General features: G+C 60.9%; 41 protein-coding genes (1 of these 41 cut by a window edge). 26 read left to right on the top strand and 15 right to left on the bottom strand.

Going from position 1 to position 47,788, the window contains the following annotated elements; translation table 11 throughout:
• Together GIW28_RS09125 and GIW28_RS09120 are read left to right on the top strand one after the other, a co-directional pair.
• On the top strand, nt 1-360 hold a 360-nt coding region (locus GIW28_RS09125), incomplete at its 5' end, for a DUF1493 family protein (protein WP_236490390.1).
• A gap of 158 nt (nt 361-518) precedes the next feature.
• Nucleotides 519-1,382: a DMT family transporter gene (locus GIW28_RS09120; RefSeq protein ID WP_236447282.1), complete on the top strand. Its 864-nt coding sequence runs from the start codon at nt 519-521 to the stop codon at nt 1,380-1,382.
• Nucleotides 1,383-1,438: 56 nt separating this feature from the next.
• Here the strand turns inward: GIW28_RS09120 and GIW28_RS09115 are convergent, their stop codons facing one another.
• Entirely contained in the window at nt 1,439-2,980 is a 1,542-nt protein-coding gene (locus tag GIW28_RS09115; RefSeq protein WP_017135372.1) for a phosphoenolpyruvate carboxykinase, read from the bottom strand.
• A 179-nt stretch (nt 2,981-3,159) separates the two neighbouring features.
• Nucleotides 3,160-4,062 (bottom strand): Hsp33 family molecular chaperone HslO, encoded by a 903-nt coding sequence (gene hslO, locus GIW28_RS09110; protein WP_017135371.1) that lies wholly within the window; start codon nt 4,060-4,062, stop codon nt 3,160-3,162.
• Nucleotides 4,063-4,166: 104 nt separating this feature from the next.
• Between hslO and GIW28_RS09105 the strand changes: the two genes are divergently transcribed.
• Nucleotides 4,167-4,970, top strand: a complete 804-nt coding sequence (locus GIW28_RS09105) for a phosphatase PAP2 family protein (protein ID WP_017135370.1) — start codon at nt 4,167-4,169, stop codon at nt 4,968-4,970.
• 134 nt (nt 4,971-5,104) lie between these two features.
• Here GIW28_RS09105 and GIW28_RS09100 read toward each other — a convergent pair whose 3' ends face one another.
• Nucleotides 5,105-5,512 carry an RNA-binding S4 domain-containing protein gene (locus GIW28_RS09100; RefSeq protein ID WP_017135369.1) on the bottom strand — a complete coding sequence of 136 codons (408 nt, stop codon included), beginning with the start codon at nt 5,510-5,512 and terminating at the stop codon, nt 5,105-5,107.
• A gap of 115 nt (nt 5,513-5,627) precedes the next feature.
• On the opposite strand from GIW28_RS09100, the gene rimA reads away from it, so the two are divergent.
• From rimA to rimK, 3 genes are read left to right on the top strand one after another with little or no spacing between them, the layout of a single operon-like run.
• A complete protein-coding gene (gene rimA / locus GIW28_RS09095) occupies nt 5,628-6,407 on the top strand; it encodes a S6 modification regulatory phosphodiesterase RimA (RefSeq protein WP_099549518.1) in 780 nt (259 codons plus the stop codon).
• Nucleotides 6,408-6,420: 13 nt separating this feature from the next.
• On the top strand, nt 6,421-6,903 hold the full coding sequence (gene rimB / locus GIW28_RS09090) for a retropepsin-like aspartic endopeptidase RimB (RefSeq protein ID WP_034117234.1): 483 nt from the start codon (nt 6,421-6,423) through the stop codon (nt 6,901-6,903).
• Nucleotides 6,900-7,805 (top strand): 30S ribosomal protein S6--L-glutamate ligase, encoded by a 906-nt coding sequence (gene rimK, locus GIW28_RS09085; protein WP_003171022.1) that lies wholly within the window; start codon nt 6,900-6,902, stop codon nt 7,803-7,805. Before rimB ends, rimK begins: the two co-directional genes overlap by 4 nt.
• 154 nt (nt 7,806-7,959) lie before the next feature.
• On the opposite strand, the gene GIW28_RS09080 is transcribed toward rimK, so the two are convergent.
• Nucleotides 7,960-9,273, bottom strand: a complete 1,314-nt coding sequence (locus GIW28_RS09080; protein ID WP_017135367.1) for an ATP-binding protein — start codon at nt 9,271-9,273, stop codon at nt 7,960-7,962.
• Between the two features lie 117 nt (nt 9,274-9,390).
• Nucleotides 9,391-10,131, bottom strand: coding sequence for an osmolarity response regulator transcription factor OmpR (gene ompR / locus GIW28_RS09075; RefSeq protein WP_017135366.1), 741 nt, complete (start codon nt 10,129-10,131; stop codon nt 9,391-9,393).
• A gap of 357 nt (nt 10,132-10,488) precedes the next feature.
• Between ompR and GIW28_RS09070 the strand changes: the two genes are divergently transcribed.
• From GIW28_RS09070 to tauD, 7 genes are all read left to right on the top strand, one after another.
• On the top strand, nt 10,489-12,816 hold the full coding sequence (locus tag GIW28_RS09070) for a Tex family protein (RefSeq protein WP_169986660.1): 2,328 nt from the start codon (nt 10,489-10,491) through the stop codon (nt 12,814-12,816).
• Nucleotides 12,816-13,199: a PaaI family thioesterase gene (locus tag GIW28_RS09065; protein ID WP_017135364.1), complete on the top strand. Its 384-nt coding sequence runs from the start codon at nt 12,816-12,818 to the stop codon at nt 13,197-13,199. The genes GIW28_RS09070 and GIW28_RS09065 overlap by 1 nt, the downstream gene beginning before the upstream one ends.
• A 214-nt stretch (nt 13,200-13,413) precedes the next feature.
• The gene (gene gshA / locus GIW28_RS09060) at nt 13,414-14,997 is read left to right on the top strand and encodes a glutamate--cysteine ligase (RefSeq protein WP_236447281.1); all 1,584 of its coding nucleotides are present in this window, start codon (nt 13,414-13,416) and stop codon (nt 14,995-14,997) included.
• A 258-nt stretch (nt 14,998-15,255) separates the two neighbouring features.
• Complete coding sequence (gene tauA / locus GIW28_RS09055; protein ID WP_017135362.1) at nt 15,256-16,233, top strand: taurine ABC transporter substrate-binding protein; 978 nt, start codon at nt 15,256-15,258, stop codon at nt 16,231-16,233.
• An 18-nt stretch (nt 16,234-16,251) separates the two neighbouring features.
• On the top strand, nt 16,252-17,031 hold the full coding sequence (tauB, locus tag GIW28_RS09050) for a taurine ABC transporter ATP-binding subunit (protein WP_236447280.1): 780 nt from the start codon (nt 16,252-16,254) through the stop codon (nt 17,029-17,031).
• On the top strand, nt 17,028-17,864 hold the full coding sequence (gene tauC, locus GIW28_RS09045) for a taurine ABC transporter permease TauC (RefSeq protein ID WP_169986666.1): 837 nt from the start codon (nt 17,028-17,030) through the stop codon (nt 17,862-17,864). Before tauB ends, tauC begins: the two co-directional genes overlap by 4 nt.
• Nucleotides 17,865-17,875: 11 nt before the next feature.
• The gene (gene tauD / locus GIW28_RS09040) at nt 17,876-18,712 is read left to right on the top strand and encodes a taurine dioxygenase (protein WP_017135359.1); all 837 of its coding nucleotides are present in this window, start codon (nt 17,876-17,878) and stop codon (nt 18,710-18,712) included.
• Between the two features lie 689 nt (nt 18,713-19,401).
• On the opposite strand, the gene mgrA is transcribed toward tauD, so the two are convergent.
• The 4 genes from mgrA to epsC all read right to left on the bottom strand — a co-directional run bounded on the left by mgrA (nt 19,402) and on the right by epsC (nt 25,458).
• Nucleotides 19,402-20,439, bottom strand: a complete 1,038-nt coding sequence (mgrA, locus tag GIW28_RS09035; protein ID WP_236447279.1) for an L-glyceraldehyde 3-phosphate reductase — start codon at nt 20,437-20,439, stop codon at nt 19,402-19,404.
• 108 nt (nt 20,440-20,547) lie between these two features.
• Complete coding sequence (locus GIW28_RS09030; RefSeq protein ID WP_017135726.1) at nt 20,548-21,876, bottom strand: OprD family outer membrane porin; 1,329 nt, start codon at nt 21,874-21,876, stop codon at nt 20,548-20,550.
• Between the two features lie 291 nt (nt 21,877-22,167).
• A complete protein-coding gene (gene betT, locus GIW28_RS09025; RefSeq protein WP_169986756.1) occupies nt 22,168-24,129 on the bottom strand; it encodes a choline transporter BetT in 1,962 nt (653 codons plus the stop codon).
• Nucleotides 24,130-24,531: 402 nt separating this feature from the next.
• Nucleotides 24,532-25,458, bottom strand: coding sequence for a serine O-acetyltransferase EpsC (gene epsC, locus GIW28_RS09020; protein WP_017135728.1), 927 nt, complete (start codon nt 25,456-25,458; stop codon nt 24,532-24,534).
• Between the two features lie 166 nt (nt 25,459-25,624).
• On the opposite strand from epsC, the gene GIW28_RS09015 reads away from it, so the two are divergent.
• The 12 genes from GIW28_RS09015 to GIW28_RS08960 all read left to right on the top strand — a co-directional run bounded on the left by GIW28_RS09015 (nt 25,625) and on the right by GIW28_RS08960 (nt 37,666).
• Nucleotides 25,625-26,620: a D-cysteine desulfhydrase gene (locus GIW28_RS09015; RefSeq protein ID WP_186617889.1), complete on the top strand. Its 996-nt coding sequence runs from the start codon at nt 25,625-25,627 to the stop codon at nt 26,618-26,620.
• Between the two features lie 280 nt (nt 26,621-26,900).
• Nucleotides 26,901-27,695, top strand: a complete 795-nt coding sequence (tcyJ, locus tag GIW28_RS09010; protein ID WP_017135730.1) for a cystine ABC transporter substrate-binding protein — start codon at nt 26,901-26,903, stop codon at nt 27,693-27,695.
• Nucleotides 27,695-28,360 (top strand): cystine ABC transporter permease, encoded by a 666-nt coding sequence (tcyL, locus tag GIW28_RS09005; protein WP_017135731.1) that lies wholly within the window; start codon nt 27,695-27,697, stop codon nt 28,358-28,360. Before tcyJ ends, tcyL begins: the two co-directional genes overlap by 1 nt.
• 2 nt (nt 28,361-28,362) lie before the next feature.
• Nucleotides 28,363-29,109: an L-cystine ABC transporter ATP-binding protein TcyN gene (gene tcyN, locus GIW28_RS09000; RefSeq protein ID WP_170039521.1), complete on the top strand. Its 747-nt coding sequence runs from the start codon at nt 28,363-28,365 to the stop codon at nt 29,107-29,109.
• Between the two features lie 375 nt (nt 29,110-29,484).
• Nucleotides 29,485-30,270: a hypothetical protein gene (locus GIW28_RS08995; protein WP_236447119.1), complete on the top strand. Its 786-nt coding sequence runs from the start codon at nt 29,485-29,487 to the stop codon at nt 30,268-30,270.
• A gap of 187 nt (nt 30,271-30,457) precedes the next feature.
• A complete protein-coding gene (locus GIW28_RS08990) occupies nt 30,458-31,699 on the top strand; it encodes an SfnB family sulfur acquisition oxidoreductase (RefSeq protein WP_236447118.1) in 1,242 nt (413 codons plus the stop codon).
• A 24-nt stretch (nt 31,700-31,723) separates the two neighbouring features.
• Entirely contained in the window at nt 31,724-32,917 is a 1,194-nt protein-coding gene (locus tag GIW28_RS08985; RefSeq protein WP_236447117.1) for an SfnB family sulfur acquisition oxidoreductase, read from the top strand.
• On the top strand, nt 32,918-34,270 hold the full coding sequence (locus tag GIW28_RS08980; RefSeq protein WP_177032357.1) for an LLM class flavin-dependent oxidoreductase: 1,353 nt from the start codon (nt 32,918-32,920) through the stop codon (nt 34,268-34,270).
• Nucleotides 34,271-34,430: 160 nt separating this feature from the next.
• Nucleotides 34,431-35,246, top strand: a complete 816-nt coding sequence (locus GIW28_RS08975) for a MetQ/NlpA family ABC transporter substrate-binding protein (RefSeq protein ID WP_017135737.1) — start codon at nt 34,431-34,433, stop codon at nt 35,244-35,246.
• Entirely contained in the window at nt 35,243-36,355 is a 1,113-nt protein-coding gene (locus tag GIW28_RS08970) for a methionine ABC transporter ATP-binding protein (protein WP_236447116.1), read from the top strand. Before GIW28_RS08975 ends, GIW28_RS08970 begins: the two co-directional genes overlap by 4 nt.
• Nucleotides 36,345-36,989, top strand: a complete 645-nt coding sequence (locus GIW28_RS08965; protein WP_017135739.1) for a methionine ABC transporter permease — start codon at nt 36,345-36,347, stop codon at nt 36,987-36,989. Before GIW28_RS08970 ends, GIW28_RS08965 begins: the two co-directional genes overlap by 11 nt.
• Before the next feature lie 50 nt (nt 36,990-37,039).
• Nucleotides 37,040-37,666, top strand: a complete 627-nt coding sequence (locus GIW28_RS08960; protein WP_236447115.1) for a class I SAM-dependent methyltransferase — start codon at nt 37,040-37,042, stop codon at nt 37,664-37,666.
• Nucleotides 37,667-37,781: 115 nt separating this feature from the next.
• Here the strand turns inward: GIW28_RS08960 and GIW28_RS08955 are convergent, their stop codons facing one another.
• The 4 genes from GIW28_RS08955 to GIW28_RS08940 all read right to left on the bottom strand — a co-directional run bounded on the left by GIW28_RS08955 (nt 37,782) and on the right by GIW28_RS08940 (nt 45,277).
• Nucleotides 37,782-39,962, bottom strand: coding sequence for a glycoside hydrolase (locus GIW28_RS08955; RefSeq protein WP_236447114.1), 2,181 nt, complete (start codon nt 39,960-39,962; stop codon nt 37,782-37,784).
• Nucleotides 39,963-40,077: 115 nt separating this feature from the next.
• Entirely contained in the window at nt 40,078-43,131 is a 3,054-nt protein-coding gene (locus GIW28_RS08950) for an efflux RND transporter permease subunit (protein WP_017135742.1), read from the bottom strand.
• Entirely contained in the window at nt 43,128-44,198 is a 1,071-nt protein-coding gene (locus GIW28_RS08945; protein WP_017135743.1) for an efflux RND transporter periplasmic adaptor subunit, read from the bottom strand. The genes GIW28_RS08950 and GIW28_RS08945 overlap by 4 nt, the downstream gene beginning before the upstream one ends.
• On the bottom strand, nt 44,195-45,277 hold the full coding sequence (locus GIW28_RS08940; protein WP_017135744.1) for an efflux RND transporter periplasmic adaptor subunit: 1,083 nt from the start codon (nt 45,275-45,277) through the stop codon (nt 44,195-44,197). The genes GIW28_RS08945 and GIW28_RS08940 overlap by 4 nt, the downstream gene beginning before the upstream one ends.
• Nucleotides 45,278-45,397: 120 nt before the next feature.
• Between GIW28_RS08940 and GIW28_RS08935 the strand changes: the two genes are divergently transcribed.
• Entirely contained in the window at nt 45,398-46,558 is a 1,161-nt protein-coding gene (locus GIW28_RS08935; protein ID WP_236447113.1) for an AAA family ATPase, read from the top strand.
• Between the two features lie 99 nt (nt 46,559-46,657).
• Here GIW28_RS08935 and GIW28_RS08930 read toward each other — a convergent pair whose 3' ends face one another.
• Entirely contained in the window at nt 46,658-47,509 is an 852-nt protein-coding gene (locus GIW28_RS08930) for a transporter substrate-binding domain-containing protein (protein ID WP_099549536.1), read from the bottom strand.
• On the bottom strand, nt 47,506-47,788 hold the 3' end of the coding sequence (locus GIW28_RS08925; protein ID WP_017135747.1) for an amino acid ABC transporter ATP-binding protein. It continues 494 nt past the right edge of the window; only the last 283 of its 777 coding nucleotides appear in the window; the start codon falls outside the window, past its right edge; the stop codon is at nt 47,506-47,508. The genes GIW28_RS08930 and GIW28_RS08925 overlap by 4 nt, the downstream gene beginning before the upstream one ends.

The raw sequence follows: 47,788 nt of genomic DNA, 5'->3' as shown, positions 1-47,788 counted from the left end.
ACCATGAACCTGGCCCCCAACTTCCCCGAAGACCCCGTGATGCAGCAGCTTCTGCAACTGTTGCACGAAGAAATCGGACTGCCGAAGCACAAGACCCTGCGCCTCGAAACCTCGATCAACCTCGAGCTCGGCTGCGACGGCGCCGAGGCCAAGCAATTGATGGAAGCGATGGAGCAAGAGTTTGCCCTCGACTTGGGCGACTACGATGCTTATCGTTACTTCAAACCGCCGGTGTTCGATGTGTTCCTCAAGCGCCGCGCCAAGGGCCGGGGCGATAAGGTGCCGCTGACCATCGGCATGCTCTACCTGGCGATCAAGACCCATAGTTGGGATACGCAAACCCTGGAAAACTTGAGCTGATCCCAAGACCACCGAATACCGGTGTGGGAGCTGGCTTGCCTGCGATGGCATCACCTCGGTATTACTGACAGACCGAGTCGCCTGCATCGCGGCGGTGCGACGATTCGACAAGCCCGGCTCCCACACTGAAGTTGCTGACACAACAACAAGGACCTTACATGGACGTAATAATGGGCCTGCTGGCCGCCCTGCTCTGGGGCGGCACGGACTTTCTCGTGGGCCTCAACGCCCTAGCCGTGGGCGTTAAACGCGCGGTGTATTTCGGCCAAGCCCTTGGCTTTTTGATCATGACGCTGTTGCTGGTGATCTTCCCGGCCTTCCTGTTCAAATCTCTGAATGCCCCATTGAGCGTCTGGCTCCTGGGCATCACCGCCGCCCTGCTCACCGTCTCCGGCGCGCTGGCGCTGTCCAAGGCCTTCGCCCTGGGCAAAGCCGCCATCGTTGCGCCTTTGGTAACGTCTTACGGCGTAGTGACCACCCTGCTGTCCTGGGCCAGTGGCGAACACATCAACCTGATCCAACTCGGCTGCATCGGCCTGTGCGTAATCGGCGTGATCCTGTCCAGCATCCACAAGGACAACGGCACGCCCCACAACAACCCGCGCCAGTCCATCGCCTACGCCATGCTCGCCGCCTTGCTGTACGGCACCAGCTTCTGGTTGCAAGGTCGCTACACGCTGCCGGCGCTGGGGCCGATCACCATGTTGTGGCTGGGTTACCTGGTGGGCCTGTGCGTGCTGGTGGTGATGGTGCTGAAGATCAAGGACGGCCTGAAGATCCCGCCGTTGAAAAACTGCGCAACCTTGACCGGTGCGAGCCTGATGAACCTCGGCGGGTTCTCGGCGTTTTCCTGGGGCGCGATGACGGGCTCGGTTTCGGTGGTGACGGTGATCAGTACATTGTCCGGCGGGATTGCGGCGATTCTGGGGTATGTGTTTTTCAAGGAGCGGTTGTCGGCGGTGCAGGTGCTGGGCGTTGCATTAGTGCTGGTCGGCGCCGTGGTTTTGCATATCGCCATCTAACCTGTCGCCCACAAAAAAGCCGCCCCGGAGGGCGGCTTTTTCACAACAACCGAACCTTACAACTTAGGCCCGGCCGCCTTGATCGCATCGCTCACTTCAAACTTCTTGAAGTTCTCGATGAACAGACCAGCCAGCGCTTTCGCCGCTTCGTCGTAGGCAGCCTTGTCAGCCCAGGTGTTACGCGGGTTCAACAGGCCGGTATCAACGCCCGGTACGGCCAAAGGCACGTCGAGGTTGATGGTGTCGAGGTGTTCGGTTTGTGCACCGATCAACGCGCCGCTCTGGATCGCTGCGATCACGCCGCGAGTGGTCGGGATGTTGAAGCGCTTGCCGACGCCGTAGCCGCCGCCGGTCCAGCCGGTGTTGACCAGGTAGACCTTGGAGCCGAAGCCGCGCACACGCTTGATCAGCAGTTCTGCGTATTCACCGGCTGGGCGTGGGAAGAACGGCGCGCCGAAGCAGGTGGAGAAGGTCGACTTGATGCCGCTGCCCGAACCCATTTCGGTCGAGCCCACCAGAGCGGTGTAGCCGGACAGGAAGTGGTAGGCCGCTTGTTCTTCGCTGAGGATCGAGACGGGCGGCAGTACGCCGGTCAGGTCGCAGGTCAGGAAGATCACAGCGTTTGGCTCGCCGCCCAGGTTCTTCTCGGAACGCTTGGCAACGTGCTCCAGCGGGTAGGCGGCGCGGCTGTTCTGGGTCAGGCTGACGTTGGTGTAGTCGGCGTGCTTGGCATCGTCGATCACCACGTTTTCAAGCACGGTGCCGTGCTTGATGGCTTTCCAGATTACCGGCTCGTTCTTCTCGGAGAGGTCGATGCACTTGGCATAGCAACCGCCTTCGATGTTGAACACCACGCCTTCGCCCCAGCCGTGTTCATCGTCACCGATCAGGTAACGGCTTTCGTCAGCCGACAGGGTGGTTTTACCGGTGCCCGACAGGCCGAAGAACAGAGTCACGTCGCCGGCTTCGCCAATGTTGGCGGCGCAGTGCATTGGCAGCACGTCGGCGGCCGGCAGCAGGAAGTTCTGCACCGAGAACATGGCTTTTTTCATTTCACCGGCGTAACGCATGCCGGCGATCAGCACTTTTTTCTGGGCGAAATTGAGGATCACGCAACCATCGGAGTTGGTGCCGTCACGCTCTGGCACGCATTCGAAGTTGGCGACGTTAAGCACTTGCCACTCATCACGGCCGGCTGGGTTGTACTGGGCCGGGTTGATGAACAGGCAACGACCGAACAGGTTCTGCCAGGCAGTCTGGGTGGTCATTTTCACGGCCAGGTAGTGGTCTTCTGCAGCCCCTACGTGAACATGGGAAACGAAATGCTCTTGCGCGTTGTTGAATGCCTCGACGCGAGCCCACAGGGCATCGAACTTGTCGGCCGGGAACTTGCGGTTGATCGGGCCCCAGGCGATTGCGTCCTGGGTGGAAGGCTCTTCAACGATGAAACGGTCAACCGGCGAACGACCGGTGCGGTGACCGGTTTCTACGACCAGCGCGCCAGTATCGGCAAGCACGCCTTCACCGCGCTGCAGGGCTTCTTTGACCAGATCGTCAACACTCAGATCGGTGTATACGGCGTTATTGGCTTGCGTCATGAGGTTCCCCGTCGGCCTATGGCCGAGTGCTCCAAACGTTTTGTAGTAGAAAGTTGCGCACTACTACCGCGAAAAAAGTGGGCCGGATTATGCCAGAAAAGCCCAAAAAGAGTAGGGTCCTCCCGTCAGAACTGCGCTAATCCGGCGTTTGTCAGGTGATTTACCTGTGCTTAAACGTTTTAGTGGCGGGTGTCGGAGGGGGTGTCGATGCCTGCGCCGGCGAATAATTGGGCTACATCGGCCGCATCGAACAGGTAGCGCTGGTTGCAGAATTGGCAGTCGATCTCGATATTGCCGCCATGTTCCACCACCAATTGCTGCGCATCTTCAAGGCCCAGGCTAACCAAGGCGTTGGCCGAGCGCTCACGTGAACAACTGCAACGGAAGCGCAGGCCCTGGGCGTCGAACAGGCGCACGGCTTCTTCGTGGTAAAGGCGATGCAGGATGGTTTCGTTATCCAGGCCCAGCAGTTCTTCAGCCGTCAGGGTGCCGGCCAGGGCGGTCAGTTTGCGCCAGCTGTCGGTGCGCTCATCGTCGTCCTTGATGCGGTCAGCCGGCAATTGCTGAAGCAGCAAGCCACGGGCGCGCTTGCCGTCAGCGTTGAGCCAGAATTTGGTGCCGACCTGCTGGGACATCACGAAATAGTTGGTAAAGCAGTCCGATAGGGTTTCGCCGTCGAGGTCGACGATGCCCTGGTAACGCTGGCCTTCGGTGGGGTCGACGGTGATCGCCAGCACGCCATTGGCCATCAGGTCTGACAAGGTCGCGTCCGGGGCGATCTGGTCGGCTTCGTAACGGGCCAGGCCACGGATTTCGCGCTCGCTGGAACACTCGATCATCAACATCGGCACCGGGCCTTCGGAACGGGCCTGCAAGATCAGCAAACCATCGAACTTCATGGTGCCTACCAGCAGCGAGGCCGCCGCCATCAGCTCACCGAGCAGCTGCGCAACCGGCTCCGGATAGGGGTGCTTGGCAAGGACTTCGGCATAGCTGCGCTCCAGCGAGACCAGTTCGCCGCGGGCGTCGTTCTCATCGAAGATGAAGCGTTGGGTGAAGTCGGTATCCGGTAGATCAGTCATAGGTCTGGGTATCTGAATTGATGACAAATTGGTTACAAGGTTTATAGAATTAAACGCTTTGGCACCTTTTTGGTGCGTTTTTACAGAGCGAAGAGGGACAGTTTATGAACAATCCGGGTTTGTTCCAAGCCAGGTGGAACCTCCGGGGGTGGGCCTTTTGCAATCTAGTCGCTATCGGGCTGCTGTGTTTTTGGCTGTGGCCCACGGGACAGATGCTGTGTGTGGTTTTCGACGAATGGCTGTTTCATCTGCTTAATGACCCATTGGCAAGCAATTCGACATGGTTGCATGTGTGGGCGGTGGCCAGTTTGCGACCGTTTGATGCCGTGGTTGGGGTGATTTTGCTGGCACTGCTGATTCGCGGCGACTGGGTGTTCAAGGCCATTCAGGTGCGACAGGCATTCTTCGGTTTCCTCAGCATTCTGCTGCTGTTGCTGTTTATCCGTATGCTGTTTTCCAAGCTCACGGCGCAAATGGGCTGGCAGCACAACAGCCCGTCGATGGTGATCAGCGGCGCGATTCATATGAGCGATTATTTCCCGGGCCTGGAGAAAACCTGGGAGTTGAAGGATCGTTCCAGCCAGAGCTTCCCGGGCGATCATGCGTCGGTTCTGCTGATCTGGGGCATGTTCATGACGGTGTTTGCCCAGCGTTTCACCCAAGTAGTGGTGATCTGGGGCTTGGCATTGTTGTTCATGATGCCGCGGCTGGTGGCGGGCGCACATTGGGGCCAGGACGACTACATCGGCGGAGTGCTGCTGGCGTTGCTGGCACTGGGGTGGGGGTATTACACGCCGTTTGCGGCAAAGGTGTCGGGGTTGCTGATACGGGTGACGGCGCCGGTTTTCGGGTTGCTCGGGAAGCTGCCAGTCATCGGGCGGTTGAGTGTCATGCGCATAGCCGCGTAACACCGCAGCCCTAATGTGAGAGCTGGCTTGCCTGCGATAGCGGGGGGTCAGCCACCCTCTCAGTCACTGACCCACCGCTATCGCAGGCAAGCCAGCTCCCACATTGTTGATCTCCTTTTGAAGGGAGATCCGTGTCAATCATCATTGCCGCTGCCGCGAAACTTGAACAGATCACGCCGCTGCTTCTTGCTCGGCTTGCCGTCGGTGGTCATGCCGGTTGCGCCAGCCTTACGCATAGCCGCCGCATTTTCGCGCTTTGCGATGCTGGCTTCGGTTTCGGCATACAACGCCTGCGCCTCAGGCGCGCCACGACGCACGACAGACAGTGCCTGCACCACCACAGTCTTTTCGTCAAAACCTGTACGAATCTGCAGCTCGTCTCCGACGCGCGGTTCCTTGCCCGGCTTGCAGCGCTCGCCGCGATGGTGCACCTTGCCGCTTTCGATGGCCGCCTTGGCCAGGGCACGGGTTTTATAAAAACGCGCCGCCCACAACCACTTGTCCAAACGGACCTTTTCTTCCTCTTCCTGCTTTTGAGCCACTTGAATTCCTCGCTCTGAAAAATGTCGCAACTTTACCGTTGAACCCCTTCAACGCATAAATCCCAAGCCTCACCTAAGATACGCCAGACACCCCCTGTTTTCGCGAGGATACGCTGTGACCGACTTTCCCACCTCACTCACCTCGCCCAACCAGCGTTGCGTAGGTTGCCAGCAAAGCGAAGACTTGGGTTTCGATTTTTCCTTCGCCTACCAGCCTATCGTAGACCTTCGCGACCGGTCGATTTTTGCCCACGAAGCATTGGTGCGCGGTATTCACGGTGAAGGGGCGTTGTCGGTGCTGGACCAGGTCAACGACAGCAACCGTTATCGCTTTGACCAACGCTGCCGTACTCAGGCGATTGCGGGGGCCGCCGCGCTGGGAATGCAAAGCTATCTTTCGATCAACTTCATGCCCAATGCCGTGTACCGGCCGGAGCTGTGCATTCGCAGCACGCTGGAGGCGGCCCGTGCGCATAATTTCCCGCTGGATCGGTTGATTTTCGAAACCCTTGAAAACGAGCATGTAGATAACTATCGCCATTTGACCAATATTCTGCGTGAATACCGCGAATTCGGCTTCAAGACCGCCATCGATGACTTCGGCGCCGGCTATTCGGGGCTGAACCTGCTGGCCGATTTCCAACCCGACTTGATCAAACTCGACATGGCGCTGATTCGCGATGTAGACCAGGATCGTGTCCGGCAGGTTATTGTCCAGGGGATTGTCACAATCTGTGAGCAGTTGGGCGTTACTGTCATTGCCGAAGGTATCGAAAGTGCCGGCGAGCGCGACTTTCTGTCCGACTGCGGAATATTTCTGATGCAGGGCTACTGGTTCGCCAGGCCTGCATTCAAAGCCCTGGCCGAGGTTTCCCCTCAGGCCTGGGCGAACTGACCGGTTACCCATATTGAAGACATTTGACCATTTGACCGTTGTGGGTCTGCGCGAGTGGGTGGCCCTTCCCGACCTGGGAGTGGCTGGCCTGCGCGCGAAGATCGACACCGGTGCCAGCACCTCGAGCCTGCACGCCACCGATATCGAGCCCTTTGAGCGCGACGGTGAGAAGTGGGTGCGCTTCACTGCGCATCTGGGCAGCGTGGTGCAATTGCGCCATCGTCGCTGCGAAGCGCCCCTGGTGACGATGAAAACTATCAAGAGCTCCAACGGCCATGCGCAGGTGCGGTATGTAATCAGCACCACCCTGGCACTGGGTGACCGAGTATGGCGGGTGGAATTCACCCTGGCCTGTCGCAAGGCCATGCGTTACCGCCTGTTGCTGGGCTCCAAGGCGCTGATTGACGGCCAGTTGGTGGTCAGTCCCGGCGTCAAGTACGTTCAAGACAAGCCGGTGTTCCCGGTCTCTACTATTTCTGCCCCAGGTGCTGCATGAAGATTGCTGTGCTGTCGCGAAACCCGCGTCTGTATTCCACCCGCCGCCTGGTCGAGGCCGGCACCGAACGTGGCCATGAAATGGTGGTGATCGACACGTTGCGTGCCTATATGAACATTGCCAGCCACAAGCCGCAGATCCACTACCGGGGCAAACCGCTGGAAGGCTTTGATGCGGTGATCCCGCGGATCGGCGCTTCGGTGACGTTCTACGGCTGCGCGGTGTTGCGCCAGTTTGAAATGATGGGCGTGTTCCCGCTCAACGAATCGGTGGCCATTGCCCGTTCGCGGGACAAGCTGCGCTCCCTGCAATTGCTGTCGCGCCGGGGTATCGGCCTGCCGGTGACCGGCTTTGCCCACTCCCCCGATGACATCCCCGACCTGATCGAGATGGTCAACGGCGCACCGCTGGTGATCAAGGTGCTCGAAGGTACCCAAGGGATCGGCGTGGTGCTGTGTGAGACGGCGACTGCCGCCGAGTCGGTGATCGAGGCGTTCATGGGCCTCAAGCAGAACATCATGGTGCAGGAATACATCAAGGAAGCCGGCGGTGCGGATATCCGCTGCTTCGTGGTCGGCGACAAGGTGATCGCAGCCATGAAGCGCCAGGCCAAGCCGGGGGAGTTCCGCTCCAACCTGCACCGTGGCGGCAGTGCCAGCCTGATCAAGATCACCCCGGAAGAGCGCATGACCGCGCTGCGGGCCGCCAAAGTGATGGGCCTGGCAGTGGCGGGCGTGGATATCCTGCGCTCCAACCACGGCCCGCTGGTGATGGAGGTGAATTCATCACCGGGCCTGGAAGGGATCGAGACCACCACCGGCAAGGATGTGGCGGGGATAATCATTCAGCATCTGGAGAAGAATGGTGGGCCGAATATGACCCGGACCAAGGGCAAGGGCTGATACAACCCGGCCTTCCACCCACCGAAAAAACCTGTGGGAGCTGGCTTGTCGGGTCGCCGCATCGCTGCGATAGCGGTGGGTCAGCAACCCATTTGTTAACTGATACACCGTTATCGCAGGCAAGCCAGCTCCCACATTGGGTTGCTGTTTTTTTTTAGACCGCATCCCTTGGCAGCATCAAGCCTAGCGGCAAGCGCACCCGTGCTTCCAGGCCGCCTTCTTCGCGGTTGCGCAGCTCAACATTGCCGCCATGCATCGAAGCAATTCGCCGCACAATCGCCAGCCCCAGCCCCGTACCCTTGCCGCCCCGCGCACGGTCGCCACGGGTGAATGGGTTGAAAATACCTTCCAGCTCCGCCGGGTCGATGCCCGTACCACGGTCCATCACGCTCAACACCACATAGGGCGCCGTGCTGTCGCCGGACACATAGGCGGCCACTTCCACATCTGAACCCGCGTGATGCAAGGCGTTGCCGATCAGGTTGTTCAACAGGCGCTTCATCGATACCCGACGCAATGCAAACGGCTGGATCGGCTCCAGGCGCATACGCACCTGTTCGCCATTCTGGTTGTAGGGCGCTACCACCTCACGCACCAGGTCCGTGAGGTCGACTTCCTCCACCACCTCATCACGGCCATCGCGGATAAACGCCAGGAATTGATCGAGAATCGCGTCCATGTCCTCGATGTCGCGCACCATGTCATCGGTCAGGTCGTTATGGTTGCCCATCAACTCCAGGGACAGCCGCAAACGCGTCAGCGGCGTGCGCAAGTCATGGGACACGCCCGCCAGCATCAGCTCGCGTTCGCGCCCGGCCTGTTCGACATCCTCCGCCATCTGGTTGAAGGCACCGTACACCTCGGTCATCTCACTGGGCGTATCGCTGATCGGCAGGCGCACACTGCGCCCCTGCCCGAGCTGGCGGGCGGCAAACACCAGGCGTTTAAGCGGTTGGTTGAGCTGTCGGACGAAAATCCACGCGGAAGCGGTTGAAAGTAAACCGATGGCCAGGAACCAGCCCAACACGTTCCAGATTTTTTGCCCGCGCAGCGGATGGGGGTAAAGGGGCACCTTGATCCAGGCATCTCCCAGACTCGGAGCCCTGACCCAGAGTGCAGGTGAAACATGCATGCGCAGGCGCACCTCGGTGTCCTCTCCCAGCTCAGCCTGCATCTGACGCTGATAAATCTCGCTGTAAGGCCAATGCTGCTCACCTTCGGGCACACCAGCGCCGTCGACTCGAATCAGCGTCGAAGCCTTCGCTACCTTTTCGCGGTTTTCAGGGTCAACGGCCCAGTAGGCACGCAGTGTCAGGGCGACACCGTGGCTGTACTGCCTGTCTACCAGCACGTCTTCGTTCATCAACAGATAAACCAGCGTGAGCGCCTTGGAAAACAGCACGACGATCAGCACCAGCCAAAGGGTGCGAGAGAAGAAACTTTGCGGGAACCACAACGGGGTTTTCATAGGAGACAGCTAAACACCTTGCAGGAACGAGCGGCGCTCGCAGAATTGCAGACGCCGGGCATCCCGTCGACCCTCATGGAGTCAAACGCCGGGATGCCCGCCCCTGCAAGTCATCGGTCACTTGGTTGCAGTGCCATCCGGCACAAACACATAACCCACGCCCCACACCGTCTGGATGTACCGCGGCTTGGCCGGGTCCGGCTCGATCATCCGGCGCAGACGCGAGATCTGCACGTCGATGGAGCGCTCCAGGGCGTCCCATTCGCGGCCACGGGCCAGGTTCATCAGCTTGTCGCGGGTCAACGGCTGGCGAGCATTCATCACCAATGCCTTGAGCACGGCGAACTCGCCGGTGGTCAGCATGTGCACTTCTTCGCCACGCTTGAGTTCGCGGGTCGCCAGTGACAGCTCGTATTCGCCAAAGGTGACGCTCTCGTCTTCGCTGCCTGGCGCGCCCGGTACCGGCGGTGCCTGGCGACGCAATACGGCCTTGACCCGGGCCATCAACTCGTCAGGGTTGAACGGCTTGGCCAGGTAGTCATCAGCGCCCAGTTCCAGGCCCTTGATGCGGCTCAGCTCATCGCCCTTGGCGGTCAGCATGATGATGGGGATCTGGTTGTTCGCACCGCGCAGGCGCTTGCAGGCGGTAAGGCCGTCTTCGCCGGGCAGCATCAGGTCGAGTACGACCAGGTTGAACACTTCACGCCCCAACAGGCGGTCCATCTGCTCGGTGTTCGGCACCGCGCGGGCACGGTAGCCCTTGGAGTTGAAAAAACGTTCCAGCAGGCTGCTCAGCCCCGGATCGTCGTCAACGATGAGAATTTTTTCGCCTTCAGCAGTTTGTGCAGTGCTGCTCATTAGATGCTCCTCTTATCTCGGCGCGCATTATGGCGTAGCTGCCGTTATACGCACCGTGTGCATTGTTAGCAGATTTTTCCTCCACCGCCAGCGAACCCGCGTCCTACAACCACCGGCGCAGTACCCCCCAAGGGCAGAACGCTGGTTATAATGCGGCGCCTTCACGCAGGGCACTGTCAGACTTTACTGTTTGCAGCCTCAGCCGTTTTTTCAGCGCGGGGCAGCAATTTCCCGATTTCGAGGGTCAATAGGCAGCCTTTTGACCCAGGCAGCGGTGCCGCTGGCGCCGCTCAACCAGCCTCGCAACGCCTTGTTTTCCGGGCCTGCGAGCTGCTTTCAAGAATTTCAGGTGGTTTTATGGACAGCATCAACAGCCGCATTGCCGAGGAACTCGGTGTACGCCCACAACAGGTCGAAGCGGCCGTCGCGCTACTGGATGAAGGCTCCACGGTGCCTTTCATCGCCCGTTACCGTAAAGAAGTGACCGGCAGCCTCGACGACACCCAATTGCGTCACCTGGAAGAGCGCCTGCGCTACCTGCGAGAACTCGACGAACGGCGCATCAGCATCCTCGCCAGCATCGAGGAACAGGGCAAGTTGACCCCGCAACTGGAACGCGACATCAAGCTCGCCGACACCAAGACCCGCCTCGAAGACCTTTACCTGCCGTACAAACAGAAGCGCCGCACCAAGGGCCAGATCGCCCTGGAAGCCGGTTTGGGCGAGCTGGCCGACGGCCTGTTCAACGACCCGTCGCTGGCCCCGGAAGCCGAAGCCGCGCGCTTTATCGATGCCGAAAAAGGCGTCGCCGACGTCAAGGCCGCCCTCGAAGGTGCCAAGTACATCCTCATGGAGCGTTTCGCTGAAAACGCCGGCCTGCTGGAAAAACTGCGCACCTACCTCAAGCAGGAAGCCATTCTCAGTGCTCGCGTTATCGCCGGCAAAGAGGAAGAAGGCGCCAAATTCCGCGATTATTTCGAGCACGACGAGCCGCTCAAGAGCATGCCGTCGCACCGGGCACTGGCGATTTTCCGGGGTCGCAACGAGGGCATTCTCAGCTCGGCGCTGAAAGTCGGCGACGAATTGCCGGGCACCATGCACCCGTGCGAAGGCATGATCGGGCAACAATTCGGCATCCAGAATCAGAACCGTCCTGCGGACAAGTGGCTCGGTGAAGTCGTGCGCTGGACCTGGAAGGTCAAGCTCTACACCCACCTGGAAACCGACCTGCTCGGCGAGCTGCGCGACGGCGCCGAAACCGAGGCGATCAACGTGTTCGCCCACAACCTGCACGACCTGCTGCTGGCCGCACCGGCCGGCCCGCGCGCCACGTTGGGCCTCGACCCGGGCTTGCGTACCGGCTGCAAGGTTGCGGTGGTCGACTCCACCGGCAAGCTGCTGGACCACGCCACCGTGTACCCGCACGTGCCGCACAACAAGTGGGACCAGACCCTCGCCATCCTGGCCGCCCTGTGCGCCAAGCACGCCGTGGACCTGATCGCCATCGGCAACGGCACCGCCAGCCGTGAAACCGACAAGCTGGCCGCCGAGCTGATCAAAAAATACCCCGCCATGAAGATGACCAAGGTCATGGTTTCCGAGGCCGGCGCTTCGGTGTACTCGGCGTCGGAACTGGCTTCCAAGGAATTCCCGGACCTCGACGTGTCGATCCGTGGCGCCGTCTCCATTGCTCGCCGCCTGCAGGACCCGCTGGCAGAGCTGGTGAAGATCGACCCTAAATCCATTGGTGTCGGCCAGTACCAGCACGACGTGTCGCAACTGAAACTGGCGCGCGGCCTGGATGCGGTGGTGGAAGACTGCGTGAACAAGGTGGGTGTGGATGTAAACACCGCCTCGGTCGCGCTGCTGGCGCGTATTTCCGGGCTTAACACCACCCTGGCGCAGAACATTGTCACCCACCGCGACGAAAACGGTGCGTTCAAAACCCGCGCCGCGCTCAAGAAAGTCGCACGCCTGGGCGAAAAAACCTTTGAACAGGCCGCCGGCTTCCTACGGGTCATGAACGGCGATAACCCGCTGGACTCGTCTGCGGTTCACCCGGAAGCCTACCCGCTGGTGCAGCGTATTGCCGCCGAGACCGACCGCGATATCCGTTCGCTGATCGGTGACGCCGCGTTCCTCAAGCGCCTGGACCCGAAGAAGTACACCGACGAAACCTTCGGTGTGCCGACCATCACCGACATCCTGCAAGAGCTGGAAAAACCTGGCCGCGACCCGCGTCCCGAGTTCAAGACCGCCGAGTTCCAGGACGGTGTTGAAGACCTCAAGGACCTGCAGCCGGGCATGATCCTCGAAGGCGTGGTCACCAACGTGACCAACTTTGGCGCCTTTGTGGATATCGGCGTGCATCAGGACGGTTTGGTGCACATCTCTGCACTTTCGGAGAAGTTCATCAAGGATCCACGCGAAGCGGTAAAAGCCGGTGACGTGGTCAAGGTCAAGGTCATGGAAGTCGATATCCCGCGCAAACGCGTGGGTCTGTCGATGCGCATGAGCGACACCCCAGGCGAGAAAATCGACGGCGCCCGTGGTGCACGCCCAGGCTCGGCCCCGCGCCAATCCCAGGGTAACGCGCCGCGTAAAGAGCCCACCGCCACGGCCGCGCCGAGCAACAACGCGATGGCGTCGCTGTTTGCCAACGCCAAGCAGTTGAAGAAACGCTGATGGAAATCCCGGCCGGTTTGACCCAGAGCGCGTTCAGCGAACTGATCGGCTGCCGCCTGCAACGCCTGGACGAGGGCGTTGCCGAGGTGGCCCTGACACTGGAGCCGCAGTTGCGCAACCGCGCGGGCAAGCTCCATGGCGGGGCGATTTTCAGCCTGGTCGACATCACCATGGGGCTGGCCTGTTCCAGCGCCCATGGGTTTGACCAGCAGAGCGCGACCATCGAGTGCAAGATCAACTATATCCGCGCCGTCGAAGACGGTGATGTGCTGTGCACCAGCCGGGTGATTCACGCCGGCAGACGCACGTTGGTGGTGGAAGCCGATGTGTATCAAGGCGAAAGACTTGTCGCAAAAGCACAAGGCACCTTCGCTGTCCTCTAGCTCCCCGCCCTCGATTTGAGTTAATTTCGGCGCTGCGACAACAGCGTCGGAATTTTCTTGCTGCGCTATAGCCCAATTCATGGAGTGAAGTAGGCTTTTTCAATGTGAGCCAAATCGACTCTAAACCAGGCGATAACGCCAGTTTCAACTTCACCCTTGTAGACCGTCCTGCCCACCCCCATATTGGGGCGACTGACGCGTGAAGGAATCCAACTTGAGCGAACTTCTCAACCGCCGCCTGGCCCTGCTCGGCAAGCGCGAACACCTCTCCCTGCTAGAGCAATGCTTGCACGGCATCGAGCGTGAATGCCTACGCGTCACCGGTGAGGGTCGCCTGGCACAAACGCCGCATCCAGAAGCCCTGGGCGCCGCGTTGACCAATGAATTGATCACCACCGACTACTCGGAATCGCTGCTGGAGTTCATCACTCCCGCCCTGCCCAACCCGGCCGACACCCTGAGCAGCCTGGACAAGATCCATCGGTTTGCCTACAGCAAGCTCGGCAGCGAGTACCTGTGGAGCCCTTCGATGCCGTGCCCGTTGCCGGCCGAGGAAGATATTCCGATCGCCTACTACGGCACCTCCAATATCGGCCAGCTCAAGTACGTGTACCGCAAGGGCCTGGCCCTGCGTTACGGCAAGACCATGCAGTGCATCGCCGGCATCCACTACAACTTTTCCCTGCCGGAACAGCTGTGGCCGTTGCTCAAGGAGACTGAAGGCTTCGTCGGCACCGACCGCGACTACCAGTCCACCGCCTACATCGCGCTGATCCGTAACTTCCGCCGCTACAGCTGGCTGCTGATGTACCTGTTTGGTGCTTCACCGGCCCTGGACGCCGGTTTCCTGCGCGGCCGTTCGCACCAACTTGAAGTGCTGGACGCCGACACGCTGTACTTGCCGTACGCCACCAGCCTGCGCATGAGCGACCTGGGTTACCAGAGCAACGCTCAGGCTGGGCTGACGCCGTGCTACAACGACTTGAACAGCTACACCGACAGCCTGCGCGAAGCGGTGGCAACGCCCTACGCGCCTTACGTCGAAATCGGCACCCATAAGGATGGTGAATGGGTGCAGCTCAACACCAACATCCTGCAGATCGAAAACGAGTACTACTCCAACATCCGCCCCAAGCGCGTGACCTACACCGGCGAGCGGCCGATCCAGGCGCTGATGGCCCGTGGCATCCAGTACATCGAAGTGCGCTGCCTGGACATCAACCCGTTCCTGCCGATGGGCATCGACCTGCCGGAGTCGCGTTTCCTTGATGCGTTCCTGCTGTACTGCGCGTTGAACGACAGCCCGCTGTTCGCCAACAACGAGTGTGGCAATGCCACCTCCAACTTCCTCAGTGTGGTCAAGGAAGGCCGTCGCCCAGGCCTGCAATTGCAGCGTGAAGGCCAGGCGGTGGACATGAAGGAATGGGCCACCGAGCTGCTGGAGAAGATCGCCCCGCTGGCGGCCTTGCTGGATGAGAGCCATAGCATCACCGAGCACAGCCAGGCGCTGGACGCTCAGTTGGCGAAGGTCAAGGACGCGTCCCTGACGCCATCGGCCCAGGTGCTGGCGGCAATGGCCGAACGCAAAGAGAGTTTTGCGCAATTCTCCCTGCACCAGAGCGAGGTACACGCCGCGCACTTCCGTCAGGAGCCTTTACCGGCCGATGAGCAAGCACGCTTTGAAGAGTTGGCACGTAAGTCGCTGGCTCAGCAGGTGGAGCTTGAGCAAAACGAAGTGGGCGACTTTGACGTGTTTGTCGGCTCGTACCAGGCAAGCATTCTGGCGATCAGTAACTAAAGCATCACGCCATCTCCTGTGGGACCTGGTTTGTGTGGGAGCTGGCTTGCCTGCGATGCAAACACCTCGGTGTATCAGTGATACCCAGGTGATGCTATCGCAGGCAAGCCAGCTCCCACATTTGCCTTCATTGGGTTGAAGATTGCGCTCACTCTTCTCCTCATAAGCTAATTCGAAAATGTTATTTATTTTCGAGTTCTTAGATCATTTAGTCTCCTCACACGCCGACCCTCGGCCGCCTGATTGAGGAGCTTCCCCTTGAAACTGCTTACCCCATTGCGCCTCTTGGCCGCATTGTCCCTGGCCGGTGCCAGCCTGTTTGCCCAGGCGGCAGATGTGACCATTGCTTACCAGACCACCGTAGACCCGGCGAAAGTCGCCCAGGCCGACGGTGCGTATGAAAAAGCTACCAACGCCAGGATCGACTGGCGCAAATTCGACAATGGCGCCGACATCATCGCCGCCATTGCTTCCGGCGACGTCCAGATCGGCTACCTCGGTTCCAGCCCGCTGACCGCTGCGGTAACGCGCAAAGTGCCGGTTGAAACCTTCCTGGTCGCCACCCAGATCGGCGGCGCCGAAGCGCTGGTAGCGCGCAATGGTTCGGGGATCAACAGCCCCCAGGACCTGGTCGGCAAAAAGATTGCCGTGCCTTTCGTGTCTACCGGCCACTACAGCCTGTTGGCCGCGCTGAAACACTGGAACATCGACCCTTCCAAAGTGACCATCCTCAACCTCGCACCACCGGCAATCATTGCGGCGTGGAAGCGCGGTGATATCGACGCGACATACGTGTGGGACCCGGCCCTGGGCGTTGCCAAGGAAAACGGCAAAGTGCTGATCACCTCCGGCGAACTGGCCAAGTTCGGCGCGCCCACCTTCGATGCCTGGATCGTGCGCAAAGACTTCGCCGAAAAACACCCGGAAATCGTCACGGCCTTCGCCAAAGTCACCCTGGACGCCTACGCCGCCTACCGCAAAGACCCACAGGCCTGGCTGGCCGACAAAGGCAACGTCGACAAGCTGGTGAAGCTCTCCGGCGCCAAGGCCAGTGATATCCCACTGCTGCTGCAAGGCAACGTCTACCCACTGGCCGCTGACCAAGTAACCCTGCTGGGCGCACCGACTACCAAGGCTGTAACCGACACCGCCGCGTTCCTCAAGGAACAAGGCAAAGTCGACGCCGTGCTGCCGGACTACGCCCCTTACGTCAGCGCCAAGTTCATCACTAACTGATTCAAGGAGCTCATCGCGATGGCCTTGCTACAACTGGAGCGCATCAGCGCACAGTACCCAGGCGCCACAGAACCGGTACTGTCCGATATCTCACTCGACCTTGGGCCTCAGCAATTGCTGGTGGCCCTCGGCCCGTCCGGCAGTGGCAAGACTTCGCTGTTGAACCTGATTGCCGGCTTCGTCGAACCTTCTGCCGGGCGTATCACCCTCGATGGCGTACCGGTCAAAGGCCCGAGCGCCGAACGCGGCGTGGTGTTCCAGGACGACGCTCTGCTGCCCTGGCAGGACGTGCTGGCCAACGTCGGCTTCGGCCTGGAACTGGCCGGTGTGCCCAAGGCACAACGCGAAGTACGCGCCCGGGAAATGCTCGCACTCGTCGATTTGGCCAGTTTCGACAGCCGCCGTATCTGGCAGCTTTCCGGTGGCCAGAAACAGCGTGTCGGCCTGGCCCGCGCGCTGGCGGCTGACCCTCGCGTGCTGCTGATGGACGAGCCTTTCGGCGCCCTCGATGCCTTCACCCGCGAACAGATGCAGGAGTTGCTCCTGCAAGTCTGGCGGCGCACGGCCAAACCGGTGTTCCTGATTACCCATGACATCGAAGAAGCGGTATTTCTCGCCACCGACCTGATCCTGCTGGCGCCCAACCCAGGCCAGATCGTCGAGCGCCTGCACCTGGACTTCGGTCAACGCTACGCCGCCGGTGAATCGGCGCGGGCGATCAAGTCCGACCCGCGCTTTATCGAAACCCGTGAACACGTGCTGGGCAAAGTGTTCTCGCAACGGCAGGTGCCTGCATGAGCAGCTACGAACTTCCCGTCACGGCCGCCAAGCCGGTAGCGCACAAGGTTATTCCAGTACGTCGCAGCCTGAGTACACGTTGGATCAGCGTACTCACCCTGATCGCCTTGCTGGCAATCTGGTGGGCCGTCACCGCCACTGGCTTGATCGAACCGTTGTTCCTGCCGCCACCTTCCGCCGTGCTGCAAAAAGGCTGGCTGCTGGCAACCACCGGCTATATGGATTCCACCTTGTGGCAGCACCTGGGCGCGAGCCTCACGCGCATCGGCCTGGGCCTGGGCTTTGCGGTACTGACCGCGGTGCCGGTAGGGATTGCCATCGGTGCCAACCGCATTGCCCGTGGCATCCTCGACCCGCTGATCGAGTTCTATCGGCCGATACCGCCCCTGGCTTACCTGCCGCTGATCGTGATCTGGTGCGGCATCGGTGAGCTGTCCAAGGTATTGCTGATTTACCTGGCAATCTTTGCACCTATCGCCATCGCCACCGCGACCGGCGTGCGCACGGTCGACCCGGCCAAACTGCGTGCCGCGCAGTCGTTGGGCGCCACCCGCGCCCAGTTGATTCGCCATGTGATCCTGCCGAGCGCGCTGCCCGACATCCTTACCGGCGTGCGCATCGGCCTGGGTGTGGGTTGGTCGACCCTGGTTGCCGCCGAGCTGATCGCCGCCACCAGCGGCCTGGGCTTTATGGTGCAGTCGGCGGCGCAGTTCCTGGTCACCGACGTGGTGGTGCTGGGGATTCTGGTGATCGCCCTGATTGCCTTCGCCATGGAAATGGGCCTGCGTGCCCTGCAGCGCAAATTAGTGCCTTGGCATGGCCAGGCACATTGAGTGAGAACCGCATGAGCAGCCTGACCGTTACGCCAATAAGCACCGCCCTGGGCGCCCTGATCAGTGGCGTCGATATCACCCAACCGTTGAGCCTCCAAGAACGTGACGCCATTGAGCAGGCGCTGCTCAGCCACTCGGTGCTGTTCTTCCGTGGCCAAGCCGTCACGCCGCAGCAACAGGCGCGGTTTGCGGCAAATTTTGGCGACCTGCATATTCACCCGATCTACCCCAACGTGCCGGAGCAGCCCGAAGTGCTGATCCTCGACACTGCCGTGACTGACGTGCGCGACAACGCCGTATGGCACACCGACGTGACCTTCCTGCCGACGCCGGCGCTCGGCGCGGTGCTCAGCGCCAAGCTGCTGCCGGCCTTTGGTGGCGACACGTTGTGGGCCAGTGGCATTGCGGCGTATGAAGCCCTGTCGGAACCCTTCAAGCGCCTGCTCGACGGCCTCACGGCGACTCATGATTTCACCAAATCCTTCCCGCTGGAGCGCTTTGGCAACACCGCCGAAGACCTGGCGCGCTGGGAAGAGACCCGCAAGAAGAATCCACCCCTGTCACACCCGGTGGTGCGCACGCATCCGGTCAGCGGGCGTAAGTCATTGTTTGTGAGCGATGGGTTCACCACCAAAATCAACGAGCTGGAGCCGACGGAAAGCGAGGCCATACTCAAGCTGCTGTTTGCCCACGCAACACGGCCGGAATTCACCATTCGCTGGCGCTGGCAGGAGAACGACGTGGCGTTCTGGGACAACCGCGTGACCCAGCACTACGCCGTGGATGACTACCGTCCGCAACGGCGCGTGATGCATCGCGCCACAATCCTGGGCGACGTCCCCTTCTAAACCAGGCACAGCCTCTGCATCAATGAAGGTCAAAATGTGGGAGCGGGCTTGCCTGCGATAGCGGTGGACCAGCCACAACTTAATCGACTGACACACCGCCTTCGCGGGCAAGCCCGGCTCCCACATTGACCGCGTACTGCCGAATGAATTTGCCACACTGAAGATCAAAATGTGGGAGCTGGCTTGCCTGCGATAGCGGTGGACCAGCCCATACATTCATCGACTGACACACAGCCATCGCGGGCAAGCCCGGCTCCCACATTGGCCGCGTATTGCCGAATGAATTTGCCACACTGAAGATCAAAATGTGGGAGCTGGCTTGCCTGCGATAGCGGCGGACCAGCCCATGCATTCATCGACTGACACACCGCCATCGCGGGCAAGCCCGGCTCCCACATTGACCGCGTACTGCCGAATGAATTTGCCACACTGAAGGTCAAAATGTGGGAGCTGGCTTGCCTGCGATAGCGGTGGACCAGCCACTACTTCATCGACTGAAACACCGCCTTCGCGGGCAAGCCCGGCTCCCACATTGGCCGAGTACAACCGAGTGAATTTGCCACACTGAAGATCAAAATGTGGGAGCTGGCTTGCCTGCGATAGCGGTGGGTCAGCCCATACATTTATCGACTGATTCACCGCCTTCGCGGGCAAGCCCGCTCCCACATTTTTGACCGGGTTGTACCAGCTTATTCAGCAGTGGACGGTTTTTCCCACAGGTTAATCCCGCCTTCCTGCGCAAACCGGTCGATCTCCGCCAGTTCTTCCGCGCTGAAGTTCAGGTTCTTCAACGCGCCGACGTTTTCAATGATCTGCTCCGGCCGGCTCGCACCAATCAAGGCACTGGTCACCCGTGGGTCACGCAGGGTCCAGGCCAGGGCCAATTGCGCGAGGCTCTGGCCACGGCGCTTGGCGATTTCATTCAACCCGCGCACATGGGCAATGTTGGCTTCAGACAAGTGCTTGGCCTGCAACGAGCCGCCACCTGGGCGGTTGACCCGCGCATCGGCCGGCACGCCGTTGAGGTACTTGTCGGTGAGCAAACCCTGGGCCAGTGGTGTGAAAGCAATCACCCCTGCGCCAAGTTCGTCGGTGGTATCCAGCAGGTCTTTTTCAATCCAGCGGTTGAGCAGGTTGTAGGCCGGCTGGTGGATCAGCAACGGCACTTTCCACTCTTTGAGCAGCGCCGCCATTTCGCGGGTTTTCACCCCGGAATAAGAAGAGATACCGATGTACAACGCCTTACCCTGCTGCACGGCAGTGGCAAGGGCGCTGGCGGTTTCTTCCAACGGGGTATCGGCGTCAAAACGGTGAGAGTAGAAAATATCCACGTAGTCGACGCCCAGGCGTTGCAGGCTCTGGTCCAGGCTCGCCAGTACGTATTTGCGCGAACCGCCACCCTGGCCGTAAGGGCCGGGCCACATGTCCCAGCCGGCTTTGCTGGAAATGATCAGCTCGTCGCGGTAGTGCTTGAAGTCTTCACGCAGCAAACGGCCGAAGTTGATCTCGGCGCTGCCATACGGTGGGCCGTAGTTGTTGGCCAGGTCGAAGTGGTTGATCCCCAGGTCAAACGCAGTGCGCAGCAGGGCGCGCTGGGTGTCAATCGGGGTGCTGTCGCCAAAGTTGTGCCACAGCCCCAGGGACAGTGCCGGCAGCACCAATCCACTGCGACCTACGCGGCGGTACGGGATAGATTCATAGCGGTTTTCGGCAGCAATGTAAGTCATCGAATCCTCTCTTGGACGTAGGCAAATAAGGCCTGGGAATAAGGTTATTCCCAGGCCTTTTAACCAGCTGAATCGCTTAAGCCTGCCGCTCCGTTCTACAGCAATTTCCTACCAGAGTGGAACGACGTAGCTGACATAAAAGCGATTTTCATCTTGAACGGTGGCACCGGTAATATCCGGGCTGGCGTGGGCATTTTTCCAGGTCACGCCCAGGCCCTTGAGGGTGCCGGTCGGTACTTGGTAAGCCACGGCAATGTTGCGTTCCCACTCGCTGGTGGTGCCTTGCACGGTGCGGATGTCATCACCGTGGGCATAGGCCGCCGAGAACGTCAGGCCGGTAAGGCCCAGCTTACCGAAGTCATACTTGTACTGCGCAAGCCAAGTGCGCTCACCGGCGTGTTGAAATTTATTCAACTGCATGTTGGTGAGCGCCGGGGTGTCTGCGCCTGAGCCCGGCCCTTGGCGGTTGTCGCCGCTGTTGAGGCCGGAATCGAGGTACGGGAAGTCGCTGTCACCGCTGTTTTTCTGGATGCCCAAGCCGACGGTGTGACCGTCCAGGCTGTAGCTCTCCAGCAAACTGGCGGTGGTTTGGTTGATGCGGCCCTTGCTGGTGCCGTCGCCATACAGACCGGCGCCGGTAAAGTCTTTATCGCCGTCGGCGTTGGCGCCTACACCAAGGCTGCGGAACACACGCACGTCGGTGTCGATGGCGCCCACGGACAACGCGTCATGACGCTTGGCGCCGAGGAAGAACTGCTGGTAGTAATCCTCAAGGTTGGAGTACCACAGGCTCACGGTGGTGTTCTGGATGCCGGTGTAATCCGCACCGCCGAACAGGAAGCGATCACTTTCTCGGGTGCCGCCGGCGGTGATCATGCCTTGGTCGCCGGTTTCGTTGCGGATCTTGGTCTTGAAGATATCGCCGCCGGTGAAGGTGAAGTCGCTGAGGTCTTTGGAGACCAGTTGCACGCCGGTATTGGTCTGCTGGTACAGGCGGCCGTCGGTGTTGGCCAGTACCGGGTTGTTGCCATACAGCGTGCCAACCCGCAGTTCATCTTTGGCGAAACGCATCTTGAAGGTCGGGCTGAGTACACCGAACTGGTCGGCGGATTTGCCGTTGTCCAACGGGAACATGCTGCCTGGGTAACGGCCCTGGTGATCCTTGTCGTTGAGGTCGCCGCCGGAGTCGAGTTTCAAGCCGTAAAACGCCTGCAAGTCCAGGCCAAAACCTACCGGGCCTTCGGTGTAGCCGGACTTGAAGTTGAACTCGAAACCCTGGCCCCAATCCCGCACGCTATGCGCCTTGGCGTTGCTGCCCACCACATCACGACCTTGCTGGTTGAGATAGCGGTTGAGCAGGGTCACGTCGGCGTGGCTGTCGTCGATAAAATCGGCATGGGCGGACAGCATAAAGCTCGCCATGGCGGCACCTACCATGGGGCTTATTAACGTCTTCATTGTTACCGGTCTCCGTCACTGTTCTGAAATGAAAGCGTCAAACGCTTCACACAATTACGCAGTGGCCAGATGACAGTTCGGAGTCAAAACGCTTAGTTCACGAATGAAATTAAGTTTAAGAAAGCCTTTAATTACACGGGTTTGCGGGCATTTGATCGTTCCCACGCTCTGCGTGGGAATGCATCCATTGACGCTCTGCGTCATCCCTGCGGCGGGACGCGGAGCGTCCCAGGCGGCATTCCCACGCGGAGCGTGGGAACGATCGGTGGGTCAGCGCACCAGGTGCAGGAACTGCAGGTGGCGCTCGTACTGGTCGAGGATGTCGTTGATGATCTGCTCCTTGGTGTAGCCGACCAGATCGTAGTCCTGGCTGCCCTCACTCAAGTGCACTTCCGCGCGGTAATAGCGGCGGTTGTTGATCTCTTTGGAACCCATGCCACCCCGGGCGAACGACGGCGTGAAGTAACCGCGCATCTGCACCTGGTAAACGAATGGATGCTCCTCGCCATGCCCGATTTCCAGGCTGACGCTGTCGTTGGACGGGTCCGGCTGAGTCACCACATTCAGGCCTTTCTCGACAAACACCGCCGTCACTTCTTCGATCGCCGGGCGCACCGTCGATTCGAGGAAACGGTACACCTCATCACGTGACGGGAAGTGCACGGCCTGGCTCAAACGCTGGCGCCAACCGCCTCGGCCTTTGCGCGCCGCCGACACCGGTGCCAGCGAATGCAGCTGGGCAATCTGCTTCTGCGATTCGAGGTAGAAGGCCTTGTGCAGCCCCCACATCATCAGCAGCAAAATCAGCGAGAACGGCAACGAAGTCAGCACCACCGCAGACTTGAGCGAATCAATACTGCCGGCAAACAGCAGGGCACTGGTGACCAGCGCCGTCATCGCCCCCCAGAACACCCGCAGCCATTTCGGCCCGTCTTCATCGGCGTTGCCGCCTTTGGACGAAAGCGTCGACAGCACTACAGTGCCGGAATCCGCCGAAGTGACGAAGAACACGAAGCTGATAAACACCGTGACGGCGATCACCGTCTTGCTCCACGGGTAGGTTTCCAGCAGCAGGTAGAGGCTCATCGAAGGGTCATCGATGGCCGACTGGCCCAACGCGGTCATGCCGTGGTTGAGTACCTGGTCGATGGCGCTATTGCCGAAGATCGACATCCACGCCAGGGTGAAGCCCAGCGGAATCAACAGCACGCCGAAGACGAACTCGCGGATGGTCCGACCACGGGAAATACGCGCGATGAACAGGCCCACGAACGGCGACCATGCGATCCACCAGGCCCAGTAGAACACCGTCCAACCGCCCAGCCAGTCGCTGGGTTTGTCGTAGGCGTACACATCGAAGCTCTTGGTCGGCAAGGCGCCGAGGTAGTCACCGATGTTCTGGATCAAGGTGTTGAGCAAGTGTTGGGTGGGGCCTGCGAACAACACAAACAGCAGCAGCGCACAGGCCAGCAGCATGTTGATGTCGGACATCACTCGCACGCCCTTGTCGACGCCGGCGACGGCAACCAGGATCGCAGCGCCCATCATCAAGGTGATCAGGCCAACCTGAATCCACTGCGTATGCGCGATGCCAAACAGGTAGTCGAGACCGGAGTTGAGGTGCAACACGCCAAAACCCATATCGGCGCCCAGGCCGAACACCGTGGCGATGATGCCGAAGCCGTCCACCGCATAACCGATGGGGCCGTTGATGCGTTTGCCGATCAGCGGGTACAGCGCCGAGCGCAGCGCCAGCGGCAGGTTATGCCGGTAGGCGAAGTACGCCAGGGCCATGCCGACAAAGGCAAACACGCCCCAGCCATGCAGACCCCAATGCAGAAACAGGATCTGCATGGCCTGGCGAGCCGCATCGGCATTCATCGGCGCGCCCTGAGGCGGCTGCACCAGGTGCGTCAATGGCTCGGAGACGCAGAAGAAAAACAGCGTGATGCTGATCCCCGCGGCGAACAGCATGCCGGCCCAGGACAGGTAACTGAATTCGGGCTCGTCGTGGTCGGCACCGAGTTTTATCTTGCCGTAGCCCGATAGCGCGGTGACCACCACGAAGACCAGATACAGCGTCATCGCGAGCATGTAGTACCAGCCGACCGTGTTGGCCGCCCAGTTTTGCGCTGCCAGCAGCCAGGCACCGGCCTGTTGCGGAATAGCGATGACAGTGATGCCAAACAGCAGAATGAAGGTTGCGGCAAAGTAGAAAACCGGCGCATTCATGCGCACCAGGCCGCTGGATGGGGTGGACGATGCACTCATGAACGATGCACCCCGAAGGTGTGTGATGTGGCTGTAAATAACGGACTCAGCAAAGGTAAGCCTCCTGTTGTGAGCGGGCAGCGAACCACCGGGTTTAACTTGAACGAGCATTCAAGTTAAACATAGGTAGGCGGTTTGGGACTAATCGCAGGGCTGAGTGGTAGACAATTCCTACACTAGCTCAAGGATTGGTATGACGGGCGGGGATGGCAAATCGTTCAGTGGCTCGGAATTGAAATGCGGACACTACTGTGGGAGCTGGCTTGCCTGCGATAGCGGTCTGTCAGCTACAAATGTGCCAACTGGTCCTCCGCTATCGCAGGCAAGCCAGCTCCCACAGTTGATCGGTGTTTGGCTCAAATACTATTTCTGCGCGCCGTCGTCATGTTGCAAATTCGCCTGCGTGATGTTCGCCCCCGCCGGCACGCTGCGGGTCAGCCACACATTGCCGCCAATGGTCGAGCCCTTGCCGATGGTGATGCGCCCCAGGATCGTCGCCCCGGCATAAATCACCACATCGTCCTCAACGATCGGATGGCGCGGGTGGCCTTTCTGCAACTGCCCGTCCTCATCCGCCGGGAAACGCTTGGCGCCCAACGTCACGGCCTGGTAGATGCGCACGCGCTCGCCGATGATCGCGGTCTCGCCGATCACCACACCTGTCCCGTGGTCGATAAAGAAACTCGGACCGATCTGCGCACCAGGGTGAATATCGATGCCGGTGGCCGAGTGAGCAATCTCTGCACTGATCCGCGCCAGCAACGGCAGCCCGGCGCGGTACAGATGGTGCGCCAGGCGATGGTGAATCACCGCCAGAATCCCCGGATAGCACAGCAGCACTTCATCCACACTGCGCGCAGCCGGGTCGCCGTGGTAGGCGGCGAGCACATCGGTGTCCAACAGGCTGCGCAGTGAAGGCAAGGCCAGCGCGAAATCCTGGATCAGGCGGATGGCCAGGGCATCGACCTCGCTGTCATCCCTTGCACCCTGGCGCGCGGCGTAGCGCAGCTCCAGGCGGGCCTGAGCGAGCAAGGCATTCAGGGCGACGTCGAGGGTATGCCCGACGTAAAAATCTTCACTTTCTTCACGCAGGTCCACCGGGCCCAGGCGCATCGGGAACAGCGCGCCGCACAGCGCTTCAAGAATCTGCGCCACCGCCTCGCGGGACGGCAACTCGCGGCCACCGTGTTCGCCACTCAGGCGGCCATTGCGCGTTCGCCACTGGTCCCGGGCGCTGCGCAGCTGGCTGACGATGGTCTGTAATTGCCAATGACTGGAACGCTCACTCACGGTATTCACTCCTGACGATATGGCCATCACTTTACGGTATGCACCCTGGCCACCCTTAAGAACCAATGGTGTGATGCTAAGAACTATCCGGAATAAGCGATTGGCGGTTGCCGGTTGAAAAGTGCCTGCCTATAGTCGCCCCATCACTTAGCCACTGTATGTCGCCATGATCAAACAACAGCTCGACCGTTTTAACCGCCTGGAACTGCTGGGCGGCGCCACCGCCCTGGAAAAACTCGAGCGGCTGTCGGCCTGGCTGGGCAGGGACATTTACGTCAAGCGCGACGACACCACGCCGCTGGCCATGGGCGGCAACAAGCTGCGCAAGCTTGAATACCTGGCCGCCGATGCCATCGCCCAGGGCGCCGACACCCTGGTGACCGCCGGCGCCATCCAATCCAACCATGTGCGCCAGACCGCCGCGCTGGCCGCCAAGCTTGGCCTGGGCTGCGTGGCGCTGCTGGAAAACCCCACCGGCACCGAAGACCCCAACTACCTCGGCAACGGCAACCGCCTGCTGCTGGAGTTGTTCGACGCCAAAGTCGAATTGGTCGAGAACCTCGATAACGTCGACGACCAACTCAACGCCCTCGCCGACCGCCTGCGCAGCAACGGCAAGAAGCCCTACCTCGTCCCTATTGGCGGCTCCAATGCCTTGGGTGCCTTGGGTTACGTGCGCGCCGGGCTGGAGCTGGCCGGGCAGATCGAAGACAGCGGCATCGAGTTCGCCGCCGTGGTGCTGGCCTCGGGCAGCGCGGGCACCCATAGCGGCCTCGCGCTGGCGTTGAGTGAAGTGCTGCCGAACCTGCCGGTGGTGGGCATTACCGTGTCGCGCACCGAAGAAGCCCAGTTCCCGAAAGTACAGGGCCTGGCCGAACGCACCGCCGAGTTGCTGGGCGTGGACATTCCCGAAGCCTTCAAAGTGATCCTGTGGGACGAATATTTCGGACCGCGCTACGGCGAACCGAACGCCGGCACCCTGGCGGCGGTCAAGCTATTAGCCAGCCAGGAAGGCTTGCTGCTGGACCCGGTCTACACCGGCAAGGCCATGGCCGGTTTGCTCGATGGCATCGGGCGTCAGCGGTTTGAGGACGGCCCGATCATTTTCCTGCACACCGGCGGGGCGCCGGCGCTGTTTGCGTATGACTCGGTGCTTAACTGAATAAACACCGATCAAAATGTGGGAGCTGGCTTGCCTGCGATAGCGGTTCGTCAGCTACAAATGTGTTGGCTGATACACCGTTATCGCAGGCAAGCCGGCTCCCACATTAGATCAACCTAATATTCCAAAAAGAAATATCAAATTAATTTTATATTATTTTCAAGTCTTAAAAACTCGCTTTATAGTCGCGCCGAAGGCGAAGACGCGCACCGCGCTTTAAGGCAGGATACGACTACTGCGTCACCTGCTTCGCTCAACATAAAAAACACAGGGGCTGTTCATGACTATTTCTGTATTGCGTCGCACGTTGCTGGTTGGCACTTTGGGCTTGGCACTCGGGGCTGGCCTGATGGGCCAAGCCATCGCCGGCGAGCAGCTGAGCACCATCAAGAAGGCGGGCGAGATCAAGATCGGCCTGGAAGGCACCTACCCGCCGTTCAGCTTTGTCGATGAAAGCGGCAAGCTCAGCGGCTTTGAAGTCGAGCTGTCCGAAGCGCTGGCCAAAGAGCTGGGCGTCAAGGTCAAGCTGCAGGCCACGCCATGGGACGGCATCCTCGCCGCCCTGGAATCCAAGCGCCTGGATGCTGTGGTCAACCAAGTGACCATCTCCGAGGAGCGCAAAAAGAAGTATGACTTCTCCAAGCCTTACACCGTCTCCGGTATCCAGGCGCTGGTGCTGAAGAAAAACGTCGAAAGCATCAAGACCGCCGACGACCTGGCCGGCAAGAAAGTCGGTGTGGGCCTGGGCACCAACTACGAACAATGGCTCAAGGACAATCAACCCAAAGCCATCATCAAGACCTATAACGATGACCCGACCAAGTTCCAGGACCTGCGTATCGGCCGTATCGACGCCATCCTGATCGACCGCCTGGCCGCTCTGGAATACGCCAAGAAAGCCCCGGACACCGCCGCCGCCGGTGATGCCTTCTCCCGTCAGGAAGCCGGTATTGCCCTGCGCAAAGGCGAGCCGGAACTGCTCGACGCTGTGAACAAGGCCCTCGACAAGCTGCGCGCCGATGGCACCTTGAAGAAGCTGTCCGAGAAGTACTTCAACGCTGACGTCACTGAATAATGGAAGCAGGTTTCCAACTCGCGCTGGACTCCGCGCCCTTTCTGCTCAAGGGCGCGTACTACACGGTGATTCTTAGCCTCGGCGGGATGTTTTTCGGCTTGCTGCTGGGCTTCGGCCTGGCCTTGATGCGTTTGTCGCGCTTCAAGCTTCTAAGCTGGACCGCCCGAGTCTACGTGTCGTTCTTTCGCGGCACGCCCTTGCTGGTACAGCTGTTTTTGATCTACTACGGCTTGCCGCAAGTGGGCATCGAGCTGGATCCGATCCCGGCGGCCATGATCGGCTTTTCGCTGAACATGGCCGCTTACGCCTGTGAAATCCTGCGTGCCGCGATCAGCTCCATCGAACGCGGCCAATGGGAAGCGGCCGCCAGTATCGGCATGACGCGCGCGCAAACCCTGCGCCGGGCCATCCTGCCGCAGGCCATGCGCACGGCCTTGCCGCCGCTGGGCAACAGCTTTATTTCGCTGGTCAAGGACACGGCACTGGCCGCCACAATCCAGGTGCCGGAGTTGTTCCGCCAGGCACAGCTGGTGTCGGCGCGTACTTTCGAAATCTTCACCATGTACCTGTCCGCCGCCCTGATCTACTGGATCCTGGCAAGCATCCTGGCGCACTTTCAAAATCGCCTGGAAGACCGGGTCAACCGGCATGACCTGGAGTCCTGAGCATGATCGTGGTTGAAAAACTGACCAAACAATTCAAAGGTCAGGTAGTACTCAACGGCATCGACCTGGAGGTCAAGGAAGGCGAAGTGGTCGCCATCATTGGCCCCAGCGGCTCCGGCAAGACCACCTTGCTGCGCTGCCTGAACTTCCTCGAAGAACCCACCAGCGGTCGCATCAAGGTCGGTGATATCGAGATCGACAGCAGCAAACCGCTCAGCCAGCAGCAAGGCCTGGTGCGGCGCTTGCGCCAGCATGTGGGTTTTGTGTTCCAGAATTTCAACCTGTTCCCGCACCGCACCGCGCTGGAAAACGTCATCGAAGGCCCGATCGTGGTCAAGAAGATGCCGCGCGAGGCGGCGACCGCGCTCGGTCGCAAGCTCTTGGCCAGGGTCGGCCTGGCCGGCAAGGAAGACGCCTACCCACGGCGCCTGTCCGGCGGCCAGCAACAGCGCGTGGCGATTGCGCGTGCCTTGGCCATGGAACCGGAGGTGATTCTGTTTGACGAACCCACCTCGGCGCTCGACCCGGAGCTGGTCGGCGAAGTGCTGGCGACCATCCGCAGCCTGGCCGAAGAAAACCGCACCATGGTTATCGTCACCCACGAAATGAGCTTCGCCCGCGATGTTGCCAACCGGGTGATCTTCTTCGACAAAGGCGTGATCGTGGAGCAAGGCGAAGCCAAGGCACTGTTCGCCAACCCCAAGGAAGAACGGACCAAGCAGTTTTTGAGCAAGTTTTTGGCCCACTGACTGGCTTGCAGCGTGGCGAGGGAGCTTGCTCCCGCTGGGCTGCGCAGCGGCCCCAAAATCCTGGGAGCGCTTCGCACTCCAGCGGGAGCAAGCTCCCTCGCCACAGTCCTACGCAAAACCCTCGCAACTATGGGTAAAACGCCCCGCCAAACCTGCCTTAAAATCCCCCGCCGCGTCAGCCTTTTCTGAATCTGCTCCAACTCGCCGTTTAGCCTTTTGCCGCCATTGACGCCCGCTGGCCAACCCTCTTATCTAGCGCTCAGAGGATTGGATCCTATCCCGGCTACTCACTGAATCGTTCCTTTCGGCACCCTGCGCGCAATCGCGCCACGGGCGCCGGAACGATTGCTGCTGGCTGCATCAAGGAGATTACTTATGACGCGCACCGCACCCCAGGCCACGTTCACCGCCCCAACCCTGCCCCAGGCGAATCGACACGGCATCAACGCCCTCGCCGCGACCCAATTGCAGGTGGATATCGCGCCTTACCCTGGCATGGACGAGGGCGACTTGATCGAACTGTTCTGGAACAACTGCTTTGCCGACTCGCGTCGGATTACCGCGTGCAAGGTCGGCACCCTGACCCGCCTGCGTGTACCCGAAAGTTTTATTCAGGATGGCACCGCACGGGTTCACTACCAGGTCATGCAAGTCGGCCACGGCCCGGCGCGCTCAGACCTCACTCAGGTGCCCGTGAAGACCTGCTGTCCGGGTGGCCACCCCTGCGCACTGCTGGACGATGAAAACCAGAACCTCGCCCCCGTGGGTCTGCCCGAGACCATCCGCCGCTACGGTGTCAACGGCAGCCAGGTGCGGCGCGGCATCCCGCTGACCATCCAGCCCTACCTGAACATGGCCACGGGCGATGCCATCACCCTGCGCTGGGGCGATGTGCGCCTGGACCTGCCGAGAATCCAGGCCAAAGGCGTCGGCCTGCCGGTGCAAGTGTGGGTGCCTTCCACAGTGATTATCGAAGCGGGCGACGACAGCCGCCTGGACGTGACGTACTGCATTCTCGATCGGGTCGGCAATAATTCGCGCTGGGCACCAGTACGCACCTTGAACATCGCCACCTGCGCGCCACAGCCGCCAGCCCGCTCCGTCAGGGCCGCGACGACCTATCAACCGCGCCACCCCGGCTCGCCCTGCGAGCCTGGGTGACAGCCCTTCTATGCATATTCCAATAAGTTAGTTTATTTAAAAATTTAACACGCTTAGGGTATATGCACCGGACCACCGGACATCTCTGATTTTTCTGTTTTTATTTCATTGAATGCGAGGTCGGTATGGTCAGAATTACCCCGGTGCATAACGCCAGGGCATTACGTGCAGCCAAGGAGCGGCGCTGATGTCTAACTTGGCTCTAACACCCCCCCAGAGTGATCTGGACGTAGCCCCACTGCTGTTGCCGGCCACGGTGCTGCGCAACGACGCCCAGGCGTTGAGCGCAGCCCATGAGCTGGCTCAGGCCGCGCGCCTGCAAGCGGCCAAACGCGACCAGCAGCGCAAGCTGCCCTGGGCGCAGCTTGAACAGTTCACCCGCAGCGGGCTGGGCAGTATTTCCATTCCCCGTGAATACGGCGGCCCCCAGGTGTCATTCGTGACCCTGGCCGAAGTGTTCGCGATCATCAGCGCAGCGGACCCGGCCCTCGGGCAAATCCCGCAGAACCATTTCGGCATTCTGCACCTGCTGCAAAGCACCGCCACCGCGCGCCAGAAAAAGCAGCTGTTCCAAAGCGTGCTCGACGGTTGGCGCATCGGCAATGGCGGCCCCGAGCGCGGCACCAAAAACACCCTGGAACTCAAGGCGCGCCTCACGGCCAAGGATGACGGCTATGTGATCAGCGGCCAGAAGTTCTACTCCACCGGCGCCTTGTTCGCCCATTGGGTCGCAGTAAAAGCACTCAAAAATGACGGCAAGCAAGTCATGGCGTTCGTGCGCCGTGGCACGCCAGGACTGCGCATCGTTGACGATTGGTCGGGCTTTGGCCAACGCACCACCGCCAGCGGCACGGTATTGCTCGATCAGGTGCCGGTGGACGCAGAGTTGGTCGTCGACAACTGGCGCCTCGGCGAAAGCCCGAATATCCAGGGCGCCGTTTCGCAACTGATCCAGGCCGCCATCGATGCCGGCATCGCCCGTGGGGCGCTGGATGACACCATCGCCTTCGTGCGCGAACGTTCGCGCCCGTGGATCGACGCCAAGGTCGAACGCGCCAGCGATGACCTGTACGTGATCGCCGATATCGGCAAACTGAAAATCGAACTGCACGCCGCCGAAGCCCTGCTGCGCAAGGCCGGCAAGGTGCTGGACGAGGTCAGCGCCGCGCCGATCACCGCGCACTCGGCCGCCCGCGCCTCGATTGCCGTGGCCGAGGCCAAGGTGCTGACCACCGAAGTGTCGTTGCTGGTCAGCGAAAAGCTCTTCGAACTGGCCGGCAGCCGCGCCACCCTCGCCGAATTCAACCTCGACCGCCACTGGCGCAACGCCCGCGTGCACACCCTGCACGACCCGGTGCGCTGGAAGTATCACGCCATCGGCGCGTATCGGCTGAACGGCACTTTGCCTGCTCGACATTCCTGGATCTGACCGACCAGACATCTGGAGAAACCCATGACTTTTTCCCCTAACGTCGCGGTCATCACCAGCGACGAACACGCCCTTGTTGTCGCCAGCGACCTGGCCGAAGACTTTGCCCGCGACAGCGCCCAGCGTGACCGCGAACGCCGCCTGCCGCTGCCCGAACTGGACGTGTTTTCGCGCTCCGGCCTGTGGGGTATCAGCGTGCCCAAGGAGTATGGCGGCGCTGGCGTTTCCAACGTCACCCTGGCCAAGGTCATCGCCCTGATTGCCCAGGCCGATGCCTCCCTGGGCCAGATCCCGCAAAACCACTTTTATGCGCTGGAAGTACTGCGCGTGAATGGCAGCCCGGCCCAGCAAAAACGCCTGTACGCCGAAGTACTCGCCGGGCAACGTTTCGGCAACGCCTTGGCGGAACTCGGCACCAAAACCGCCCATGACCGCGTCACCTCCATCACCCGCGATGGCGATGGTTTTCGCATCACCGGGCGCAAGTTTTACTCCACCGGCGCGATCTACGCCCAGCGCATCCCCACTTCGGTGGTGGATGAACACGGCGTGCAGCAACTGGCGTTTGTGCCCCGCAACAGCGAGGGCTTGAGCGTGATCGACGACTGGAGTGGCTTCGGTCAGCGCACCACTGGCAGCGGTTCAGTGGTGTTCGACAACGTGTGGGTGGCAGCCAAGGACGTGATCCCGTTCCAGAGCGCCTTCGAGCGCCCGACCACCGTCGGCCCGCTGGCGCAGATCCTTCACGCCGCCATCGACACCGGCATCGCCCGTGCCGCCTTTGAGGATGCGCTGCACTTTGTGCGCACCAAAACCCGCCCATGGATCGACGCCGGCACCGACAAGGCCAGCGAAGACCCGCTGACGCTCAAGAGCTTCGGCCACTTGAGCATCCGCCTGCACGCCACCGAGGCCTTGCTGGAGCGCGCGGGTGAATACCTCGACCGCGCCCAGGCCGACAGCAATGCCCAGACCGTCGCAGCAGCCTCCATTGCTGTCGCTGAAGCGCGCGCCTTGAGTACGGAAATCTCCCTGGCTGCCGGCAGCACCTTGTTCGAACTGGCCGGCAGCCAGGCCACTCTGGCCGAGCATGGCCTCGACCGCCACTGGCGCAACGCCCGCGTGCACACCCTGCACGACCCGGTGCGCTGGAAGTATCACGCGGTGGGCAATTACTACCTCAACGATGAAAACCCACCCCTGCGGGGGACCATCTGAATGGCGAAGAAAAAAATCCTGCTCAATGCCTTCAACATGAATTGCATCGGGCATATCAACCACGGCCTGTGGACCCACCCACGGGATACCTCGACGCAGTACAAAACCGTCGAATACTGGACCGACCTGGCGCAAACCCTGGAACGCGGGCTGTTCGACGGTTTGTTCATCGCGGATATCGTCGGCGTGTACGACGTCTACCAGAACGCTATCGACGTGCCGCTCAAAGAGTCGATCCAACTGCCGGTCAATGACCCGCTGCTGTTGGTCTCGGCCATGGCCGCCGTGACCAAAAACCTCGGTTTCGGCCTCACCGCCAACCTCACCTACGAGCCGCCGTACCTGTTCGCCCGACGCATGTCCACGCTCGATCACCTGAGCCGTGGCCGGGTCGGCTGGAACATCGTCACCGGCTACCTCGACAGCGCGGCCAAGGCCATGGGCCTGACCGAGCAGGTTGAGCATGACCGCCGCTATGACCAGGCCGATGAGTACCTGCAGGTGCTGTACAAACTCTGGGAAGGCAGCTGGGAAGACGACGCGGTGCTCAACAACCCCAAGCAGCGGGTCTACGCGCAGCCGGGCAAGGTGCACAAGGTCGAGCATCACGGCGAGTTCTATCAGGTCGAGGGTTATCACCTGTGCGAACCCTCGCCACAGCGCACGCCGGTATTGTTCCAGGCCGGCAGTTCGGACCGTGGCCTGCTGTTCGCCGGGCAACATGCCGAGTGCGTGTTCATCAGCGGCCAGAACAAGGCTGCGACCAAAGCCCAAGTGGACAAGGTGCGCGCCAGTGCCGTCGAGGCTGGGCGCAACCCGGATGACATCAAGGTGTTCATGGGGCTTAACGTGATCGTTGGCGCCACCGAAGCGCTGGCCTGGGCCAAGCACGCCGAGTACTTGAGCTACGCCAGCCCGGAGGCCGGCGTGGCGCATTTTTCGGCGTCCACGGCGATTGATTTTTCTCAATACGAGATCGACGAACCGATCCAGTACGTGAAGAGCAACGCGATTCAGTCGGCCACCAAGAACCTGCAGAACAACGACTGGACCCGGCGCAAATTGCTGGAGCAGCACGCCTTGGGTGGGCGTTACATCACTTTGGTTGGCTCGCCCGAGCAAGTGGCTGATGAGCTGGAGTCCTGGATCAGCGAGACGGGGTTGGATGGCTTCAATTTGACGCGGATTGTGACGCCGGAAAGCTATGTCGACTTTATCGACCTGGTGGTGCCGGAGTTGCAGAAGCGTGGGTCGTACAAGACGGCTTATGAGCAGGGAACACTGCGCGAAAAAGTCTTCCACGCCGGCGCTCGCCTACCCGAGCAACACACCGGTTCCACCTACCGACACTGAACCAAAACTGTGGGAGCTGGCTTGTCGAACCGTCGCACCGCTGCGATAGCGGTCTGTCAGCCACATTTTTTTTGCTGACCCACCGCCATCGCAGGCAAGCCAGCTCCCACATTTAGAACCGCATTGTTCTTATCCATTACCTTATGACTGGAAATCGATTATGAAAAAAACACGGCTCTCCCACCCAGTCAAAGCACTGGCCCTGGCCTTCGGCTTGTTCAGCTCGGCCGTATTTGCCGCTGACGCACCGCTGAAAATCGGCACCACCGCGGCCTTCGCGATTCCCCTTGAAGCCGCCGTCGCTGAAGCCGGCAAGCAAGGCCTGAAGGTCGAGCTGGTGGAGTTCACCGACTGGATCGCGCCCAACGTCAGCCTGGCCGCCGGCGATATCGACGTGAACTACTTCCAGCACATTCCGTTCCTGGAAAACGCCAAGGCCGCCGCCGGTTTTGACCTGGTGCCGTATGCCCCGGGCATCATCAATAACGTCGGGCTGTATTCCAAGAAGTACACAACCATCAACGACCTGCCCCAAGGCGCCAGCGTGGCGATTGCCAACGACCCGATCAACAGCGGTCGCGGCCTGCAATTGCTGGCCAAGGCCGGGCTGATCAGCCTCAAGCCGGGCGTGGGCTACAAGGCCACCGAAGAAGACATCATCGCCAACCCGAAAAAGCTCAAGATCCTGCAAGTCGAGGCCGTGCAACTGGTGCGCGCCTATGACGACGCCGATCTGGTGCAGGGCTACCCGGCCTATATCCGCCTGTCCAAGACCTTCGATGCCGAGTCGGCGCTGCTGTTCGACGGCCTCGATCACCCGGAATACGTGATTCAGTTTGTGATCCAGCCCAAGAGCAAAACCGACCCGCGGGTGATCAAGTTCGTCGACATCTACCAACACTCACCGGTGGTACGTGCGGCGCTGGATAAATCCCTCGGCAAGCTCTACCAAGTCGGCTGGGAAGATAAAAAATGACCGCCGCCAACGCCCAACTGCGCGACCTGGGCACGCCGCCCAGGGCCGCCGAGCAGACAGAGCTGCACCCGGACCTGAACCGCGCCCATGTGCGTTTTATCAACCTGGGCAAAACCTATGACGGCGCCGTGCATGCCCTGCAAGGCATTGATCTGGCGATCCAGCACGGTGAAGTGTTCGGCATCATCGGCCGCAGCGGCGCCGGCAAGTCGTCGCTGATCCGCACCATCAACCGCCTGGAGCAACCCAGCAGCGGGCGCGTATTGATTGATCAGGTGGACATCGGTGAGTTCGACGAAGACCGCCTGGTGGCGCTGCGGCGGCGCATCGGCATGATCTTCCAGCACTTCAACCTGATGTCGGCCAAGACCGTGTGGCAGAACGTCGAACTGCCGCTGAAAGTCGCCGGTGTGCCCAAGCTGCAGCGTGAGCAAAAAGTGCGCGAGTTGCTGGAGTTGGTCGGCCTCAAAGACAAGCACAAAGCCTATCCGGCGCAACTCTCCGGCGGGCAGAAGCAGCGCGTGGGCATCGCCCGCTCGCTGGTGCATGACCCGCAGATTTTGCTGTGCGACGAAGCCACTTCGGCCCTCGACCCGGAAACTACCCAATCGATCCTCGGCCTGTTGCGCGAGATCAACCAGCGCCTGGGCCTGACCATCGTGTTGATCACCCACGAGATGGCGGTGATTCGCGATATCTGCGACCGCGTGGTGGTATTGGAACACGGGCGCATCGTCGAGCAAGGCCCGGTGTGGCAAGTGTTCGGCAACCCGCAGCACGAGGTCAGCCAAACCCTGCTGGCGCCGTTGCAACACGGGCTGCCGGACGAACTGCAAAGTCGCTTGCAGGCTGAACCTGCGTCGACGGCGGCGGTGGTGTTGCGGTTGCAGTTCACCGGCAGCGCCGCGGACGAACCCGACCTGGCCGCGCTGTTCGCTGCCCTCGGAGGGCGCGTGCGCTTATTGCAAGGCGGTGTGGAACGGATTCAGGGGCATGCCCTGGGGCAATTGCTGTTGGCGGTAAATGGCTCGCCCCACAACGCCGAAGAGTTGCGCAGCCGCGCGGGGAATTGGGCGCAACAGGTAGAGGTACTGGGCTATGTGGTTTGATCGTTTATTGCAGGGCGCCATCGACACCTTGTTGATGGTCGGCGTGTCATCACTGATCGCGTTGCTGGCAGGTATTCCGCTGGCGGTGTTCCTGGTCACCAGCGACAAGGGCGGCATCTACCAAGCCCCCACGCTGAACCGCGTGCTGGGGGCGTTCGTCAATCTGTTCCGCTCCATTCCGTTTTTGATCCTGATGGTGGCGCTGATCCCGTTCACGCGGCTGATCGTCGGCACCACCTACGGCGTGTGGGCCGCCGTTGTACCGCTGACCATCGCCGCCACGCCGTTCTTTGCGCGGATTGCCGAAGTGAGTTTGCGTGAGGTCGATCATGGCTTGATCGAGGCCGCACAGGCCATGGGCTGCCGCCGCTGGCACATTATCTGGCATGTGCTGCTTCCCGAGGCGCTGCCGGGGATTGTCGGCGGGTTTACGATTACCCTGGTGACGATGATCAACTCGTCGGCCATGGCTGGGGCGATTGGGGCTGGAGGCTTGGGGGACATTGCGTATCGGTATGGCTACCAGCGGTTTGATACGCAGATCATGCTGACCGTGATTGTGCTGCTGGTGGCGTTGGTGGCGGTGATTCAGTTGGGTGGGGATCGGTTGGCGCGGGTGCTTAATAAGAGGTGAGGGAGAGGTGAGGTATAGTCGGGCAATCTCAGCGCCCGGTATTACCCGTCATGACCCTAAAGCCCGACGACCTCAACCAGATCACCACCACCACCCTCGGCCACTACAACAAAGTCGCCGAAGACTTCCGCGAAGGCACCCGCGATCACGATGTGAGCCAGAACATCGACGCCCTGCTGCGGCATATCCAGGGCACGCCCCCGTTCACCGTGCTGGATTTCGGCTGCGGCCCTGGGCGGGATTTGCAGACGTTTACGCGCATGGGGCATATCGCCGTCGGGCTGGATGGCTCTGAGCGCTTTGCGCAGATGGCGCGTGAAGACAGTGGTTGTGAAGTGTTGCAGCAGGACTTCCTGAAGCTGGCTTTACCCGCCGCGCGCTTTGATGGGGTATTTGCCAATGCGGTGCTGTTTCATATTCCCAAACAGGAACTGCCTCGGGTGCTCAAGCAGCTGCATGGGGCGCTGAAGCCGGGTGGTGTGTTGTTCAGTTCCAACCCTCGGGGTGAGAATCAGGAAGGCTGGAACGGGCCTCGGTACGGGTCTTATCACGACCTGGAGGCGTGGCAGGGTTTGCTGACGGCGGCAGGGTTTGTGGAGTTGGAGCATTACTACCGACCGGCCGGGTTGCCGCGCGAGCAGCAGCCTTGGTTGGCGAGTGTGTGGCGCAAGGCATAGAGGTTCGTTGTTTGATCTGACGCTATCGCAGGCAAGCCAGCTCCCACATTCGAAGGTATTCACACATCAAAATGTGGGAGCTGGCTTGCCTGCGATGGCGATTTAAGCAGCGCCGCTATTTCACCTGATACACCACCGGTTTTTCACCCACCACCAACGCCGTCACACTACGCCCTATGTACCCTTCCTGCTCCTGCACAGAAAAATTCGCCACCAACCTTGTGCCATCGGCAAACGTAGTCTGCTGCACCTGTTTGTCCGCCGTCAGCCAACGGAAATCGGTCATCGCCTGAGCCGCCAAACGCTGATGCAACGGCCTGAAGAAACGGTCCTGACGCTGGATCACCGGCAGACGCTGCTTAAGCGTCGCATCCGTGAGGTGATACAAAGGCGGCACGTTGTAGAGCAGTTGGGTCAGCTCGTTCTCGGCCCGCACATTGCTCAGCTTCAGGTTGTCGAACAGCCAATGGTGGGTGGTGATGACCGAACCGTGGAACACCGCCTGGTACAGCGGCAGGCGCATGGTCGGGTCGAAGTACAGTGTGCGAAACGGCTCTTTCAATGGCACGGGCTTGAAGAACACCGCCGGCTGCTCCGGCGGGTACCAGTTGCCGACGTAATAGGGCGATTGCTTGTCCTGGGTCATCTGTCGATCGCCCCAGCCGATCACCGGCGTCTGCATGCCGTGGGCGAACAGAGTGCCTTGGGCGGTGCTGGCATTGCCATCTTCGGAACCCGCCGGCAGCTTGAGTACCGTGCTGATCCAGCGGGAGGCGTCGATATTGCCTTCGGCGTTCTGCGCCTGAGTCATGGGCGCACTGTCACGGTAGCTGTCGAACACCATGCCGGTGGCGTAGGCATCCAGGAACCAGGCGTTAAAACCGGCCCTGGCCTGCACCGCCTTCACCCGTGCTTCCAGCAAAGGCCGTATACAGCGCGGGTCGATGTAGTGGCCCGATTGCTGGAAGCCGGTTTTCAGCTTGCCGTCCTTGAGCACAATCGCGCAGTCACGGTAGGCCTTGGCGCCCAGGTGCGCGGTGGTCCAGTCCGGGTTTTCGCTGGCGGACAAGGCGGTTTCATAGGAGTCGTAGGGCGCCACCAGGTAACCGGCTGCGACACCGGCGCGAATTGCTTCGGGATGCCACAGGCCACCTTCCCAGCCTTCGCCCAGGGTCAGCAACAGGCGCGGCAGCCCGGCGTCGCGCAGGGATTGAATCGTCTGGCTGCCCCAGGTCTCGGGGGTGCCGGTCAAGGCCCCGGCAAAGTCCTTGGCCAGCTCGCTGCGCAGTTCACCATAGCGGGCGGCGAGTCGGGTCATGTCCGGGTCTTCGACTTGCCAAGCCTGCCGCGCTTGCTGATTGATCGCCGCATTCAGGCCCCGCAACAAAACGCCTTGCTCATAACGGTTCAAAGCCTTGGCCTGCGCCAGAACCTGAGTCGCCTCTTTGTCCATCAACCCCTTGAGTGCATGGCCGCGCAAGCGTTTGACCAGCAGCGGCCAATCACGCACATCAGCGGGGGCCAGCAGGCTGTTGCCCCACAGGTAGACATGGCTGGCGCCCAGCAGTTTTTTGGCCTCGGGGGTTTGTTGCAGCTTGTCCGCCAGCGGCTCGTAGCGGCCCTGCTCTACCAGCCATTGGCGATAGCGCTTGGCACCGGCCAATGGGTCGGCGTCACCGAGGTGCAAGCGCAAGGTCATCGGCGCCGTGGGGTCAAGACGGGTAAATTCGTGAGCCACCGAAAGTGCCAGGCCCTGGCCGTCGGCCTGCCATTGCAAGTGGTTGTTGTAGGGGTTGGTCAGCAACCAGCTCAACGTGAAGCGGCCGTGATCCATGCCCCATAACGGCAGGCTGAGGTCCTGGGTAGTATTGAGTTCGCCCTGCTCCAGCAAAAACGCTTTCCACACGGCGTTACCGGCCGGTACGTAATGACCTTCGGCCAAGGGCCAGATCAACCCCTTGCCCATGGCCGCAGCGGGTTGGCGCAGCAGCGGCAGTTCACCCGGCTCGCGGGCGCTGAGGGTCAGGGACAGGTCGCGCTGCTCAAGGCGAGCCGTCAGGCGATAGGCGCCGTTGTCCCATTGCCAGGCAGCCTGCTCGGCACCCGCTTGCAAATCACTGACAGCATGGGCAGCCACACCGCTGGACGCCTGCACCGAGGTCTCGCCTGCGGGCGTAACGCGCAGCGCGAGCGTGGCGGGGTCGAGTTCGACACGCCACAGGGCGTTTTCCAATACGGTGCCGGCTAATGCCAGTGGAGATAACAACAGGCTGACAACCAGCAAAAAATGACGCATGGCACGGGCCTTCCAGACAAGATCAGGCCCGGAGGGTAATGCACATAAGCCTCAGCAAGTGTTCGAAAAGTGTTTCAAAGAACCTTCCCACATCCATTCAGGAAGGCTCCGATGGTCAGGCCTGTTCTTTTTTCGGCTCGCGAATCTTGTACCAAGCCACATACAACGCCGGCAAAAACAGCAGCGTCAGCAAGGTCGCAATGATGATCCCGCCAATCATCGCGTAAGCCATCGGCCCCCAGAACACTTCCCGCGCAATCGGGATCATGCCCAGGCTGGCCGCCGCTGCGGTGAGCAGGATCGGCCGGCGCCGGTGCTCGGTGGCCTCCACCACCGCGTCCCATGGTGTGTAGCCGGCCACTTCATATTCGTGGATCTGCGTTACCAGAATCACCGAGTTGCGGATGATGATGCCGATCAGCGCCAGAATGCCGAGGATCGCCACAAAGCCCATGGGCGTGCCGGTGGGGATCAGCGCCAGCACCACGCCAATAAGGCCCAGTGGCGCGACACTGGCCACCAGGAACATCTTCTGCACGCTGTGCAGCTGGATCATCAGGAACGTCGCCATCAGGAACAGCATCAGCGGCACCACCTTGGCAATCGGGCCTTGGGCCTTGCCGCTTTCTTCGACGGTGCCGCCGGTGGCCACCTTGTAACCCACCGGCAGCCCGGCGCTGAATTTCTCGATGGTCGGCGCCAGCTGTTTCACCAGGTCCGTGGGCTGCATCTCATCGCGCACCGAGGCCTTGATGGTGATCGTCGGCTTGCGGTCGCGACGCCATACCAGCGGCTGCTCCAACTCATAACGCACGGTGGCGAAGGCCAGCAGCGGAATCGAGGTGCCGTTGGGTGTGACGATCTGCAGGTTCTGCAAGGTTTCCGGCGTACCGCGCTCGGCATCTTCGGCGCGGCCAACGACGTTGATCAGGTAGATATCGTCGTGTACCTGGGTCACCGAAGCGCCGCTGACCACGCTGTTCATCAACTGCGCCACGTCTTCCGACGACAGCCCGAGTTGGCGCGCCTTGTCCTGGGCGATGTCCACGCGCAGCACTTTGCCCGGCTCGTTCCAGTCGTAGATGATCTCGCCCAGGTGGCTGTTTTTATCCAGCAAGGTCGCCAGTTCGATGGCGTGTTTGCGCACCTGATCAATGTCTTTGCCCGACACCCGATACTGGATCGGCCGCCCCACCGGCGGGCCCATTTCCAGCGGCTGCACATAACTGCCGATGCCGACAAAATCATCGCGCAGGCGTTTTTGCAGGCGTGCAATTAACGCACCGCGCTCTTCCAGGCCTTTGCTCACGATGACCAACTGCGCGTAGTAAGGGTTTTCCAGTTGCTGGTCCAGGGGCAGGTAGAAACGAATCGCACCCTGGCCAATGTAGGTGCTCCAGCGCGCAATGTCCGGGTCGTCCTTGATGATTGCTTCAAGGCGGTCAACGGCCTTGCGCGTCTCATTGATCGAGGCGTTTTGCGGCAGGTTGAGGTCGACGAGGATTTCCGGGCGGTCCGAGGACGGGAAGAACTGGTTCTGCACAAATTGCATCGAAAACACCGAGGCTACAAACAGGCCCACGGTGATGCCGATGGCCCACCAGCGGTTGCGCATGGCCCAGAGCATGCCGCCATTGAAGGCGCGGCCGATGCGCCCCGGCTCAGCGTCATGCGGTTTTACCTTGGCGCTGAGGATATGCACGCCGATCACCGGCGCGAACAGCACCGCCACCACCCATGACACCAGCATGGCCACGGCAATCACCGCAAACAGGGTGAAGGTGTACTCACCCGCCGAACTGGCGTTGAGGCCAATCGGCACAAAGCCGGCGACGGTCACCAGCGTACCGGTGAGCATCGGGAAAGCCGTCGAGGTGTAGGCGTAGGTCGCCGCCTGCTCCTTGGTTTCGCCTTTTTCCAGGCGCGTGATCATCATCTCGACGGTGATCATCGCGTCGTCCACCAACAGGCCGAGGGCGATGATCAACGCGCCCAGCGACACCCGCTGCATGGTGATGCCGCTGTATTCCATGAACACGAACACCAGCGCCAGCACCAGTGGAATCGAGCACGCCACCACCAGGCCGGCACGCATGCCGAGGCTGATAAAGCTCACCACCAACACGATGATCACCGCTTCAAACAAGGCGCTGGTAAAGCCGCCGACGGCTTCTTCCACCACTTCGGCCTGGTCGGAAACCTTATGCACGCCGACGCCCACTGGCAGGTCGGCGGTCAGTTCGTCCATGCGCGTGTGCAGCGCCTTGCCGAAGGATTGGATATTGCCGCCCTTCTGCATGGCGATGGCCAAGCCAATCGCCTGTTTGCCGTTGAAACGGAACATCGGCCGCGCCGGGTCGACGTAGCCACGGCTGATATCGGCAATGTCCGCCAACCGGTAGAAACGGTCATTGAGCCGCAGGTTGACGTTGGCCAGGTCTTTCTCCGAGGCGAATTGCCCGGACGTGCGCACCGAAATCCGTTCCGGCCCGGCCTCGATCACCCCGGCAGGCGTCACGGCGTTCTGTGATTGCAGGCTTTGCACCACTTGGCGTTGATCAATGCCCAACGCGGCGAGTTTGCGCGTGGAGAAGTTCAGGTAAATCACTTCGTCCTGCTGGCCGATCATCTCGACCTTGCCCAGCCCCGGCACCGAACGAATTTCGGCACGCACCTGCTCCACATAGTCACGCAGTTGGCGCATCGACAGGCCGTCGCCGGTAAAGGCGTAGACCGAGCCGAACACATCACCGAACTCATCGTTGAACGACGGCCCCTGCAAACCCTGGGGGAAGGTGCCGCGAATATCGTCGATCTTCTTGCGCACCTGGTACCAGATCTCCGGGATGGCCTTGGCGCTGGTGGTGTCCTTGAGGAAGACGAATACCGTGGATTCACCCGGCCGCGTGTAGCTCTTCACGTAGTCAAGGGAGTCGAGTTCTTCGAGTTTTTTCTCGATGCGGTCGGTGACCTGCTTGAGGGTTTCTTCCTGGGTCGCGCCCGGCCAGCGGGTCTGGATCACCATGGTCTTGATGGTGAACGACGGGTCTTCCTCGCGGCCCAGGTTCATGTAGGAGAACACGCCCATCAGCAGCGCGACGAACATCAAGTACCAGACGAAGGACTGATGCTTAAGGGCCCAGTCGGATAAGTTGAAGCTCCCTTTCATCGCGGGCTGTCCTCGTCGATTTTGACTTTTTGCCCGGGTTTCAGGCTGTTCACGCCAGCGGTGACGATGCGTTCGCCGGGTTTGACGCCGCCGTTGAGCAAGGCGCTGTTGGCATCACGGCTGATCACCGTGACGTCACGCGGCAGCACGGTCTGGCTCTGGGTGTCGAGCAACCAGATACGGGTTTTGCCGTCGGCTTCCTGCAAGGCGGTCAGCGGTACTTCGATACGCGGTGCAATGGCCGTGCTCAGGGTCACGCTGATGGCGGTGCCGAGGCGGAACGCAGGTGGCGTCTCGGCCAGGGTCAGGCGCGCGCGGCGGGTGCGCGTGGCGCTTTGGGCCTGGGGTTCGATCTCGCGCACGATGGCGGTGGTGTTGACGCTGGGGTCGAGCTGCCCGGCGACCAGGAATACCACGTCCGGCGGCAGGCGCTCGGCAAGCCCGGCGGGCAGGTCGATCACCGCTTCCTTGATGTCCGGGCGCGCCAGGGTCACCACTTGCTGGCCGGCGCTGACCACTTGTCCGGCCTCGGCATTCCAGGCGGTGACGATCCCGGCGTGGTCGGTGCGCAGTTCGGCGTAGTTGAGTTGGTCTTTAGCCTGGTTGACCGAGGCTTTGGCTTGATCAAGGGTCGCCTGGGTGGTTTTCAAGTCGGTCTGCGCCACATCCAGCTGGGCCTGGGCACCGACGCCGCGATTGAACAGTTCCTGCTGGCGCCGAGCGTTGGCCTGGGCATTGATGAACTGCGCCTGCACGCGGGCCAGGTCGCCTTGGGCGGCGCGCAACTGGTTTTGCTGGTCGGTGGGGTCGAGCACCGCGAGCAAGGCGCCCTTCTCCACTTCGGCGCCGACATCCACGGCGCGGCGGGCGATACGGCCAGGCACGCGGAAACCCAGGTTGCTTTCGTAGCGGGCCTGGATGGTGCCGGCGAAGCGGCCGAGGTTTTCCTGATCTTCGGACTTCACTTGCATGGACAGCACCGGGCGGACGGGCTCGGGCGGCGTTTCCTCTTTGGAACAAGCGACCAGCAACAGGCTGGCGGCAAGCAATGCCGTCAGGCGCTTCATGGCTGGACTCCTTGCTGGGCGATCTCGACGATCATGCCCGGGTGCAGCAATTGCCCGCCGGCCACCACGACTTTTTCGCCGCCTTTAAGGCCGTCGCCAATGATCACTTTGCCGGTCAGATAGCGCGCTACCGTGACTTTGTGCAGTTGCGCCTTGCCGTCGCCGTCAATCAGCCACACGGCGGGTTCGTTGAGGTCTTTGGTCAGCGCCGACCACGGCAACTCCACACTGGCCTTGGCCGGGCCATTGGCCGTGGCGCTGACCACTGAGCCCAGTTGCATGCCTTTAGGCAGCGATTGCAGGGCGATTTTCACTTGCACGGTGCCGGTATTGGCCGCCACGGCGGGCGTGACTTCGCGCACTTTACCCACGGCCTTGATGCTCGGGTTATCCAGCAGGCTCACGGTGATCGGCGCATCGGGCGGCGGCTCCACCAGCAAGGATTCATAGACGTTGAACACCGCATCGCGCTCGCCATCGGTGGCCAGGCTGAAAATCGGCACGGTGGCCTGCACCACCTGGCCGACTTCGGCCTGGCGTGCAGTGATCACGCCAGGTGCATCGGCGACCAGCGCGGTATAGCCGAGTTGTTCGCGGGCATTGGCCAATTGGGCCTGGGCGGCAGCCAGAGCGCTCTGGCTGCTACGCAGCGCGGCTTGGGCGGCGTCGTATTCGCTGCGGCTGGTGTAGCCCTTGGGCAGGAGCTTTTCCTGGCGTACGAAGGCGGCGGCGGTTTGCTTGACCCGCGCCTGCTCGGCCACGACCTGGGCCTGGGCGGAATCGACGTTGGTCTGCAAGTCTTTGGGGTCAAGCTTGGCCAGCACTTGCTTGGCGGTCACGCGGTCGCCCACGTCGACCATGCGCTGGATAATCTTGCCGCCCACGCGAAAGGACAAATCGGTTTGCACGCGGGCCTGGATATCGCCGGTCAGGGTCACTGCGGCGGCAAAATCCGCGGGTTGCACGGCCTGCACAAACACCCGCGAATGTTCCTTGGGTTCGGACTTTTCCTGGCCACAACCGCTCAGCAGCGTCAGCAGGCCCAATCCGAAAATACAGGTGTAAATACGACCGCCCATGCAGGCTCCTTTTGCGTGACGCGATGTGACAGTGAGTATGCGACTGTGAGCTTAGATCAGGGTTCCTTATCTGCATTGAGCATCCCATACTCCAAGGGTTCCCACGCCGGCTAAATACACATGCTCAAAACCCTCGCGGTGGCCAACTACCGCTCGATCAATAAACTGGTGGTGCCGCTGGCCCGGCTGAACCTGGTCACCGGCCCCAATGGCAGCGGCAAGTCCAACCTGTACCGCGCTTTACGCTTGCTGGCCGAAACCGCCCAAGGCGGGGTGATCAATGCATTGGCGCGTGAAGGCGGGCTGGATTCGACCTTCTGGGCCGGGCCCGAGAACGTCAGCCGACGCATGCGCAATGGCGAGGTGGCGGTTGAGCCGACCGTGCGCCAGGGCGTCAAACGCCTGCGCCTGGGGTTTGCCGCTGAGGACTTCAGCTACGCAATCTCCCTTGGGTTGCCGGAAAAGACCCTGTCCGCGTTCCAACTGGACCCGGAGGTAAAGAAAGAATGCATCTGGGCCGGTCACATCTACCGCCCGGCCAGCCTGCTGGTGCAGCGGTCCGGGCCGATGGTGCGCGCACGCGATGGCCGCGCCTGGGACGTATTGGCCCAGCACACGCCCAACTATCACAGCCTGTTCGATCAGGTCGGCAGCCTGCGCGGCTCGCCGGAGGTGTTGCTGCTGCGCGAAAGCATTCGTGGCTGGCGTTTTTATGATCATTTTCGCAGCGATGTGGACGCCCCCGTGCGCCAGCCGCAACTGGGCACGCGCACGCCGGTACTGCATCACGATGGGCGCGACTTGGCTGCGGCATTGCAGACCATCCGCGAAATCGGCGACCCCGAGGCGTTGCAGCGCGCAGTCAGTGATGCCTTCCCCGGCGCACGGCTGAATATCGAGCCGTTGCAAGGTGGGCGTTTTGCAATTGAGTTTTATCAGGAAGGTTTGCTGCGGCCATTGTCGGCAGCGGAATTGTCAGACGGCACCTTGCGCTACCTGCTGCTGATCGCGGCACTGCTGACGCCACGGCCGCCGACCATGATGGTACTGAACGAACCGGAAACCAGCCTGCACCCGGATTTATTACCGGCGTTGGCACGTTTGATTATCCAGGCCTCGAAGCAGTGCCAGGTGTGGGTGGTGTCGCATGCCAGCCGCTTGATTGCGGCGTTGCAGCAAGATGAAGAATGCAATTCGATCGTGCTGGAGAAGGTGCTGGGGCAGACTCAGATTGTCGGCCAGGGGATTCTGGATGGGCCGGCCTGGCATTGGCCGGAATAAGAGATGACTGGGCCGGCCTCATCGCGGGCAAGCCCGCTCCCACATTTGAAGATATTCACACATCAAAATGTGGAAGCTGGCTTGCCTGCGATAGCTATATCAGCCCTGCCACTTCCCGCCTTCAACAATCACACTCTCAGGCTTGGTGTCATCGCTCAGCTCTTTACGCACGTACTGGTCATACAGCTTGAGCAAAAACTTCTCCTCACCCAACTTCGCCAGCTCCGCGTTCACCCAGTCGCGCAGTTCGATATTGCCCTTCTTCACCGCCGGTGCAATCGGCGCTTCATCGCCGAGTTTCTCTTCCAGCACGCGGTAGCCAGGGTTCTGCTTGGCCCAGCTGAACAGCACCAGGTTGTCTTGCGCGTAGGCATCGCCACGCCCGGCCGACAGGGCTTGCAGTGACTCGGAGTTTTTCTCGAACTTGAGCAGTTTCCAGTCCGGGTGGTTCTTGGTCAGCCAGATATCGGCGGTGGTGCCGGTGGTGACGATGATGGTGCGGGTCGCCAGGTCATCCAGGCTTTTCACCGCGCTGTCATTCGGCACCAGCGCCTGCACAGCGACCTTCAAGTTGGGGTTGGTAAAGTCCACCGCTTCCTTGCGCTCCGGCGTCACGGTCATGTTGGCGAGGATCAGGTCGACCTTGTCGCTTTGCAGGAACGGAATACGGCTGGCCGGCTCGACGGCTACGAACTCAACCTTGTTTTCATCGCCCAACAGGTCCTTGGCGAATTGGCGGCCAATGTCGGTATCAAACCCCACATAGCGGCCCGCTTCGTTGACGAAACCAAACGGTGGTTTGTCGGTAAACACGCCGACGATCAGCTTGTCCCGCGCTTTGATCCTGTCGATGTAGCTGGCAGCAGCGACGGGTTTGGCAGGCTCTTCGGCCTTTTTATCGCAGCCGGCCAGCAAGGCAACGGCAAACAGTGGCAGCAGTAGTTTTTTCATATCAGCTCCAATTCCTTGGTCTTTTTGGGCAGTGTTGAAACAAAGGAGAACTTCTCCAGGAACTGCTGCGCGCGTGCGGTTTGCGGGTTCGTAAAGAATGCCTCGGGGGTGTTGTGCTCGAGGATGCGACCGGCCTCCATGAACACCACGCGGTCGGCGACGGCGCGGGCGAAGGCCATTTCATGGGTGACAATCAACAGGGTCATGCCATCGCGGGCCAGGCCTTGAATCACTTCCAGCACTTCCTTGACCATCTCCGGGTCGAGGGCGGCGGTGACT

This window comes from Pseudomonas sp. PA-5-4B (assembly GCF_021606215.1).
GTDB lineage: Bacteria > Pseudomonadota > Gammaproteobacteria > Pseudomonadales > Pseudomonadaceae > Aquipseudomonas > Aquipseudomonas edaphica.
The sequence above is the reverse complement of the archived record's forward strand: the minus strand, read 5'-3'. Positions and strand labels throughout refer to the sequence as shown.

Excerpts from the sequence above, each read along its gene's own strand:
- GIW28_RS09105 (WP_017135370.1), top strand. The coding sequence starts at position 4,167 with ATGAACAATCCGGGTTTGTTCCAAGCCAGGTGGAACCTCCGGGGGTGG.
- tcyL (WP_017135731.1), top strand. The coding sequence starts at position 27,695 with ATGGAAGCAGGTTTCCAACTCGCGCTGGACTCCGCGCCCTTTCTGCTC.
- GIW28_RS08995 (WP_236447119.1), top strand. The coding sequence starts at position 29,485 with ATGACGCGCACCGCACCCCAGGCCACGTTCACCGCCCCAACCCTGCCC.
- GIW28_RS08950 (WP_017135742.1), bottom strand. The coding sequence starts at position 43,131 with ATGAAAGGGAGCTTCAACTTATCCGACTGGGCCCTTAAGCATCAGTCC.
- betT (WP_169986756.1), bottom strand. The coding sequence starts at position 24,129 with ATGAATGCGCCGGTTTTCTACTTTGCCGCAACCTTCATTCTGCTGTTT.
- GIW28_RS08930 (WP_099549536.1), bottom strand. The coding sequence starts at position 47,509 with ATGAAAAAACTACTGCTGCCACTGTTTGCCGTTGCCTTGCTGGCCGGC.
- GIW28_RS09015 (WP_186617889.1), top strand. The coding sequence starts at position 25,625 with ATGATCAAACAACAGCTCGACCGTTTTAACCGCCTGGAACTGCTGGGC.
- GIW28_RS08985 (WP_236447117.1), top strand. The coding sequence starts at position 31,724 with ATGACTTTTTCCCCTAACGTCGCGGTCATCACCAGCGACGAACACGCC.
- GIW28_RS09115 (WP_017135372.1), bottom strand. The coding sequence starts at position 2,980 with ATGACGCAAGCCAATAACGCCGTATACACCGATCTGAGTGTTGACGAT.
- GIW28_RS08990 (WP_236447118.1), top strand. The coding sequence starts at position 30,458 with ATGTCTAACTTGGCTCTAACACCCCCCCAGAGTGATCTGGACGTAGCC.
- GIW28_RS08940 (WP_017135744.1), bottom strand. The coding sequence starts at position 45,277 with ATGGGCGGTCGTATTTACACCTGTATTTTCGGATTGGGCCTGCTGACG.
- tauC (WP_169986666.1), top strand. The coding sequence starts at position 17,028 with ATGAGCAGCTACGAACTTCCCGTCACGGCCGCCAAGCCGGTAGCGCAC.
- GIW28_RS08970 (WP_236447116.1), top strand. The coding sequence starts at position 35,243 with ATGACCGCCGCCAACGCCCAACTGCGCGACCTGGGCACGCCGCCCAGG.
- GIW28_RS08935 (WP_236447113.1), top strand. The coding sequence starts at position 45,398 with ATGCTCAAAACCCTCGCGGTGGCCAACTACCGCTCGATCAATAAACTG.
- GIW28_RS09065 (WP_017135364.1), top strand. The coding sequence starts at position 12,816 with ATGGAAATCCCGGCCGGTTTGACCCAGAGCGCGTTCAGCGAACTGATC.
- ompR (WP_017135366.1), bottom strand. The coding sequence starts at position 10,131 with ATGAGCAGCACTGCACAAACTGCTGAAGGCGAAAAAATTCTCATCGTT.
- tcyN (WP_170039521.1), top strand. The coding sequence starts at position 28,363 with ATGATCGTGGTTGAAAAACTGACCAAACAATTCAAAGGTCAGGTAGTA.
- GIW28_RS08960 (WP_236447115.1), top strand. The coding sequence starts at position 37,040 with ATGACCCTAAAGCCCGACGACCTCAACCAGATCACCACCACCACCCTC.
- GIW28_RS08955 (WP_236447114.1), bottom strand. The coding sequence starts at position 39,962 with ATGCGTCATTTTTTGCTGGTTGTCAGCCTGTTGTTATCTCCACTGGCA.
- hslO (WP_017135371.1), bottom strand. The coding sequence starts at position 4,062 with ATGACTGATCTACCGGATACCGACTTCACCCAACGCTTCATCTTCGAT.
- GIW28_RS09070 (WP_169986660.1), top strand. The coding sequence starts at position 10,489 with ATGGACAGCATCAACAGCCGCATTGCCGAGGAACTCGGTGTACGCCCA.
- mgrA (WP_236447279.1), bottom strand. The coding sequence starts at position 20,439 with ATGACTTACATTGCTGCCGAAAACCGCTATGAATCTATCCCGTACCGC.
- rimK (WP_003171022.1), top strand. The coding sequence starts at position 6,900 with ATGAAGATTGCTGTGCTGTCGCGAAACCCGCGTCTGTATTCCACCCGC.
- tauB (WP_236447280.1), top strand. The coding sequence starts at position 16,252 with ATGGCCTTGCTACAACTGGAGCGCATCAGCGCACAGTACCCAGGCGCC.
- GIW28_RS08975 (WP_017135737.1), top strand. The coding sequence starts at position 34,431 with ATGAAAAAAACACGGCTCTCCCACCCAGTCAAAGCACTGGCCCTGGCC.
- GIW28_RS08965 (WP_017135739.1), top strand. The coding sequence starts at position 36,345 with ATGTGGTTTGATCGTTTATTGCAGGGCGCCATCGACACCTTGTTGATG.
- tauD (WP_017135359.1), top strand. The coding sequence starts at position 17,876 with ATGAGCAGCCTGACCGTTACGCCAATAAGCACCGCCCTGGGCGCCCTG.
- GIW28_RS08945 (WP_017135743.1), bottom strand. The coding sequence starts at position 44,198 with ATGAAGCGCCTGACGGCATTGCTTGCCGCCAGCCTGTTGCTGGTCGCT.
- GIW28_RS09030 (WP_017135726.1), bottom strand. The coding sequence starts at position 21,876 with ATGGTAGGTGCCGCCATGGCGAGCTTTATGCTGTCCGCCCATGCCGAT.
- GIW28_RS08980 (WP_177032357.1), top strand. The coding sequence starts at position 32,918 with ATGGCGAAGAAAAAAATCCTGCTCAATGCCTTCAACATGAATTGCATC.
- tcyJ (WP_017135730.1), top strand. The coding sequence starts at position 26,901 with ATGACTATTTCTGTATTGCGTCGCACGTTGCTGGTTGGCACTTTGGGC.
- GIW28_RS09080 (WP_017135367.1), bottom strand. The coding sequence starts at position 9,273 with ATGAAAACCCCGTTGTGGTTCCCGCAAAGTTTCTTCTCTCGCACCCTT.
- GIW28_RS09120 (WP_236447282.1), top strand. The coding sequence starts at position 519 with ATGGACGTAATAATGGGCCTGCTGGCCGCCCTGCTCTGGGGCGGCACG.